The sequence below is a fragment of the Glycomyces luteolus genome (genome assembly GCF_027622875.1).
Taxonomy (GTDB): Bacteria; Actinomycetota; Actinomycetes; order Mycobacteriales; family Micromonosporaceae; genus Glycomyces; species Glycomyces luteolus.
Genome location: NZ_JAPZVP010000026.1, coordinates 1 through 54,374 on the forward strand (window position 1 = coordinate 1; position 54,374 = coordinate 54,374).

The following is a 54,374-nucleotide window of genomic DNA, read 5'->3' on the forward strand; positions in this document are numbered from 1 at the left end:
CGGCAACCGCGAGTGGCCGAAACGGTCGATATAGGTAACCGACTGCACGCCACCGAATTCATACTTCGGTCATCCGCCTTGTCCCGAAACCCCTGCAGCGCACACCAAGAAGGTTAAAACGCAAGCTTAGCGCTGCTTCGACGTGATACGAGGAGGTTGTCGTGTGCGTTGAGGTGCTTATGATCTGACAGGCCGCCGCGAGCTCCTTCAACGCGGTCGAACTGCGGAGCCCCTCTGCCACTTCGTGTCAAACAGAAGTCGCGGTGACGTGAGAAGATCTGAGCTTATGAGATGGAAGCGTCAGGTCACCGCCAACGCGCTAGTCGCGGGCCATATGAAAGCCTTCTATCGGTCGTTGCCGCAGGCGGCGAGGGAGGTACCGACCGAGGTGGCGTTGGCATACGCTGCGCACCTGTTTCATCGGCGCCGACGTGAGTTGATTGATGAGAAGCGATTCGCGAGCTCTAAATTCCATGTTGGAATTGGCATAGGTACCGGTGGCCTGAACGGGCTTGAACGCTTGACCAAAAGGTCCACTTTGGTTTCTGACGCGCTCCTGCTATCGCATGACCGCGTTGGGCCCGGCCATCGGGTGCGTCGGATATCAAAGCGGAATCGTCCCCAGGTTATCGGTTACGACCCCCAGGATACATACGGCCCTATAGATCCTGGGTGGATAGAGTCTGTTGAGGATCTGTATGTTCACGCACCGCACCTTCACAATCTAGGGCTTTGGCTATTGCGGGCGGAGCCACTGCTGAGGGCTGGGCTGGCATGGTATCTGCCGACCTATTCCATATCGTCGGTGTCGAAGACGGAAGGGTTGTCTGCTCCGCTCGTGGGTCTCACTTACGACCGCGCGACGGAGCAGGTGGAGTTCAGCAACGTGCCGGAGTTGCTCGATTTCCTGCAAGTAGGGCAACGGATTGTGGCACTCGATGACACAGCTCCAGCCGTTACGGCCGTGGTTCGGCCTGTGATCGAGGACCTCGAGTTGCCTTTCATTGACGGCGTCCCGTTGGACGTGTTCAGTGCGGTTACTGTCGAGGAGTTTGAGTCGTATCGCGCCTTTCAACTTTGGCTTCAGCAACAGTTGCTGAGCGTGGATACTGCGTTGAATGCGGAAGATTCGGAGCGCGCGCTCATGCGGATCGGCCTTCAGATCAAAGAAGAAGTGCGAGGCATGGAAGCGCAGATGCGACAAGTGCGCCGCAAACGGGCCGTGACGGCAACGGGTGCCGTGGTTGGGAGCATCAGCGCCAGTCTGACCGCCGTCATGGGCACCTCAGAGTTGGTGTCCGCGGTGGCGGCTTTCATTGGGGGCGCCACGGGCGGATTCTGGACCGCCGTCCAGGCAGGTGCCGATCACAGTCCGCGAACGCTTCAGGAAGGGCCGTGGTACTACGTGTGGACCCTTTCTCGCACTGAACGCAGAAGCTAGCGGCCTCGTGCATGGTTGTGATTGGCATGCAACGGTTCCCATGGAGGGTCTTCGCTCAGGTCGAGGATCCGGTTGAACGGGCGGCGGGGGCGTCGCCGCCGGTACTGGCTTTCCTCGCCGCGGCCTAAGATCGCGACGCGTCGGTCGACGCTCCGGCTCAGCGTCCGCAGAAGGCGATGATGCTGCGGTTGACCAGCTCGGGCCGCTCCCACGGCATGAAGTGCCCGGCGCCCTTGACCCAGAACGGTCCTACCCCGGCGGGGAACGCGATGGCGCACTTCTCCTCCAAGTGGTCGCCGATGGTCACCTGGTCGGCGCCGATGAGGATCAGAGTCCGTTGCTGGACAGGGCGGTCGATCATCTCGGGGGCCGAGAGCTTCCTGGTGCCCATGACGACTTCGTAGTCGGCGAAGGACGCGCGCAGCCGCGCCGCATCGCCGTAGGGCTCGGTCAGGAACGCCAGGTCGTCCTGGTCGAACGCGTCGGGCGGGCACCACATTCGGTGCCCGAAGAACTCGCCGACGTATCGTCGGCGGCGCTCGGGCGTATCGAGCTCGGCGACCAGCGCATCGGCGTGAAGTCCTTGGCGGCGTTGATAGTCGTAGACGGCGGGCTTCGGCCGTCCCGCCGGGATGCCGGCGGCCGTGAACGCTTCGTCCAGGTCGGGCATGGAGTCGTCGAGGATCACCAGGCTGTCGACCCGGTCGGGGTGGCGGTTCGCCATGTCGATGGCGATCATGGCGCCCAGGTCGTGCCCGGCCACGACCGCCTTCTCCCACCCGAGCGCGTCGAGCAGTCCGGTCAGGTCGGTATTGAACGCGTTGAAGTCGTAGTACTCGTCGGGTGCGAAATCGGAGTCGCCGTAGCCGCGCAGGTCCGGGGCGACCACGTCGAATCCGGCCTCGGCCAGGGGAATGAGGTTGTGCGACCAGATCCCACTGGTGCAAGGGAAGCCGTGGACGAGCAGCAGCGGCACACCGCCGCTCCCACGGCGCCGCACCGCCAGGCGATGCCCCTGGCGAACTTCGATCATTGTCGGCGCGATGACTTCAGCAGGGAGAACCATGCACCATGGTTACACGACTCCCGCATCACGCGATACGACGAGTATCGCCCTTCAGCCTGCCGGTTCCTCGTATCGGTCGTCGGCCACGACGCGACGCTCATCGCCACCGGCCAGGGCCTGCTCGTCGGCGGATTGGTCGCCATCCCAGTTAAATGGTGACATGAACACAACGAGCACCAAGCGCATCGAACGTGTCGCGGGCACTCGGGACGCCATCGTCAACGCCGCCGAGCGGCTGTTCGCCGAGCAGGGCGTGCAGGCCGTCTCGAACCGTCAGATCAGCGAGGCCGCCGGGCAGGGCAACAACGCCGCCGTCGGCTACCACTTCGGCACGAAGGCCGATCTCATCCGCGAGATCGTGCGCAGACACGTCGAGAAGATGGAACCGCTCCGGGAACGCATGTACGCCTCGATCAAGGACTCGAAGCGACTGCGCGACTGGGTCGAGTGCCTGGTAGTGCCCGTCTGCGACCACTACGACTCGCTCGGCGAGCCGTCCTGGTTCGCGCGGTTCACCGCGCAGATCCAGTTCGACCCGCAACTGCGGTCAATTGTCGAAGATGAAGCGCTGCGGGCCGAATCGCTGGACCGCACGGTGGACGGGATCAGCCGGTTCATGCCTTCCTTGCCGGAAGACGTTGTGGCCGAACGGTTCCGGATGATGCAGATGCTCATGGTGCTCACCCCTGCCTCACGCGAGGCGTCATTGGCCAAGGGGGAGCCGGTCTACGGCTCCTCCTGGCGCGAAGCCGGAGGCGCACTGATCGACGCGATCGTCGGCCTGCTCGAAGCCCCGCACCACGCTCAGGAATTAGCAGGAGAACACCACGACGATCACCGTCTGCGAGGACAAATGCGGCTCGCGGGAGACATCGCGGACCTCCCGTTCAAGCACGACGCTTCGGTCTACGAGGTCTATGAGCCGCCCGTGACCTGGTAAGTCGAGGGCAGGACGCCGCCTTTCGGAGGCGGTCTGTGACTTGCCCGTAAAGTGGAGGCGGTTTGCGGATGCCGGGGTTATGGTCGGGGGCGGTGACTTCGCGTGACCGGCGCGTCGCGGGGCACCAAGCGGCGGGGAACCCATCAATCCCGTTGCGTCCCAACCAGAACCCTCTAATCGAACACGGGGCCATTGCTGCAATGGAATCCATCACCCTCGACGGGAAACGTCCTCTCGCCTCGGTCGCCCGAGCGCTCCGACCCCGGAGGGCGCAGCTCGCCCTCGCCGTCGGCATCTTCGTAGTCAAAGACAGTCCGACCTGGCTGATGCCGGTCATCACCGGCGCCGCGGTCGACGCGGTCGTGCGCGGCGGTCCAATCTCGACACTCGGCTGGCTCGCCATCGGCGCGGCCGTCCTCGTCATCCAGAACGCCTTCACCCACGTGTGGTTCACGCGGCTGTACATGGGCGCGGTGCGGTCGCTCGGCGCGGGCTTCCGCAACGCGCTCGCGGCGAGGCTGCAACTGCTGTCGATCGGGTTCCACTCGCGGTCGAACGCCTCGATCATCCAGAGCAAGGTCGTGCGCGACGTCGAGAACGTGGAGATGATGTTCGCCCAGTCGGGCGGGCCGTTCCTCTCGGCCGTGTTCGTGTTCGCGGGCGCGATCACCATGACCGCGCTGACCGTTCCGCAGTTCCTGCCGGTATTCGCCTTGTCGATCCCTTGCGGATTCGGCGTGTGGTGGTTCACGCGGCGCCGCTCGCGCGAGCGCAACGAGGAGTTCCGGCGCGAGATGGAGGTCTTCTCCGCGCGGGTCGGGGAGATGGCAGCGCTCATGCCGATCACGCGCGCGCACGGGCTCGAGCACGTGGCGACCGGGCGGGTCGCGGAGGTCGCGGAGGAGGTGCGGCACCGGGGGCTGCGGCTCGACGTCGTGAACGGCCGGTTCGGTGCCGCCAGCTGGGTCACCATGCAGCTCTTGTCCGTCGGGTGCCTGCTGCTCGCCGCGACGGTGGCGGTGATGGAGTGGGCGCCGATCTCGGCCGGGCAGGTCGTGGTGCTCGGCACCTACTTCTCTATGCTCACCGGTTCGGTGGGCGCAGTGCTCAACCTGGTGCCGGTGACCGCGCGCGGGACCGAGTCGGCCCGGTCGATCGCGGAGGTGCTCGAGGATCCCGACGTCGAGTACAACGAAGGAAAGCCCACTGTAGACAGTGTGGAGGGTCGGATCTCGCTGCGCGAGGTCACGGTCCGCTACCCGGACGGCGGCGCGCCCGCTCTGGACGCGGTCGATCTCGACATCGAGGCGGGTAAGACCGTTGCGCTCGTGGGGCCCTCGGGTTCGGGCAAGTCGACGCTGATGAACACCGTGCTCGGGCTGATCCGCCCCGCGGGCGGGAAGGTGCTGCTCGACGGGGCGGACATGGAGGCGCTGGACATGCGGTCGGTGCGGCGGCATGTGTCGGTGGTGCCGCAGGATTCGGTGCTGTTCGAGGGCTCGGTGCGGGACAACATCACGTACGGGCTCGGGCCGATCGACGATGAGCGGGTGCGGGAGGCGCTGCGCGACGCGAACGCGCTCGAATTCGTTGAGGGCCTTGCGGACGGGTGGCACACGGTGGTCGGGGACCGGGGCGCGCGGCTTTCGGGCGGGCAGCGCCAGCGCCTGTCGATCGCGCGGGCGCTGATCCGCGACCCGCGGATCCTGTTCCTGGACGAGGCGACGAGCGCGCTCGATTCGGAGTCGGAGCGGCACATCCAGGGTGCGCTGGAGACGCTGATGCGCGGGCGGACGACGCTGGTCGTGGCGCACCGGCTGAGCACGATCCGGAGCGCGGATGTGATCGTGGTGCTCGAGCACGGGAAGATCATCGAGCAGGGCACGCATGATGAGCTGCTGGCGCGTTCGGGACGGTACGCGCGGACTTGGGGCGTACAGCACGCGGCGGCTTGAGGTCGGCGCTCCGGGCGGGGTGGCGACGGCCGGCGTCGGGTCGCCGCCGGGAGGGCGTACGGGTGGCCCCGGGTACCCGCCCATTCCCACCTTCACCACTACCAGTGAAAAGGAAACCCTCCCACATGGGTACGACAAGGGCCCGCTACCTGCGGAAACAGGTGCGGGCCCGAGTTGTCGCAGGGGTGTGGGATGCGGCGCTCATGGTGCGAGCGACGCTGAGAGCCGGCGCGCGGTGGTGTCGAGGTGCGTGGACGCCGGGTGGTCGACGGCTACTGCGGGGCGAGTGCCCGCTGTACGGCGGCGATGAGGTCGCGGTCGGCGGTGCCGAGGCGGCGCGCCGCCTCGACGTAGTCGGCGGCGAGCCGGGCGAGTTCGGCGGGGGGCCGCGGCGCGGCCTCCGCCGTGACCCGGGTGCCGCCGCCGCGGCGGGAGCTCACCTTTCCGGCCGCCTCCAGCTCCCGGTAAGCCCGTCCGACCGTCCCCACCGCCAATCCGAGGTCGGCGGCGAGCTGCCGCACCGGCGGCAGGCGGTCACCCGCAACCAGCCGCCCCTGGTCGATGAGCTCGCTCAACTGCGCGCGGATCTGCTCGTACGGCGGCACGGGGCTGGCGGTGTCGACCCGCACCTCGAACGTCATCGCTGTGCCGCCCGGTAGGGGAATACCGCCATGGCCGCGAACCAGCAGCTGGCGATGAACGCCGTCAGCCCGAGGGCGAGGGCCGTCCAACCGAAGGCCGTCACGGCGGCGGTCGCGCAGGCGTTGCCGGTCATCGCCATGCCCGTGTAGAGCCCGGTTCCGGTCAGCGGCGCGGCCACCAGGACGCCGCAGGCGGCGACGATGGCGCGTGCCGATGCGCGGCGGGCGTCGTCGTCGGCGGCGCGGACCGCATCGCCGGATGCGGGGCGGCGGCGGCGCGTCACCGCGTGCAGTGTCGGTGCGGCGGCGGCGATTCCAATGAGGACTGATGCTGCGATCGGCAGGCTGTAGTAGACGCCGGGCCAAGGGCCGGTGCTCGCGGTGAGGTCCTGGCAGTTGAGGGTGAGGAACCGTCCCGCCCTGCTCATGTCGTCGGCGCTGCCCATGAGGCTCGTGGCGGTGAGGAGGACCGCCAGCACGGCGCCGAGCACGATGACCGCTCCGGTCATGAAGCGCGGCAGGTAGGACCGCACGGAGCGGACTTCGATCGGCGCGGCACGGTCGGGTCCCGTCGGGACCGTTCCGGTGATCTCGCCGATGAGCACGCCCGCGAGCAGGCAGAGTGCAAATGCCGGCGCGGCGAGGGCGGCTTCCAGGCCCAGCCAGTTCGGCGGTGCGGCTGTCAGGATCGCCGCCGCGGCGGCGAGGCCGATGCCGAATCCGGCGAATCGCGTGATCGTCGAACGTCTCACGATGGGCCGCATCGCGGCCGATACGTCGGTCCCGCCGACGCCAGCGCCGACGGTGGCGCGGCGTCGGGTCGCGAGCAGTGCGGCGGCGAGCAGGACGGTCGCGAGTCCCGCGATGAGCAGTAGGGGCATGTGTTCCTCCGAAAGCAGAATTTGTATCAAACACATGATACAAATTCCGGGAACTTGTGTCAACACAAGTTCGGTTGGCGTGATCGTATCCGGTTGACAAAGTTTGGCGACACAACTTAATCTTGGGCTTCCGCGCCAACCAAGGGGAGCACTGTGAGCCGAACTGCCGTGTCCGGGGCCGAGCACCCCATCGTCTCGGGCTTCCACCCCGACCCCACGATCTGCCGAGTGGGCGAGGACTACTACCTCGCCCACTCCAGCTTCGAGTACTTCCCCGGCGCACCGATCTTCCACAGCCGCGACCTCGTGCACTGGAAGCAGATCGGCAACATCCTCGACCGCCGCGGCCAGTTCCTCCGCGCTGACGGCCGCCCCTCGGGCGGCATCTACGGCTCCACCCTCCGCCACCGCGAGGGCCGCTTCTACTTCGTGACCACGAACGTCGGCGACGCCGACTCCGGGCAGACCATCGTCACCGCCGAAGACCCCGCCGGTCCGTGGAGCGACCCGATCTTCATCCCCCAAGCCGTCGGCATCGACCCCGACATCTGCTGGGACGACGAGGGCGGACTCCTCCTCACCTGGACCGGCCGCGTCGCCGGCACCGACCTCCACGGGATGCTCCAGGGCCGCGTCGACCTCAAGACCGGCGAGTTCACCGGCGAGCCCTACAAGGTCTGGCAGGGCACCGGCCGCCTCGACTTCCCCGAGGCCCCGCACCTCTACAAGATCGGCGACTACTGGTACCTGATGATCGCCGAGGGCGGCACCGAACGCGGCCACTCGGTCACGATCGCCCGCGCCGAACGGCCCGAGGGCCCCTACGAGTCCTGCCCGGCGAACCCCGTCTTCAGCCACCGCTCGATGCCGTCGCGGACGGTCCAGAACACCGGGCACGCCGACCTCGTCGAGACCGCGTCAGGCGAATGGGCCGCCGTCTACCTCGCAGTGCGCCCGGCCGGGTTCACCCCGAGCTACCACGTCCTCGGCCGCGAGACCTTCCTGGCCGGAGTCGACTGGGTCGACGGCTGGCCGGTGTTCGACGAGCACCGCTACGACTTCACGCCCGATGCGACCTCCTTCGAGGACGACTTCACCGCGGACGCGCTGCACCCGCGCTGGGTCTCGCCCTCGAGCGAACCCGAGGCGATCGCCTCGCCGGATACCGATGGGGGCCTTCGGCTCCGCGCTCCGGGCGACGGGTCACCCGGGCTGCTGTGCACCCGCGTCGAGGATCTGCGGTGGGAGGCCGAGGCCGAGTTCGCCGGTTCAGGCCGGTTCGAGGTCCGCATCGACGACCGCCACCGCTACGGCCTGGTCTTCGAGGACGGCGCGGTGCGCGCGCAGGCGCGCATCGGCGGAGTGAGCGCCGATCTCGGTTCGGCCGAAGTGGCCGCCGGATCGGTGGTGCTGCGGATCGCCGCGGTCGATTGCGAGGCCGAGACCATGACGGCCTACGGCCCGGACGACATCGTGCTCGCGCTGGTCGACGGCGGCGACGTCACCGAACTCGCGCGGCTCGACGGCCGCTACCTGTCGACCGAGGTCGCGGCCGGTTTCACCGGCCGGGTGCTCGGCGTCGGCGCGGCGGGGGAGGTCTCGCGGCTGCGCAGTTTCCGGTACGCCGCAACGGAGTCGGCGCCGACGGAGTGAGGACTTCGGAAGTGCGGCAGGCAGACTGAAGTCCAGCGCCACCCTGGCGGTGTCGCCGGTCGACGTGCGCGCGCAGGCGCCGCTCGCGCCTTCCGGTGCGATCGGTGCCCCGTGTCGCCGCGTGATGCCTTGCGGCTCAATCGGTCTCGCGGACGATCACGACAGGGCAGTTGGCGTGGTTGACGCAGTAGTGGCTCACCGAGCCGATGAGCGACCCGACGAAACCGCCGTGCCCGCGGCTGCCCACGACCAGGAGGTCAGCGCCATCGGACATGTCGATGAGCGTCTTGGCCGGGTGGCCGCCGACGGTGTGGTGCTCGACCTCGACGTCCATCCTCCCGCCGAGCGCGTGGCTGATCGCCGACTCGAGCGACTGCCTGGCGGACTTGTCGAACTCCTCGCCGCCGGGCAGGACCATCATGCCGCTCCCGTACATGGTCGGCACTTCCCAGGCCTGCACGGCCTCGACCTTCGCGCCGGTGCGCCGCGCCTGCTCGACTGCCCATTCGAGGGCCTTGATCGAGGGCCCGGAGCCATCGACGCCGACGACGATGCGTTCTTTGTGCTCCTCTATCCCGTCCATCGCCCCTCCTTAGGGCTCGGTCCGAGCTTCTGGAGTACCCGCCTCAGCAGCGGTCGAACCTTCCGAGGGCCCCGGCGCGCCGCGGAACGCCCGGGCGGACCCGGGCGCTCCGAAGCGCGGCTCAGCCCCCGGGCTGGGTGATCCTGATGTGGTTGCCGAAGGGGTCGCGCAGGGCGCAGTCGATGCCGTACGGCTGCTCGGTGGGCTCCTCGGTGAACTCGACGCCGAGGTCCTTGAGCCGCTTGTAGGTGCCGCGGCAGTCGTCGGTGTTGAGGATGGTCGCGCCGAGGGCGCCCTTGGTGAGCAGGTCCCTGACCTGGGCAGCGGTCTCCTCGCTCTGCGAGGGCGGGCCGGGCACCTCGAGGAGGATGTGGCGCTCGGGGTCCTCCGGGAGCGCGACGGTCAGCCAGCGCATGAAGCCGAGGTCGGCGTCAGTCGAGATCTGGAAGCCGAGTTTGCCTACGTAGAAGTCGATCGCCTCTTCCTGGTCGAGGACGAACACGGTGTGAATGCTGATTCCTGTGAACATGCACTCAGCCTATGGGCCGGGTGGTGCCGCGGGCTTATCCAAACGTGCTCAGTCGAAACTGCTCGGTCTGGTCCAGGACTTGACGAAGCACACCGGCGCTTTGAACGCCGGCACTTCCGCCCGGTACTGGGTGGGCGGGCGGCCGATGATCTGGGAGAACGTGCGGCTGAACGTGCCGAGGCTGTCGAAGCCGACCGCCAGGGCGATCTCGGTGACGGTCGCGTCCGTGTCGCGGAGCATCGCGCAGGCGCGTTCGATGCGGCGGCGCTGGAGGTAGCGGTGCGGGGTCTCGCCGAAGGTGTCGCGGAACGTGCGGCTGAAGTGCGCGGGGGACATGAGGGCGACACGGGCGAGGGCGGGCACGTCGAGAGGATTGGCGAAGTCGCGGTCCATGGCGTCGCGGGCGCGCAGCAGGCGGCGGTTCTGGTCTTCGCCTGGGGTCTTCACGGCATCCTCCGAGGTCACGTGCGCGTATGCCGATGATCGCATGGGCGGAGGCAGGTCACATCCCGGGTTTCGACCGTAGTAATGAAAACGAGTTCCGTTATCTTTGTCAAAACTGATCGCCCTCCGGCGCCCCGGCGCCCTGCCCCGGTGAGGTCCCTTGCGCACCATACGGTCCTTCACGGAGCAGCCGCTGCCCGTGCGGCTGCTCCTGGTGAACCAGCTCGGAGTCAACCTCGGCTTCTACATGGTCATCCCCTACCTGGCAGTGCACCTCGAGACCTCGGCCGGGATGTCGCTGGCCGCGATCGGCGTCGTCCTCGGGGTGCGGAACCTCGCCCAGCAGGGGCTCAACCTGATCGGCGGCACGGCCTCGGACCGGCTCGGGCCGCGCGGAGTCATCATCGCCGGATGCCTGCTGCGCGCCTTCGGGTTCGGGCTGTTCGCCCTGACGCCCTCGTTCGCGGTGCTCATCGCCGCTGCGGTCGTCAGCGGCGTCGCCGGGGCCCTGTTCAACCCGGCGGTGCGGGCGTACGTCGCCGAAGCGGCAGGTGACCGGCGGGCGGAGGCGTTCGCCCTGTTCAACCTGTCCGCCAACACCGGGATGTGCCTCGGACCGGTGGTGGGCAGCGCGCTCGTGATCGTCGACTTCCGGCTCGGGGCTCTGGTCTCGGCGCTGGTGTTCCTGGGCCTGGCGGTCGCCCAGATCCTGACACTGCCGCCGCACCGGGCGGCCAAGGCCAGGACTACAGTGCTCGGCGGGTGGCGGGAAGCGTTCGCGGACAAGGGGTTCCTGGCGTTCACGCTCGCCACGGCCGCGCTGTTCGCGCTCCAGAACCAGCTGTACCTGCTGCTGCCCAAGGCCGCCGTGGACTCGACGGGCACCGATTGGGCCACCGCTGCCGTCTTCGGCGCCTCCACGATCGCGACGCTCGGACTGCAGGTGCGCAGCACCGACTGGTGCCAGCGGCATCTGAGCCGGGTGGCGGCGATCGCGCTGGGCATGGCGCTCATCGGCGCGGCGTTCCTGCCGCCGGCCCTGCTGCCCGCGAGCACGCCGAGCCTGCACTTCGCGGCGGTGCTCGTGTCGGCGCTGGCGCTGTCGATCGGGGTGATGGTCGCGCAGCCGTTCGTCATGGAGCTCATCCCCGGCTTTGCGCCGCAAGGACTCACCGGCACCTACTTCGGCCTCTACTACCTGATTTCCGGGGTCGTGGCGGCGATCGGCACGAGCGCGGTCGGATTCGTCGCCGACATGGCGGCCGAGCGCGCCGCCTGGGCGTCGTGGACCTGCTGCGCGCTGCTCGGACTCGCTTCGGCGGCGGCCGTCATCGGCCTGCGGGGCTCCCGGTCCCTCGCCGCCGCACAGCCGCAGGCTGCCGCGTCGTCGGCGGACGCGTCAGAGCGAACCCCGGGCGATGCCCCGCAAGGCGAGTCGCCGAGCGGCCCGGGCGACGAACAGCGGCGCGCGCCGCACGACGCGGCGTCCGCCGAAACCGCGCCACGGGCCGAGCCGCAGGACACCGCCTCGCGCAACGGCCCGACCCCCGGGACCGAGCCGCCCGCCGCCGCTTCGCCGAAGCCGTCCGCGCAGCGCCGCGCGAACCTCTTGAACCGCAACCACTAAGGAACCCTCATGAGCCACCCATCGGCCAACCCGCACCTCAGCCGCCGCGTCGTCCTCAGCGCCGCGAGCCTCACCCTCGGCACCTCGGCCGCCGTGCTCACCGCGTGCGGCTCCGACGCCGACCGCGAAACCGAACCGAAGACCGGCGGCACGCTGCGCGCGGCCTTCGCCGGAGGCGGAGCCGACGAGACCATCGACCCGCACCGCGTCAACCTCTTCGCCGACGCCGCCCGCGCCAAGGCCGTGTACGACAAGCTCGCCGACCTCGGCTCCGACATGGCGGCCGTGCCGCGCCTCGCCGAATCCTGGACGCCCGACGCCGACCTCACCGTCTGGACCGTGAAACTCCGCAAAGCGGTCTTCCACGACGGCAGCCCCGTCCGCGCCGCCGACGTGCTCTACAGCTACCGGCGCATCGCCGACCCCGAGGAGACCTTCCGCGCCAAGCAGGACCTCGCCCCGATCGACCTGGAAGCCAGCAGGGCCGTCGACGACCTGACCGTCGAGTTCGTCCTGAAACACCCCCTCGCCGAATTCCCGAACTCCCTCGCCGCCTTCGGCGCCTACATCGTCCCCGAAGGGACCGATGATTTCGAAGCCCCCGTCGGCTCCGGCCCGTTCAAGTTCGCGTCCTTCACCCCCGGCAGCGAGTTCACCGCCGAACGCTTCGACGACTACTGGGACGGCGCACCCAGACTCGACCGCCTCCAGATCGTCGTCGCCGACGAGGAGTCCGCACGCATCAACGCCCTCCTCGGCGGACAGGTCGAATACGCGCACGACCTCTCGGCGACCACCGCCCGCGCCAACGAAGCCAACGACGCCGTCGCCCTCGTCTCCTCCCCGGGCTCCAACATGCTCGGCTTCGCCATGAAGACCGACCGCGCCCCCTTCGACGACCCCCAAGTGCGCCAAGCGATGTTCCTCCTCTGCGACCGCGACGAACTCGTCGAGTCCGTCCTCTCCGGGCGCGGCCAGATCGGCAACGACCTGTTCGGCCTCGGCTTCGAGCACTACGCCGCCGACATCCCCCAGCGCGAACGCGACCTCGAGACCGCCAAGACCCTCCTCGCCGCCGCGGGCGTCCAGAGCATCACCCTCGACACCGCCGACGTCGGCTCCGGCTTCACCGAGGCCGCCCAGATCTTCGCCGAGCAGGTGCGCGAAGCCGGGATCGAAGTCGAGATCAACGAACGCAACGCCGACACCTACTGGGCCGACGTGCTCACCGAAGGACAGATCGCCTCCTACCGCTCCGGCGCGATGCCCATCGCCTCTCACATCTCCCAGCGGCTCCTCACCGACTCCCCCACCAACCTCACCCAATGGCACCAGGCCGACTTCGACGAGCTGTACCTCCAACTCCAATCCACAGCGGATGACGCCGACCGCGAAGTGCTCTACCAGCAGATCCAGCAGCGCCTCCACGACGAAGGCGGCTACCTCGTCTGGGGCTTCGCCGACTGGATCATCGGCACCCTCCCCGGCGTCCACGGCGTCGAACAGGCCCCGGCGAACACCCTCGACTGGGCGCGCTTCGACAAGGTCTGGATGGACTAGTGCTCCCCTACGCGGCCAAGCGGATCGGGCTCGGCGCGGTCCAAGTCCTCGCCGTCGCGGTCCTCGCGTTCGCGCTGGTCGAACTGCTCCCCGGCGACGCGGCCGTCGCCCTCGCCGGGGACCAGCCCGACCCCGCGAACATCGCGCGCATCCGCGAGCAGATGCACCTCGACGAACCGGCCCTCGCGCGGCTCGGCGACTGGCTCGCCGCGATCGCCACCGGCGACTTCGGGGCCTCGCTCGTCTCCGGGCGGCCGGTCGCCCACCTGCTCGCCACCGCCCTCGAACCGACGCTCATCCTCGCCGGACTGACGCTGATCCTGGTGCTGCCCTTGGCCATCGGCCTCGGCATCGCCGCCGCCCGGCGACGCGGGCGCTGGCCCGACCGGCTCATCACCACGTTCACCGTCGGCCTGTACTCGGTGCCGGAGTTCGCGCTGGCGGTGCTGCTGGTGAGCGTCTTCGCGATCGGCCTCGCGTGGCTGCCGCCCACGGCGGTCGGAGTGCCGTCACTGCTGGCGGAGCCCGCTGTCCTGGTGCTGCCCTTGCTGGTCCTGCTGGCGCGGCCGATCTGCTCGATCGCGCGGCTGGTGCGCGCCGGGATGATCGAGGCGCTCGACTCGGAGTACGTCGCGCATGTGCGGCGGGCCGGGGTCTCGGAGCGGCGGGTCGTGTTCGCGCACGCCCTGCCGAACGCGATCACCCCGGCGACCGCGCAGATCGCCCGGACGGCCGACTGGCTGCTCGGCGGGGTGATCGTCGTCGAAAGCGTCTTCGTGATCCCGGGCCTCGGCACCGCCCTGGTCGATGCGGTGAACGCGCGCGACCTGCCCGTGGTGCAAGGCATCGCGGTCGTCTTCGGCGCTACCACCGTGCTCGTGAACCTGGCCGCCGACCTGGTCGCCTTTCGGCTCGCCCCGAGACTCGAGGTTGCCCGATGAGCCCCGAACCGCCTGAACCGAACACGACGGCGAGCGGCCTGGTCAGTCCCCGATCGCCCGAGCCGGAACGGCCCGAAAGCGGTCCTCGCCGCCTCGACCCGGACGACCTGTCGCACCCCACTGGCACCCTTGCAACCGGGGGCGCTCGCGCAGCGACACACCCGACCGCGGGGGCACCGAGCCCCCGGAACCGTCGCACCCTCCTGGCCCCCTTGCCATCGGGGGCGGTCGAATCCCGACACACCCGACCCCCGGGTCGCCGCAGATCCCTCCGAGAGCGCATCGCGCTCGCCCTCCAGGAGCGCTTCGCGCTCGCCGCGCTCCTCGCCCTGCCACTCGGCATCGCCCTCGCCGGGCCGTTCCTGCCCGTCGCCGACGGCGACCGCACCCAGCCCTTCGACCCGGCCGCGCCCTGGCCCGGCACCGACTACCTCGGCACGAGCGTCCTCGACGGCGTGCTCGACGGCGGCTGGGGCATCGTCGTCACCGCCGCTGCCGCGACCGCCCTCGCCTTCCTCGTCGGCCTCCCGATCGGCCTCGTCGCCGCCGCGACCCGCCGCCGCTGGCTCGACGAGATGCTCATGCGGCCCTTCGACCTCCTCCTCGCGCTCCCCTCCCTCCTCCTCATGCTGCTGCTCGCGTCGATCGCCCCGCCCACGGCCTGGATGCTCGTCCTCATCGTGGCGCTCGTGAACCTCCCCGACATCGCCCGGATCGTGCGCGCCGCCGCCCTCGAGACCGCCCACCGCCCCGCCGTCGAAGCAATGTGGCTGCAAGGCGAAAGCTGGTGGCGCACCTCGATCGGCTACATCGCCCGGTCGATCCTCCCCACCGTCGCGGCCGACGCCGGCGTGCGCCTCGTCGGCGCGTTCTACCTCGTCGCCGCCGCGAGCTTCCTCGGCGTCGGCGCGGGCCCCGAAGCGAGCGACTGGGCCGTCATGGTCGACGTCAACCGCGGCGGGATCTTCCTCTCCCCCTGGGGCGTCGTGCTCCCCGCGGCCCTCCTCGTCGCGCTCTCCGTGGGCCTCAACCTGCTGTTCGACCGGCTCCTCGCCCGAAAGGCCGCCGCATGAGCGTCATCAACGTGACCGGGCTGCGCGCCGAAGCCGCCGGGAAGACCCTCGTCGACGGCGTCGACTTCACCCTCGACGCCGGGCGCGTCCTCGCCATCGTCGGCGCCTCCGGCTCGGGCAAGACCACGATCGGCTCCGCCCTCCTCGGCGCGGTGAAGCCCGGCGTCACCGCGACCGGCACCGTCGAAGTCGCAGGCATTGCAGTGTTGCACTGCGCCCCAAGCGAAGTGCCCGCCGCCTATCTCCCCCAGCACCCGGCGGCCGTGCTCAACCCGGTCCGCCGCATCGGCGGCGTCCTCGCCGACATCGCGAACGCCCGCAAGCAGACGCGCGCGTCCCCGGACCGGGTGCGCCAGTGCCGCAGTGCCGCCGGAAGCGCCCTCGCGCGCGAAGCGACGGCCGACCGCATCGCCGACGCGATGCGCCGCGTCGGCCTCGACGACCCGGCCTACCTGCGCCGCTTCCCGCACCAGCTCTCCGGCGGCCAGCAGCAGCGGCTCGTACTCGCCCAAGCGTTCCTGTCCGAGGCGCGGCTCCTCGTCGCCGACGAACCCACCACCGGCCAGGACCTCGGCAACCGCGACAGGATCGCCGCCGAGCTCCGCCTCGCCGCCGCGAACGGCATGGCCGTCGTCCTCCTCAGCCACGACCTCGACCTCGTCGAAGCCGTCGCCGACGACATGCTCGTCCTCCACGCCGGCCGCGTCGTCGAGCGCGGCCCCGCCGCACGCGTCCTCACCGAACCCGCGCACGACTACACGCGCCGTCTGCTCGCCGCGCGAACCGCCGAGCCCGCCCCGGCCGGGGGTGCGGAGGCCCCGATCCGCATCGCCGGCCGAGGCCTCACGGTCGCGGTCGGCCGCCGCACCCGCATCCTCGACGGCGTCGACTTCGCAGCGCGACAAGGCGAATGCCTCGCCGTACTCGGCGCCTCCGGCTCGGGCAAGACCACCCTCGCCCGCACGATCGCCGGGCTCCAGCAGGCCACCGCCGGGGAACTCAGCCTCGACGGCGAACCGCTGCCGGTGCGCGGCCGCCGCCGCTCCCGCGCCGAACGCGCCCGCGTCCAGTACGTCTTCCAGGACGCCCGCGCCTCCTTCGACGAGCACCGGAGCATCGCCGCCTCGGTGGCGCGCAGCGCCGTCCGCCTGCGCGGCCTGCCTCCCGACCAGGCCCGTCTCGAGGCCGAACGCGTCCTGAACGAGGTCGGACTCCCGGCCGAGACCGCGAACCGCCGCCGCGGCGAACTCTCCGGCGGCCAGCTCCAGCGGGCCGCACTCGCGCGCGCCCTCGCGGCCGGGCCGGACGTCCTCATCTGCGACGAGATCACCTCCGGGCTCGACGTACTCACCAGGAACGGCGTCCTCGACCTCCTCGCGGCCCTGAAAGGCAAGGACGGCATGACGATCCTCCTCATCACCCACGAGCCGTTCGTCGCCGAACGCCTCGCCGACCGAGTGCTCCGCATCAAGGACGGCCGCGCCGTCGAGGAGAGCTGAGCGCGCCAGCTCGGGAGCCGGAGCGGGCCGCCGGGCGACGCCCGAGGAGCGGCGTCCGGGCGTCGGCGGGCGGGACCGCCGACGCCCGGACGTTCCCCGAATCCGGGTCCCGGCCGCCGCTGCGGCGATATATTCAGGGCTCCAGTGCCCGCACGGGCGATCGACCTGTGAGGACTCCCATGGCCCAAACCGCGAACACGGTCGAAGCCCCCCGTGCCGCCAAGCTCGCCTTCTGGACGCTCACCTCGATGGTCGTCGGCTCCATGGTCGGCGCCGGCGTGTTCTCCCTCCCCGCCCGCTTCGCGCAGCAGACCGGAGTCGCGGGCGCCCTCATCTCCTGGGCCGTCGCCGGGTCGGGCATGCTCATGCTCGCCTTCGTGTTCCAGAACCTCGCCGTCCGCCGCCCCGACCTCGACGCCGGCGTCTACGCCTACGCGAAAGCCGGATTCGGCGAATACCCCGGCTTCTTCTCCGCGTTCGGCTACTGGGCCAGCGCCTGCGTCGGCAACGTCACGTACTGGGTGCTCATCATGTCGACCGCCGGCGCGCTCGTGCCCGCGCTCGGCGAAGGCGACACGGTGCTCGCGATCGTGCTCTCCTCCGCCGGCCTGTGGGGGTTCTTCCTGCTCATCAAGCAGGGCGTGAAGGAGGCCGCGGCGATCAACCGGATCGTCACCGTCGCGAAGCTCATCCCCATCGGCGTGTTCGTGATCCTCGCGCTGTTCTTCTTCGACCCCGGCGTGTTCGCCGAGAACTTCGGCGGCGCCGACTACGCCGGTTCACTGTTCAGCCAGGTCAGAGGCACGATGCTCGTCACGGTGTTCGTGTTCCTCGGCGTGGAGGGCGCCAGCGTGTACTCGCGGCACGCGAAGCGCCGCGAGGACGTCGGGCGGGCCACGATCACCGGCTTCCTCTCCGTGTTCGCGGTCTTCGCGTCGGTCACGGTCGTGTCGTACGGGATCATGCCGATGGACGAGATCGCCGAGCTGCGCCAGCCGTCGATGGCGGGCGTCCTCGAAGCGGCCGTCGGCACCTGGGGCATGGTGTTCGTGTCCATCGGATTGATCGTCTCGGTCCTCGGCGCGTACCTGGCGTGGACGCTCATGGCAGCCGAGGTCCTGTTCGTCGCCGCCCAGGACAAGGACATGCCGCGGTTCCTCAGCCGCGCCACGAAAGCCGACGTGCCCGTCCCGGCGCTGGTCCTCACCACCGTGCTCAGCCAGATCGTCCTGGTCATCACCTACTTCTCGGACGACGCGTTCAACTTCGCGCTCGACCTCACCAGCGCTCTCACGCTCATCCCGTTCCTGCTGGCGGCCCTGTTCGCGGCCAAGGTCGCCTCCGGGCGCGGCGGGGTGGAGCGCGGCACCTCGACCGAGTTGACCGTGGCGCTCCTGGCCTCCGCGTACACCCTGTTCCTGCTGTTCGCCGCGGGCTTGAAGTTCGTGCTCGTCTCGTTCCTCGTCTACGCCCCCGCGACGATCCTGTTCGTCATGGCCCGCCGCGAGCAGGGCCGCCGCCTGTTCAGCCCCGGTGAGGCCGCCCTGCTGGCGGTCTCGGTCGCCGGCGCCGTCCTCGGCGTCGTCGCCCTGGCCGCGGGATGGATCACGATCTGAGGGGGAGTACCGCCATGTCCGAGCGAGTCCAGTCCTACGGCGTCCATTCCGAGGTCGGGAGGCTCCGCAAGGTCCTGGTGTGCGCGCCGGGCCTGGCGCACCGCCGCCTGACGCCGACGAACGCGGAGGGCCTGCTGTTCGACGACGTCATGTGGGTCGAGAACGCCCAGCGCGACCACGCCGAGTTCGTCGAGAACATGCGCGACAGGGGTATCGAGGTCGTTGAGCTGCACGAGCTCCTGTCGCAGACCATGGCCGACAAGGAGGCCCGCGGGTGGCTGCTCGATCGCAAGATCACCGCGAACGAGGTCGGGCTGGGGCTTCTGGAGCCGACCCGTGAGTTCCTGGAGTCGCTGGGCCCGGCCGAGCTCGCCGAGCACCTCATCGGCGGTCTGTCCACACACGACTTGCCGAATGATCTGCGGCCGGGGTATGTGGAGCTGGCGCGGGAGTCGACGGGGGCGCGCGAGTACTTGATGCCGCCGCTGCCGAACACGTTGTACACCAGGGACACCACGTGCTGGCTCTACGGCGGGCTGACGCTCAATCCGCTGTACTGGCCTGCGCGCCATGACGAGACGCTGCTGATGAAGGCGGTGTACACGTTCCATCCCGAGTTCAAGGGGTCGACGGTGTGGTGGGGCGACCCGGACGAGTCGTGGGGCCAGGCGACGTTCGAGGGCGGCGACATCATGCCGGTGGGGAACGGCGTCGTGCTCATGGGGATGAGCGAGCGCACGTCGCGCCAGGCGATCACGCAGGTCGCGAAGGCGCTCTTCGACCGGGGCGCGGCCGAGCGGGTGGTCGTGGCGGGCATGCCGAAGCTGCGCGCGGCCATGCACCTGGACACGGTGTTCACGTTCGCCGACCGCGACCTGGTGACGCTGTATCCGAAGATCATGGACGCGGTGCACACGTTCTCCTTGCGGCCCGGCGACAGAGCTCCGGGTCTGGAATTGGAGGACCATGGTTCGGCGGCGTTCACCGAGGTGGTGGCGGAGGCGCTGGGGCTGCGGAGCCTGCGTGTCATCGCCACGGGGGGCGACGTGTACGCCTCCGAACGGCAGCAGTGGGATTCGGGGAACAACGCGGTGGCGCTGGAGCCGGGCGTGGTCATGACGTACGACCGCAACACGCAGACGAACACGCTGCTGCGCGACGCCGGGATCGAGGTCATCCCGATCGTCGGCGCCGAACTGGGGCGCGGGCGCGGCGGCGGGCACTGCATGACCTGCCCGATCATCCGCGACCCGGTCGACTTCTGAACGGCGGGAACGCGACAGGGCGTGGCCGTTCGGCCGCGCCCTGTCGGGGTGTTTCCAGCGGTGTCCAGGTGCGCGGGTGCGCTAGCCCCACTGGCCGGGCTGGTAGGAGCCCGCGGGGATCTGCGCGATGGCGTTCATCCGGTTGTAGGCGTTGATGAGCGCGATGACCGAGATGATGGTGACGAGCTGGTCGTCGTCGAAGTGCTTGCGGGCGTTGTCCCAGATGTCGTCGCGGACGCCTTCGCCGTCGGCGAGGCGCGTGCCAGCCTCGGTGAGCGCGAGGGCGGCCTTCTCGGCCTCGGTGAAGACGGTGGCCTCGCGCCAGGCGGCGACCATGGCGAGGCGGACGGCGGTCTCGCCTTCGTGCGCGGCGTCCTTGGTGTGCATGTCGAGGCAGACGCCGCAGCCGTTGATCTGGCTGGCGCGGATCAGGATCAGGTTGTGGAGGCCCTCGGGGAGCGAGGCGTCGGCGAGGGACTTGCCGGCCGAGTTGATGTACTTGGCGAACTTCGCGGTGATGGGGTTGCCGTAGTAGTCGATGCGGGCTTCCATGGTGTGCTCCTTCAGGGTTGCTCCTATGCCGGCTTGACGGATCGCGGCGCGGCGATGTGACCGCCCAGGAGTCGAACGTGTCTTGGATCACTTGCCAGGCGTGGCGGGCGGCGGGACGGTCACGTTTCCGACCGCGGACACGTCATAAGGTCGACAACCCCGTCGAAGGAGGCGCGATCATGAACGACGACCAGTGGCTGGCGGAGCGATTCGAGACCGACCGGCCCCGACTGGAGGCCGTGGCGTTCCGGATGCTCGGCTCCTCGGGCGAGGCCGAGGACGCGGTGCAGGAGGCCTGGTTCCGCTTGGCCGCCAGTGACACCGCGCGCATCGACAACCTCAGCGGATGGCTGACCACGGTGGTGGGACGCGTCTGCCTCGACCAGCTGCGGCGCCGCAAGTCCCGCGCCGAGCAGCCGATGCCCACGTCGTTCGACGGCACGGTCGCAGTGGAGCCGACGGCGCTGCCGGGCCCGGCGGACGTCGCGGCCGACCCCGAATCGGCCGCCGTCATCGCGGACTCGGTGAGTCTTGCGCTGCTGGTGGTCCTGGAGACGCTCGAACCGGCCGAGCGGCTCGCGTTCGTCCTCCACGACATGTTCGGCGTGCCCTTCGACGACATCGCCCAGATCGTCGACCGCACGCCCGCGGCGGCCCGCAAGCTCGCCAGCCGCGCCCGGGCGCGGGTGCGAGGGACCGATGTGCCGCAGCGCCAGGAGGTCTCGAAGCAGCGCACGGTTGTCGAGGCCTTCCTCGCGGCCGCGCGCGACGGCGACTTCGAGTCGCTCGTGTCGGTGCTCGACCCCGAGATCACGCTGCGCACGGACGCGGCCGAGGTCGGCCAGATCATCCGCGGCGCGGCCCAGATCGCCGGCGGCGCAATGACCTTCGCGGCCATGGCGACCGCGGCGCAGCTCGTGCTCGCGGACGGCAAGATCGGCGTCGTCTCCTCGCTGCCCGACCTCCCGACCCGCGTGCTCGTGTTCACCGTGGCAGGCGACAGGATCATCGCGATGGAGGGCGTCACCGACCCGGACCGCGTGCGCGCCATGGAACTCACCCTGCTCGACAGCTGACGGGATCATCTCTCGATTGTCGATCGTCATCTATTGACTTTCGATAGCTACCGATCGATAATCGAGAGATGAACTCCTTCTTCACACTCCTCGCGCGCATCGGCCTCGTCGCCGCCTTCCTGGCCGTGCTCTACGTCCAAGTGGTGGCCCTCCCCGGCTTCCTGGGCGGCGACCTCCGATGGAACCGGGGCGACGGCGTGGAATGGATCGCCGTCTACGTCCCGGGGGCGATCATCGGGCTCGCCTGCGTCGAGGTCGTCCTCGCCTCGGCATGGGTGCTGCTGGGCATGGTCCGGCGCGGCGAACTGCTCACAGGGCGGGCATGCCGCTGGGTCGACGCCATCATCGCCGCGACCGCGGTCGCGACGTTCCTGGCGGCCGCGGCCAGCGGGCACCTGCTGACCACGGGCCCGACGATTCGAAACAGCATCGGCGCCGACGAATTCCGGATCGCCTTCCTGCTGCTCGGTGCGGGGATCGGGTTCGGGATCCTCATGCTCGTCCTGCGCCGACTGCTGCGCAGGGCCACTGAGCTCAAAGCCGAGATGTCCGAGGTGATCTGATGGCGATCGTCGTGGAAATCGATGTGCTGCTCGCCAAGCGCGGCATGTCGGTCGGCGAGTTCGCGGAGGCCGTCGGCATCTCGCCCGCGAACATCGCCGTGCTCAAGAACGGCCGGGCCAAAGCCGTGCGCTTCACGACCCTCGACGCCATCTGCCGCACCCTCGACTGCCAGCCGGGCGAGATCCTGCGCTGGGTGCCCGACGCGAAATGAGGAAGGCGGCACCGGATCCCGATGCCGCCCTTGGCGCTAGTGCCCGAACGCGTCCGAGTCCGCCGCGGCGGCCTCGCCCTGGTCCAGAGCGGACAGCGACATCACGTCGTCCGGCTCCAGCTCGAAGTCGAACACGTCCAGGTTCTGCGTCAGGCGCTCCGGGTCGCTCGACTTCGCGACCGCCGTGAGCCCCGAGTCCAGGTGCCAGCGCAGGATCACCTGCACCGGCGTCTTCCCGTACTTCTCGGCCAGCTGCAGCACCTTCGGCTCGTTCCGCACCTCGCCGCCCTGGCCGCCGATCGGCGACCACGACTGGGTCACGATCCCCCGCTCCTTGTGGTAGGCGCGCGCCTCGAGCCGAGTCGTCAAGGGGCTCAACTGGATCTGGTTCACATCCGGAATCACGCCGGTGGCCTCGATGACCCGGTCCAGGTGCGCCGGTTTGAAGTTCGACGTGCCGATCGCCTTCACCCGCCCCGACTCCAGCAGCCGCACCAGGCCCTCCCAGGCCTCGACGTACCGCCCGTGCTGCGGATTCGGCCAGTGGATGAGCAGCAGGTCGACATAGTCGAGCCCGAGGCGGTCGAGGCCCCGCTCGCAGGCCTCGGCGGCCAGATCGACGCCGTGCCACTCCTTGTTGAACTTCGTGGTGACGAACAGGTCCTCGCGGGCCGCGCCGGAAGCCTTGATCCCTGAGCCGACACCGCGTTCGTTCCGGTAGTTCTCGGCCGTGTCGACCAGCCGGTAGCCGAGTCCGATCGCCTCGGCGACCACGCGCTCGGCCTCGGCGTCGTCCATCGGCCACGTGCCCAGGCCCAGCAGCGGCATGGCCGCGCCGTGGGCGAGTTCGACGGTGGGTGCTGTGGGTGCCATGGAGGAAGCCTCTCTTTTCGGAGGCGCCGCCGGGGGGCGGCGCTGTATGCAAGGCGGTGAGGGGCGCCGCGGTCAAACCTACCGCCGCCCGAGTACCCGCGAAACCGGGCGAAACACCCGGCCCGGTCGCCGTTCCCACATCCTGGCCGAATTTGTGTCAAGCGCTCATATCTTTGTACCGGCACATAGATTCGCGGCATGGAAACGAAATCGAACGCCGTCCTGCGCGTACCCCCGGCCGCGCCCGCCGACGCCCTCGCCTACTTCACCGGCCAACTCGCCTTCCGCACCGACGTCTCCGACGTCTACTCCGCCTTGAACGACGGCGAGCCCGGCTTCACCCTCATCGACTCCCGCGGCAAGGCCGCCTGGGACCAGGGCCGCGTCCCCGGCGCCGTCCACCTCCCCACCGACGAGATCGCCGCCCGCGCCGCCGAACTCGCCGACCCCGCCGCGCCCGTCGTCGTCTACTGCTGGGGCCCGGGCTGCAACGGCGCCTACCGCGCCGCCGTCGAGTTCGCGAAACTCGGCTACCAGGTCAAAGAGATGATCGGCGGCATGGAGTACTGGATCCGCGAAGGACTCCCGGTCGCCACCGACGCCGGCGTCGAACGCGGCAAGCCCGACCCGCTCACGGTCCCCGTCGGCGGCGTCTCCTGCGCCTGCTGAACCGCGGGACATAATCGACCCATGAGCGAACTCCTTGCCATGCCAGAGGACTGGACCAAGGCACTGGCCATCGTGGCCCACCCCGACGACATGGAATACGGCGCCGCCGCGGCCGTCGCCCGCTGGACCGGCGGCGGCCGCGACGTCGCCTACCTCATGGTCAGCCGCGGCGAAGCCGGCATCGACACCATGCCGCCCGAGGAATGCGCCCCCGTGCGCGACGCCGAGCAGCGCGCCTCGGCCGCCGTCGTCGGCGTCTCCTCCGTCGAATTCCTCGACCACCGCGACGGCGTCATCGAATCCGGCATCGCCCTTCGCCGCGACCTCGCCGCCGCGATCCGCCGCCACCGGCCCGAACTCGTGATCACCCTGAACCGGCGCGACCACTTCATGCCCGGCCACTGGAACAGCGCCGACCACCGCGCCGTCGCCGAATCCGTGCTCGACGCCGCGAACGACGCGGGCAACCGGTGGATCTTCCCCGAACTCGCCGATGAGGGCCTCGAACCCTGGGGCGGGGTGCGGTGGGTCGCGCTGGCCGCTTCGCCGGAGTCGACGCACGCGGTCGACGTGACCGACACGATGGAGGCCGGCATCGCCTCGCTGCTCGAGCACCGCGCCTACATTTCGGCGCTCACCGACGAGGACCCGGAGACGTACGTGCGCGGCTTCCTCACCAACTTCGCGGCCGGCGCCGGCGAGCGCTTCGGAACGCGGTACGCGACCACGTTCGAGCTGATCAATTTCTGACATCCGCCTCGGCGGGTCCGGGATTTTCGGCGGCAATGATGGTGGGGATCGGTCGTTTGGGCGTTTCCTGTCGTACCCAGGGAGTACTTTTGCGCCAGGGGTCCCTTAGGGGGGATTTATACTGATATTACGGGATCGCACCCGCTTCATATCCCGGAGCGGGGACCGAGCCGATGGCTCGGTCCCCGCTCTCGCTCTGGGGTCGCCGCGGTGGTCAGGCGCGGCGGAGTCAATCAGTCCGGCCGGGGCCGGAGCGGCCGGGCGGAGGCGCCGCCGGTCGGAGTTCGACCGGCAGCGGCGGCGATCGGAGCGCGATCGGTCGGTGCGGCGTTCCGCGGCCTGTCCGGGCAGATCATGCGAAGTCGCCTTCCACCGAGCCGGTCCCGCCCGATTCCGTCTCAGCGTCGAAGGTGTACCGGTCCTCGTCCGCGCTGCGCGCGCCCGCGCCGTGGTTGTACTGGCCCGCGAGCTGGTACTCGCCGGCCGGGAGGACCTTGCCCTCCTGCAGAGTCCAGCGGTAGACCAGGAAACCGTCCTCCTTGGTCACCGTCGCCTCCGTGAACCAGCTGTCGCCGCTCGTCCACGCGTCCGTGTACTCCACGCCCGCGCCCTCGGCCACCCGCAGCTCCACACTCAGCCCGGTGAGCGCCTCCTGGTTCTTGAGCGTGAGGGTCGACTGCGTCCAGTAGTCGTTGCTGTTCGGGTCGATCGAGCCGTCAGTCCACAGCCATTCGGGCGCGTCTATGACCTCCGGGCTCGATTCGCCCTCGGTCGTCTCCTCCTCGGAGCCCTCGCTCTCGCCGTCGTCCGCGCTCGTCTCCTCCTCCCCGCCCGTCGTGGCATCGTCGCCGCCGCTGCTCGCGGGGTCCGTCGCCTCGGCAGACCGGGTACCGGGACCGGCCGCGGGAGGTTCGGGGGTCGGGCCGATCACCGGGCCGAAGCCCAGGAACTGCCCGAAGAACACGATCGCGCCGATGAGCGCCAGCGCCGCACCGGTCGCCAGCCCCAGCTGCGGGATCCGCCAGCCGGTGCGCACCGGCTCGGCCCGCACCCGCGGCTCGCGCATGCCCTCGGACACGCGCGACCACATGCGGTCGCGGTCCGGTTCGTACTCCTCCGCGGTCACCCGGAGCCGGTCGTTGATGTCGTCGTTCACCGTTGCTCCTCCTTCCGAATCGTCGCCCAGGCCGATCCCTCCTGGGGTCCGAGGATGCGCCGCAGTTCGGCCAGGCCCTTCGAGGTCTGGCTCTTGACCGTGCCGATCGAGATGCCGAGCGCGTCGGCGGTCTCGCGTTCGGACAGTTCCAGCGAGTGCCGCAGGATGACGCAGGCGCGCCGTCGCAGCGGCAGTCGTTCCAGAGCCGCGCGCACGTCCACCACCGCGGCCGAGTCCGGGCCGTCGTGGGTCTCGCCCGGGCGCTGCCAGAACAGGGTGTTCCGTCGGCGTTCGCGCACGGCGGCGCGAATGCGGGCCTTGGCGAGGTTGGCGACGATGCCGCGCGCGTACGCGATCTGGGACCTGGCACGCCTGGCCTGGTCCCATTGCCGCCATACCGCGAGCATCGCGTCCGCCGCGATGTCCTCGGCCGTCCCGCTCTCGCCGATGAGCAGCCACGCGAAGCGCGCCAGCTCGGCGTGATGCCGCTCGAAGAAGGCGCGGAACGCGTCCTCTTCCAGCTGGGCGGGGACGTCCAACGGGGGGCCTCCGGTCGCGGGTCGAATTCGGGGAGGCGGAGAGTCTAGCAGCCGAACCAACACACCCTCACTTTCTTGTGCGGCGCAGTCTTGTGCGGCGCAGCCGGAAGCGCCGCCCCGAAACAGGGCGGGCGCGAGCACCCCCGGTGCCCGCGCCCTTGACCGTCCATGGCAGGAGAGTCCCCTTCGAATACCTGTCGTCGTTACAGGCAGGTCATGCACGCGCTTATGGCGGTGGACCCAGTGGTCCGGAAGGTGACCGGCGGGAGTTCGCCGCCTGTGCGCGCCTTGGTCGCCTGGGACGCGCCGGTCGATGGGGTGGCGGCGGACGCCGCTGCGGCGCCGAGGCCGTACTGGAGGCCGATGCCGGTGGGACCGGGCACGGCGGCGACCGCTGCCGCGATCGCCGCACGCGTCCTGCGCTTCTTGCTATTCGGTGAGGACATGACGTCCTTTCCCTGATTGTGGTTGGTGGGTGCGACGGAGCCGGGTTGCCGCACCGTCATCTAGTTGCCGCGGGCACCGCGAAGGTTGCCCCGAATCCGAAGAGTTTTTGAGAAACTTCGGCGCGGCGATGGAACCACAGGTCAGGGAATGGAAAGAGCCTCAGCTGATGGTGACGTGCGCGTCGACCGGGCGCCCGGCCGGCTCGTCGAGGAGCCCGGCGAAGAGGTTGTCGAAGACCGCGGTGCGGTCGAACCGCATCGCGTACGCGCGGGCCCGTTCGGCCGCGGCCTCCCGCTCGGCCGGGCTCATCGCGAGCGCGCGGTCGAGCGCGGCCGCGAGGGCCGCCGGGTCGGCGTGCGGGACCTCGATCGCCGTGTCGCCCACGGCTTCGGGGATGCCGCCGGTGCGGGTGGTGATGACCGGGCCGCCGCCCGCGAGCATCTTCTCGACGAGGGCGATGCCGAAGGTCTCGACGAACTCGGGGCGCGGCTTCGACGGCAGTGCGTATGCGGCGCAGCCGTTCATGAGGAGCGGCTTCTCGTCGTCGCTGACATCGGTGAGGAAGAGGATGCGCGGGTCGTCCCCGGCGAGGGCCCTGGTCTCGGCGTGCGCGGGGCCGTTCCCGGCGATCACGAGGCGGTGGGTGCTCGAAGCGGCCGACGCGCGGTAGGCGGCGATGAGGTCGTCCGCGCCCTTCGCGGCGGCGACGCGGGAGAGGAAGAGGACGTAGCCGTCGCGGCTCAGTCCCCGCGCCGCCAGTGCGTTGTCCACTGCGGACGGATCGAGGTCGAGGTACGCGCCGGCGTCCACGGCAGGGTAGGAGACCTCGACGCGGTCGGCCACCTCGTCGGCGAACCTGGTGCCGCACGCGAGGTCGACCTGAGCGGCCGATTCGAGGATCAGCTCCCGCGTGTACGCGGAGACGGCCACGCACCTGTCATGCGACAGGTATGCGGTGAACAGCGATGCGGCCGCGCCGATCGCGCCCTCCGCGATGCACGAGCGGACCACGTTCGTGATGTCCGAGCCGACGGCCTCGGCGATGGTCGTGACGTCCGCGTCCAGGCCCGACGCGCGCACCGAGCGCAGGGCCTCGGCGACCGCGTTCGCGTGCGGGGTCAGGTACATCGACATGCACACCGTGGGCACGCCGTCGGTGAACAGCTCGAAGAGCCGCCCGGCGAGTCCGAGGAGGTGGCGGCCGGTGGGGACGCGGTAGTCGCCCACGGGTCCGGGCCGCTCGACGGTGATGCCCGCCGAATACGGCAGGAGCTCGTCGAGCGGTTTGAGCGGCAGCCCCGCCGCCTGCAGCGCCTCGATCGGCCAGGTCACGATGCGCACGTCGTCGAAGCCGCGGGTGAGGGCGACTTCGGCGAGGCCGCGCGCCTCGGTGGCGTGGCCGCAGATGACCGGGTCGGCGCGGACCACGATGACAAGGCGCCGCTGGGCCGCCTGGTCGGTCGGGTGCTGCTGCTGGCGGCGGGGCTGCTGGGTCACGGTAGGAACTCCTGGAGTCGGGCCCCGGCGCCCCGAGCGGAGTCGGGCCGGTCGGAGGCGGACGGCGGGCGCATCTTCGTCGCCCAGTCGGAAGGTTCGGGTCCGAGCTCGATCTCCAGCCGCCCGCCGCCGTGCAGCTGGTTGCCGGTGAGGAACCCGTGGTCCAGTGGTCTGCCGTTGAAGCGGGCCGACTGGACGTACTGCGCTGTGTACCCGGCGGCGTCCTCGCCGATGCCGGACTCGATGTGGCCGGTGGTCACGATTTCGAAGTCGTTGCCGCCGAAGCGGAGGCTGGCTCCGCCGAACGCGGGGGCGTTGACCAGGAACAGGTTCTGGCCCGCGACCGGGAAGAGCCCCAGGGAGGCCCAGACGTACCAGGAGGACAGCGCACCGGAGTCGTCGTTGCCGGGCAGGCCGCCGCGGCCGGTCCCGAACTGGTAGGCGAGGGCGGCGTGGACGACCTCGGCGGTGCGGTCGGGCCGTCCCGCGTAGTGGTAGGCCCAGGGGGCCTCCATGTCCGGTTCGTTGTTGAGGCCCTCGAAGCGGTTGAGGTCCTGGCCGATCGCGAACTCGGGGCCGAAGGGAGGGGTGCCGAGCTGCGTGACCGGCCCGGCCCCGTACCCGAAGAAGCGGTCGAGGATCGCGGTGAATGCCTTGTCGCCGCCCGCGAGCTTGATGCGGGCGGCCATGTCGTGGAGGAGCCGGAACGAGTAGTTCCAGCGCCCGCCCTCGTAGAAGCTCGAGTCGCGCAGGAGGCCGTCGCCGCCGAACGCGTTCATCCAGGAGCGGGACTTCGCCTCGAGTTCGTCGGCGAGCCGATGGTCGCCGAGGCCGCGGGCGATGATCGCCGTGCACCAGTAGCCGGTCGCGAGGTCGAGGGTGTGGCTGATGGGGTGCACGATGCCGCGCTCGGCGAAGTCCTCGCCGTAGCCGCGGCGCAGGTCGTCCTGCATGTGGACGAGCGCCCAGTCCCATTCCAGGCCTTCGAGGCCGAGCTGGTAGCCGTCGGCGAGCACGGTGTGGGCGAGGGCCGAGGCCTGCCGGAAGAACCGGTCGGAGCCGCGGGACATGCGGTAGCCGATGGGGAGGTTGCCCTCCTCCTCGGCGATGCGCACGAGCGATTCGAGCATCGCCCCGCCCTTGACGGGGTCGAGGGCGGTGAGCAGCGGGAACTGGGTCTTGTACATGTCCCACATGGTCGCGATGTCGAACACGAAGTGGCCCTTGGAAGGCCAGAACGGGCTCTCGTCCTCGGCGAAGCACGGCTTGATGAGGGAGTGGTAGAAGCTCGTGGCGAACACGGTGCGCCGCTCGGGGGTGCCGCCGTCGACCTCGACCTGGGAGGCGTAGCCGGCCCAGGCGTCGCGGGTCTGGGCGCGCACGCGTTCGAACCCGTTCTCGAAGCCGCCGGGCAGGTTCGCCTCGAGGTTGGCGCGGGCCTGGTCGGTGCCGCGCATGGAGAAGCCCATGCGGATCTCGACGGTCTGGCCCGCTCGGGCCGGGCCCATGAACATGAGGCCGAACGGCCGCAGCGTGGTGCGGCGGATGTAGTCGAAGTCGAGGCGGGTGCCGCCGTCGACGCGGCGGCGGTCGTACCAGACGAGCTGGCGCCAGGCTTTCGGCGTGTCCGAGTCGATGTACACCGAGAGCGGTATGCCCTCCATGACGACCGTGCCCTGCGCGCAGCCCTGGCCGAGGCTCTCGAGGCCGGCGCGGAGCGGGACGGTGGTGCCGTGCTCGATCGCGAGGCCGCCGTAGGAGAAGTCGAGCACGACGCGGGCCGAGGACGCCTCGGGGAACGTGTAGCGGTGGACGGCGGTCTTCTCGCCGACGGTGAGCTCGCAGCGGATGCCGTTCTCGAGGGTCGCGGCGTAGTAGCCGGGCTCGGCGACCTCGTCGCGGAGCTTCCAGCGGGTGCCGAGGGCGTCGAGCGGCTCGATCATGGGGGTGGCGCGGAAGTAGTTGTAGTACTTGCGGATCGCGCCGGTCCCGGACTGCTGGAAGTGGGTGAAGCCGCTGGCGAGGTAGTCGTCGTAGAGGGGCGCGGGGGCGCCTTCGGTGGACATGCCGTAGCGGCCGTAGCCGGTGGGGTAGGCGCCGGAGCACGCGCAGGCCGAGACCATGCCGAGCGGGTGGCAGGCGCCGGGGTGGGTGTTCCCGACTTGCGCCTTCGGCCACCACCAAGTGGCGGCCAGCCCCTGCGCCGCGGGCAGATCGGCCGGTTCGGTGCCGATGAAGGGGTCCACTGAGTCCAAGATGCGACTGAGATTAGAGGTCATGCGTCACATCCTCGTTACAGCTGGGTGAACGCGCAAGCGTTAGCGCGCACTTCGTCTACGATTCACTGCTGCGCAATGCGAAACATGATCGGAGCGGACGCCTCGTGAACCTCGGGAATACCGGTTCGTCCCAGCCGCCCGCTTTCGCGAGGCACCCTCGCTCCGGTTCCGCCTCTCGGGTGACTTTTCGGGCCCGCGGCTCGGTCTAAGGCCGATTCCTGTCGTACCCCTCTGCCACGATCGTCCCAAGACTTCGGTCCCCTCTTGGGTGGGTGGGGGATAGGGATGGTCCGTAACGGCCCGGGCCACAAGCTGCCGCTCACCACCCCTTACCAGCGATTATCCCGGCCGGTGCCCCGTCTCCAGTCCCGCGAGGTGGCCCGTCTCGGCGATCGACACCGGCCGCAGGCCGTCGAACACCGTGATGGCGCCCGAAGGCACACCATCCACGAGCAGCGTCTCCGGTACCTTCTCGTCCCCCACGAGGGTCCGCAGCAGGTCCACGGTCACCCCGCCGTGGCAGGCGACCGCGATCGGCCCGTCCGTCCCGCACTCCTCCAGGCCGTGCTCCTTCAGGAACTCCCGGAACCGCGCCCCCGCCGCCCGCGACGAATCCCCCACGGCCGGAACGAAGTCCCGGTCCGCGCTCGCCCGCGTCCAGTCCTCGAAGAACCGCTCCGCTGGCACGCTTCCGTCCCAGTTCATCCGCTCCGTCACCCGCGCGTCGATCAGCACCGGCAGGCCCGCGACCGCCGCGAGCGCCTCGGCGGTCTGCCGCGCCCGCAGCAGCGGACTCGCGTACACCGCCCGCAAGCCCTTGTCCCGCAGCCATTCGGCCGCCAGCGCCGCCTGCTCCCGGCCCCGTGCGGTCAGGCCCGGATCGCCCGGCAGCCGCTCCTTCTCGCCGTGCTGCACGACGTACACGATTCCCATCGCCGCAGCATAGCGGCGGGGGTAAGGCTGTCCCCACCTTTTATTCGGCGGCCAACGTCAATGTGCCGCAACGCGAATGCCAATAACGTCGTATCCATGGACCACACCCCCGAGGCCGCGCAGGTCAGCCCCGCCGCCCGCCACGCCGCCAGTCGCAGCGCGATAGGCCGCGTCACCGAGAAGGCCGCCGCCTCCGGCCTCGCCCTCACGACGGGCGGTCGCCGCTGGCACCGGCCGCTCCTCGTCCTCGGCATCGCCTGCGGCGTCGTCGCCCTCGCCTCCCTGCTCGCTATCCCGTTCGACGACCGCACGATCCAGGGAGAGAGCGTCTGGCTCAAGGCCTTCAAGTTCGGCTTCTCCTTCTTCACCTACTGCCTGAGCCTCGCCTGGCTCCTCTCCCACATGACGAAGCTGCGCCGCACCGGCTGGGTCTTCGGCACGCTCTTCGCCGTGATCAGCGCGGCCGAGGTCGGCGTGATCGTCGCGGCGGCCGCCGCGGGCACCTACAGCCACTTCAACGCCTCCGAGGACCCGTTCAACCAGGTCGTGCAGCTCGCGTTCCAGTTCGTGCCGGTCATGTTCCTGGCCAACCTGGTCATCGCCGTGATCGTCCTGTTCCAGCGCATCGGCGACAAGGCCGTCACCGCGGTCGTCCGCTGGGGCCTGCTCCTGTCGAGCCTCGGCATGTTCGCGGCGTTCTTCATCGTCACCGTGGGAGGCCAGGGCAAGCGCACCGCGGTGGACGCCAACGGGAACGAGGTCCCGCTCAACGCCGGGCACGGCGTCGGCGACCTCGACGGCAACGGCATGTTCCTCACCGGCTGGTCCACCACCGGCGGCGACATGCGCGTCCCGCACTTCATCGGCCTGCACGGCATCCAGGTGCTCATCGGCCTCGCGATGCTGCTCGGCTTTGTCGCGGTCAGCCGCGGCTGGGCTCGCGACGAGCGCGTCCGCGCCGCCCTCATCCGCTGGTTCTCGCTCGGCTACCTGGGGATCTTCGCTACCACGGTGGTCCAGGCGGTGCGCGGCCAGTCCTTCATCGCCCCCGACGCGGCGACCCTGGCCGGATTCGCGGCCTCGATCCTCGTCGCGGGTGCGGGGATCGCGCTGACGGTCCGCAAGGCGCGCAAGGCGATCCCGGCCGAGCTCGCACCGGCGGTTCGGGAACCCGCCCTGTCCCAGCGATAACGCTTGCACTCAGGCATTGCACCGGGGCCGCCCCAGCCGTAGGCTGTGGGGCGGCCCCGCTCTCGTCCCGATGGAGGCAGACCAGATGGAACCCTTGCGCCCCAAGCGACTCCAGCCCGGCGACACGATCGCGATCGCGGGCCTCTCCGGGCCCGCGCTCCCCGAACGCCGCGACCAGCTCGAATCGGGCGCCGCCGAACTCGAGGCCATGGGCTTCCGCGTCCGCCGCTCCACACTCGTCGAATCCGGCGACCACCACTACTGGCGGGCCGCGCCGCCCCAAGTGCAGGCCGCCGAGCTCAATGCGCTCCTCAACGACCCCGAAGTGCGCGCGATCATCTCATTCACCGGTGGCAACGCCACCACCGCCTACCTCGACCGCATCGACTACGAGGCGGTCCGCCGCGACCCCAAGCCGCTGCTCGGCTACAGCGACATCACCGCCCTGCACCTCGCCCTCCACTCCCAGACCGGCCTGATCGGCTTCCACGCCGACATCGCGGGACCCGGGATCGGCGGCACGTGGCAGGACGCGACCCCGCAGCGGCGCGACGAGCTGCGGTCCCTCTACCGCGACCTCCTCACCGGCAAACTCGAGGAGGTGAGCCTCCCGGCCGACAACGCCTGGGAGACATGGAAACCCGGCCGGGCCACCGGCCGACTCGTCGGCGGCCTCCTCGACCGCCTCATCAACGTCCAGGCCTCGCCGTACGCGCTCGCCCCCGAGACCTGGGACGGTGCGCTCTACTTCTGGGAGGACGTCGGCCGCAACCTCGGCCACGTCTGGAACCAGCTGCACCTCCTGCGGATGCAGGGCGTCTTCGACCGGATCGGCGCCATGGTCGTCGGCATCCCCCTCGACGTCGACCTCCCCACGGACTCCCCGTTCGGACCGCTCTCGGTCAAGGACATCGTGCTCGACGTCTTGGGCGACTACCGCTTCCCGATCCTTGCGGGTGTCGACTTCGGACACACCGGTCCGAACCTGCCGATGCCCATAGGCACCCTGGCCGAGGTCGATGCCACCGCCCGGACGCTGCGACTCCTGGAATCGCCCGTCGTCTAGACGTTTCTTGCACAGACGGGTTGCTCCGGCAATTCACCGCGCGTCAATGGTTGCTTTCTTGTGGACCTTCGGGCACGGTTGGTAGACATGAGGATCCGAACGGCAACCCCCGCAGACGCCGATGAGATGGTTCAAATCCGCACCGCCGCATGGCGCGCGGCCTACGCCGGCCTGGTCGACGCCGAAGTGCTCGCAGGGCTCCCCGAAGAGGCCTCCGAACGCTACGTGCGCCACCTCGCCGAGCCGCCCCGCCTCGAACTCAGACTCGTGGCCGAGAAGGGCCCGTACGTCATCGGCTTCGGCGTCTTCACCTGGGACAGGACCGAAGCCGACGAGGAGGACGCCGGACCCGGCGTCCCCGGCGACGTGCGCATGCTCTACGTCCACCCCGACCACTGGAGCCGCGGCACCGGCCGCGCCCTCATGCGCGAGGGCGAACGCTGGCTCGCCGAGCAGGGGCTCCTGCCGGTCCGGGTGTGGGAGCTCGAGGGCAACGAGGTCAGCCGCCGCTTCTACACGCGCTACGGCTTCGTCCCCGACGGCGAGCGCAGGACCGAGGAGATCAGCGGCGCGGCGCTCCCGTGCGCGCGTTTGACGCTCCCCAAGGACCATCACATCGCCGACTGACCCCGGGGCAGCGTTATGGGCCGGAATCGCTTCCGGCCCACGGCATTCCGTGCTTACTTGACGACGTTGAAGACCTGCTTCTGGATGCCGTTCCTGTACACCTCGTGCTCCACCAGGTCCAGCAGTGTCGCGTCCTTGTCGGCCTCGCTGAACAGGCGCTTGCCCGCACCAAGGAGCTTCGGGAAGACCAGCAGGTGGTAGCGGTCCACGAGCCCGGCGTCGGCGAGGCTCTGCCCGAGGGCGGCGCTGCCGTGCACCGAGATGGGGCCGCCTTCGGTCTCCTTCAGCGCGGCGACCTCGTCGAGCGAGCGGAGGATCGTGGCGGGCCAGCGTTCGTCCTGCTCCTTCAGGGTCGTGGACACCACGTACCGGGGCATGGCGTTGTACCCGGCGAACTCCTCCGTCATCGTCGGCCACACGGGCGCGAAGGCCTCGTACGACTTCCGGCCGAGCAGCAGCGCGCCGGCCTCTTCCTGCTCGCGGGACTTCAACTCGTAGGCCTCGGGCACGAACTCGATGTCCTTGAAGGTCCAGCCGGAGTTGCGGTAGCCGGGCTCCCCGCCGGGGGCCTCCATGACGCCGTCGAGGGAGATGAACGCGGTGACGATGAGCTGGCGCATGGTGCCGCCCCTTTCGGTAGTGAACGCTGGTTGCTTCCACTCACTATGACGAGGCGGCACGCCGGGATTCATCGCAAGCCCGAAAGTCGTTCCCGAAAATCAGGGAAGCCGCAGCCGGGCCACCACCGGGGCGTGGTCGCTGCCGTCCTTGTCGAGGACCTCCCAGTCGAGGACTTCGATGCCCTCCTGGGCGATGACGTGATCGAGCGTGACGGCCGGGATCTTGACGAGCCCGCCCAGGTAGCCGCCGGCGGGCTGCCAGGTGGCGTCGAGGCCTTCACCCGTCGCTTCGGCGGCATCCGTGTACCCGGAGTCGAGCAGCTCGCGCATGTTCTCGTGGTCGAGCGTGGCGTTGAAGTCCCCGGCGAGCACCCACGGCAGTCCGCCGTCCGGGCGCGGGAGCTGCTCGAAGTCCTCTTCCCACAAGGGGATCCGCTCCGCCGAAGCGGGCGCGGCCGGGTGGGCCGCCATGAAGCGGAAGTCGGTCCCCTCGGGCATGTCGACCTCGGCGGCGATCTGGTAGAAGATGGCGTCGCGCCCGACGGTCTCGATCCGCTCCAGGGGGTACCGCGAGTACAGCCCGGTCCCGACCGCGAGGTCCTCAGGTTCGAGGATCGAGTAGGGCATGAGCTCGTCCAGGCCCCGCTCGGTGAACGCGTCGGGCGAGCCGGGGGTGAGCTCCTGGACGCTGAGCAGGTCGGGCTGGTGCTCCTCGATGAGCGCCATGACGGCGTCGAAATCCACGTTGCCCACGTACAGGTTGACGGACATGACCGTCAGCTCCGCCCCGCCGGCGCTCGGCTGGTCGTCGGCGACGACACGGGGCACCAGCACGATCGCCAGCCCGACCGCTACGGCCGCGGTGACCGCCGCGGCGAGCCAGTGCCGGATGACCGCCTGCATCCCCGCCCCGACCAACGCCGCGACCACGAAATAAGGAACGAACGCCACGGTCGTGACCAGCAGGAACCCGCTCTCCAACCCGAAGAGCCGAACCGCCCCGTACGCGAGCGCCCCGGCTGTCCCGACCCACGACAGCACCCGAAGCCACCGCCACCGGTACCACGGGCGCCGCTTCGCGGAGCCGTCCTCGCGCTCAGCGGCATGCAACAACACGGTGGCATCACTCATGCGCCGGGATCCTACTGCCGCCGTGCAATACCCTGGCCGCGAATCCCCAATTCCTTTGGAGTGTCAGTGGAACCGGACAGACTCGCCGAATGGCAGGCGCTCTGGCGGGACTCGATCGGCCTTCGCCGGGCCGACGGTCGGCCCGTCGTCGCCTCGGTCGCGGGCAGGCCCGCGCTGCCTCCGGAGGTCGCGTGGCCTCGGGACGAGTCCGGGAGCCCGAAGGACTACCTCATGACCCTGGACCTGAGCGCCCTGCCCCGCATCGGCATCGATCTCCCCGACAGCGGAGTGCTGCTGTTCTTCCTCGACACTGAGTTCGCGGAGCCCGAGGTCATGTACTTCGAGGACACTGCGGGACTTCAGGACCGGCAGTGCCCGGAGGACCTCGGCTTCGTCCCGCCGGGGCGGATCGACCTCGCAGCGGTGGTGGAACCGACCCGGCCCGCGGAGGACCATCCCTACCTCAGCGGCCGACCGGCCGGTTACTACCGAGGTCTCGCCAAGATGCTCGCCACCGAGATCGACCATCCGGAGCCTCCGACCTGCGGCGATCACCGCATCGGCGGGCACTACGCGTTCAGCGCCCAGTACGACTTCCCGTGCGCGCCGACCTCCGAGATCCCGGACCTCCCCGGCACTCCCGGACCCGAGGCGCTGGACCTGCCGATCCTCCTGGTCCGCATGGACTTCGACCCCGACGCCGGCATGGTCTGGGGCGACTGCGGCACCTCGGAATGGTCCATCAGCCGCGACGACCTCGCCGCGCGGCGCTTCGACCGGGTCGAGTTCTCCTGGAGCTGCCACTAGGCGGTGCCACCGCGACCGAGGGTTCAGGCCGACTGCGGCAGGAGGTCCGCGATCGATTCGGGCGCTTCAGGGACGGCTCGGAGCTGGTCGATCATCAGGTCGAGTTCGGGCCCGCGCGTTCCGCTGAGGTAGAAGGACGCCGACCGCAGCCCGGTGACGAGCATGTAGCAGCGCAGCCGATGCAAGTCCTCCGGCGCGATCGGCGATCGCGGACCAGGAGCGCGGGACACCCCACGCTACCGCACCCGCCCAGGAAGGGCTGCGGCCCTTGCCCGTCGACGGATCGACGCCCCCATAGCCGCCAGCGCCAGCCAACGGCAGGCCGCTGATCCGGCGAAGCGCCGCGGCGACGGCAGGCGCCGCCGCGGCGACTGCTGGCGTTTCGAGGTCGCAGAGTCTGGTCCCGGGAAGGCGAGTGCTGGCGCAGAACCACGCTTCATCGATCGCGCCGATGGCGATCACCTCGGGAACCAGAACACCGCCGCCGAGCCGCAGCGATCCCGCCCACTCGTCCAAGGCGAATCCCTCGCGCCGGAGGTTCACACGGACGATCAGCTCCCGGCCGTCAGTGACGGCGCTGTAGGCCTGCGAGTTCTCGCCCTCGGTGATCGCCTCCCAAGCGGTGACCGGACCGAGCTCCTCGACGATCCGCTCGCGGACCAGGCCGGCATCGATCATGGGCTTCCACATCACCGCAGGCTAGGACGGAACCGATTACGAGGCAACCGGATTGCGCACGCTCAACTCGCGAGGCTGCGAGAATGCCGTATGACCTTGACACCGATGTGCCTGTGCCTCCTCACCCGCCGAACTCCAGACGGGCGACGGGAAGTCCTGCTCGGGCGGCGCAAGAAGCTCGGCATGGGCACCGGCAAGGTCGTCGGACTCGGCGGACACGTGGAACCGGACGAGACCGCAGCCCAAGCCGCAGCGCGCGAGACCGCCGAAGAGTCGGGCCTCATCGTCGCCGCACGCGACCTCCGCGAGGCGGCGAACGTGGTCTTCCGGTTCCCGGTCAGACCCGAGTGGGACATGCGGGTCGCGGTATTCGTCGGCGACCGGTTCACCGGGGACGCATATGAAACCGCGGAGATCGCCCCGCGCTGGTACCCGATCGACGACCTGCCGGTCCAGGACATGTGGGACGACAACCGCTACTGGCTCCCGCAGGTCCTGGCCGGGCAGCGGCTCCACGCGGAGTTCGTGTTCGCCGAAGACTGCGAGACCGTGGCGACGAGCCGGATCGTTCCCGCCCCAGAGGATCGAGAGGCCATCGGCGATGCCGGCTGATCCGAGCGACGACGAAATGGCGCGCGGCCGGTTCGCCGGTGTACGCCGCGAAGGCGACACCGTGGTGCGGCACCCCACCGTCGACAACTCGGGTTCGCGTGCGCTGCTTCGGCATTTCGCCGACAAGGGGTGCAGCCTTACGCCTCGCCTCCTCGAAACATCCGAACAGCACGAACGGCTCTCCTATATTCCCGGCGTCACCGGCTATCCGCCGCTGACCGAAGCCCTGCGGTCAGAGGAAGCACTCGTCGCGGTGGCGCGAGCCGCCCGGACGCTCCACGACCTTTCGGTGTCGTTCACCGATCGCGAATCCTACGAGTGGCATCCGCTCGAGACCTGCCGGCCGGTCGGCGGGGAGATCATCGGGCATGGCGATCTGGCGCCATGGAACATCGTCTTCGCGGGCACCGAAGTCACCGGCATCATCGACTGGGACGCGGCCGGGCCGATGACCCGGTCCTGGGACATGGCCTACCTCGCCCACCAGTTCGTCCCATTCCACCTGGGCGACGACATATCCAGCTGGGGCTGGGACCGCCCACCGGACCGCCGCGCCCGGCTCGCCCTCCTGTGCGACGCCTACGGCGGACTCGACCAGGAGGACGTCGTCGACGACGCCATCCTCCGCCTGCACTCGACCGGCATGTTCCTCCGCCAACGCATCCAGGCCGGCGACCCGCGATTCGAAGCGCAGCGCCGGGAACGCCACGACCGAGGCTTCATGGCCGCCGCAGCGAAACTGGCGGCGCTCCGAGACACCCTGCTTGATCCGGAACCAACCTGAAGCGCGGAGGCATCGAGCGTCCCAGGTCCACCCTGTCCGTGTCGCCTCAGACCGCAATGGACCAGAGCAACACGAGCATCGGGATCGCAGCGGCGATCGAGCACGCGGCCCAATCCCGTTCGGGTCGCAGGCGGTCGAACCGTGTATAGGCCATTTGAAACTGTGGTGCTGCAATACGTTCCGGCCGGAGGCTCAGAGCGAAGTGATGCGGACGATCGCGGTTCCCGCCGTGAAGTCGAGCAGCTCCACGATGAGCACCCCCGCCTCGGCCTCGGGGACCGGCGGGCGCTCGTCGCCGACGAACGCGCCGTAGCAGCCGGACTGGACGCCGTTCTCGGTCAGGAAGGCCACGCAGTAGCCGCCGGAGATCCCCGCGGAGGTGGTGCCGCCGCCGCGTTCGGCGGTGATGTCGACGCCGTCCTCGGTGACGGCCGTGACCTGCAACGTGAAGCCGTCGAGTCCGATGTCCACCGGTTCGCTCACCGCCACTTCGCAACTGCCGTCGCCGCAGGCGGCGTAGTCGGTCCCGTCGGCGGCGGTCGGCTGCTCGGGGGTCGGACTCGGCTCGGGTTCGGTCGCCCCAGCGGTGGTCGCGGCGTTCGAGGACTCCGGGGCGGGTTCGAGGTCCCGGTCTCGCCGGCGCAGCCGGCCGCGAGCAGGAGGAGCAGTGCGGGGGCGACGACCCGCGGGGCGGTTGAAGCGTCCATGGACCGATGCTAAGCGCGGCGGCGCGGGACCGGTCCCTGCAAATCAGTCCCCGTAGTGCGCAAGGATGCTCGCCGCCAGCTCCTTGACCTTCTCGCGGGCCTCGGGCGGGTCGAGGACCGTCGCGGAGTCGCCGAACGACAGGAGCTGGCACACCTCTTCGAGGACGTGGCAGCGCAGCACGGCGTGCGTCCATCCCGGTTCGGCCGCCTCGCCGAGGGCCAGGCGGGAACCGAAGATCCGCTCGGCGCGCCCGCGCTGGCGGTCCCTGAGCACGAAGCGCACTTCGAGTCCGCCCCCGGCGTCCCACCGCTCGGTCAGCTCGCGCGCGGTGGCGGCGAGGCCCGCGCCGGGGCGCAGCCGCCGCGGCGTCCGCAGCGCCTCCCACCGCTCGACCCTGGCGAGGTTCCACATCCGCGCCTTCCCGAGCTCGTCGGCGATGAGGTACCAGCGTCCCCCCTTCGCGAGCAGCCCGTACGGGTCGACGGTGCGCCAGCGCGGTTCCCCGCCTTCGCGGGCGTAGAGGATCTTGAGGCGCGCACCCGTGCGCAAGTCGCCGATGAGCGCCGCGGGGGAGGTCCCGGTGGGTTCGCGGCCGAACCACGGCCGGTTGTCGCTGACCACCAGGTCGTTCACGGCGAGCAGGTCGCCCTCGGCGCGGGCCGCGACCTTGCGGCGGGCCCGCCCGCCCTCCTCGGCGACGCCGAGCCGGCGCCGCTGCTCGTCGTCGAGTCCGTTGAGCGCCAGCTGGTCCCGCTCGCCCGGGGTCAGCCGGGTCACGTCGAGGGTCCGGCCCGGGAGCATGAACACTCCGCCGTAGCGGCCGCGCCGCAGCACCACCGGGAAGCCCGCGTCCTGGAGCCATCTGAGGTCGCGCTGGACGGTCCGCTCGGACGACCCGGTCTCGGCGGCGATCGCGGCCACCGTGGTCTCGGGGCGGGTCTGGAGGGCCAGGACGAGCGAGAAGAACTTGTCGGGAGTCACACCCCGATTCTCCTCGGGAACCCGACAGTTCCTGACGTCTTTCGCTCCTACGGTGGCCCGGTCAACGCGAATCGAAAGGACGGCAGCCAATGCCCGCACCGAACCAGTTCATCGTCTACGTCGCCGACGCCCCCGCCTCGGCCCGCTTCTACGGCGACCTCTTCGACCTGAAGCCGGTCTTCGAGACGCCCGGGTTCATCGCCTTCGACCTCGGCGGCGGCATCCAACTGGCCCTGTGGAGCCGGGTCCCGTTCGACCTCGCCGAGGTCAACCACCGCACCAGTGAGCTGTGCATCGCCGTCAAGGACGCCCCGGCCTCGGTCGACGCCCTCTACGAGGAGTGGAAGGCCAAGGGCGCCAAGGTCATCACCGAACCGTACGACGACGCCTTCGGTCGCACCTTCCTCGTGGCCGACCCCGACGGCAACCTGATCCGGGTCGCCCCGGTCGACTAGGCCGGGTTCGGTACGTCGGTCAGGTCCCTGCGTGCCGTCACGCCCGACAAGCCTCCGGCTGGATCGTGTTGCAGCGCGGCAGATGCAACCGGAGGCTTCCTCAACGCTCGAACACGGCCTAGGAGGCTTCCGCGAGAATGGCGGCGAGCGTCCTGTGGCCCTGGTCTTCGTATCCGCGGTCGCCGATCTGGAAGGCCCAGCAGGCGGTGCCGATACCCGCGCGGGCGCGTTGCCGGAACCAGGCGTCGGGCTCGCGCGGGTCCTTGCCGTAGCCCGACAGGAACGCCTCCTCCGCGCCCGGATGCCAGACGAACTCCTGCACGGCCAGGCGCTCGAAGTCCTCGGCCGCCGGTCGCAGACCCGCGCGGCCCAGGTCGATCACCCGCAGGGTCCCGGCGTCGTCGATGAGCCAGTTCCGGCACTGCCAGTCGCCATGCGTCGGAACGCAGGTCGCGGTGGCCGACGGCCAGGAGCGGACCATGGCCCGCAGCGTTTCGGCGACGTCCGCATCGATCCGGTGCGGGGCATCCAGCCACGCCAGCGCCTTGGCGTTCATCCTGGCCTCGTAGTCGGGATCCTCGATCGCCGACTGCGCGTGGAAGGCGCGCAGCAGCTCTCCCGCCTGCACGTAGGTGTCCAGCTCCGCGGCCGCCTCCGTCCCCTGGATCAGCGTCCCGGGAAGGTACTCCGTGACCAGGACCTTGGTGTCGGCATCGGCGAAGAGCATCCGGGCGGCCCTGCCCTGCCGAAGCCACGGCCCGGTCCACTCGCGGTGCGCGCGGATCTCCCGCTCGATGTGATGGTCCGAGGCACCGCCGGCCTTGACGACGACGGTCCGTTCTCCTGCCCGCGCCCGCAAAACGGTGGTCTCGACGAGTCCCCAGCTCATGTCGGCTTCGAGTTCGAGACCGGGGAGCCACGCTTCGACCAGTGCGCGCTGGCGCGACGAGAGCGCGCTGAATGAATGGGTCATTGCGGGAAGCCTAAGCGCTCGATTCAAGTTGTCTGATATTCGGTTTCGCGGCAGTGTCTCACCTGATAGAAAACCGGGATGGCGGATGGAAGCGTTGTCGTGGTTGGCGCCGGCATCATCGGGGCGTCAATGGCGTACCACCTGGCCAGGCGCGGCCGACCCGTCACGTTGATCGATGCAGGCCTGCCGGGTTCGGGCGCCACCCGCGCTTCTTTCGCCTGGATCGGACGCCCGCTCGTCAGCGACTTGCCCTCGGCGCCACTGCGCTACCTCGCACTAGACGAGTACCGGCGGCTGGAGGCGGAGCTTCCCGAATTGTCGATCCAGTGGTCGGGTTCAATCTGCTGGGACGGCTTCGACGAGGCCCCAGGGCCGCACACCGACGATGTCCATGCGCTGGAACCGCACCTGCTCGATCCACCGACAGTCGCCATCCATCGCCCGGAAGACGCGGCGCTCGACCCGGTCGCGACGACTGATCTCCTGGTCGCCGCAGCGCGCGACCGGGGCGCGCGGTTGCTGACGGGGGTACTGGTGACCGCTCTTGTCCACCAGGGGGGCACGGTGACCGGCGTTCGGACGACCGCCGGAGTCGTTCCTGCTGAGACCGTCGTCCTGGCCGCAGGGACCGGCACAGTCGCCCTGTGCGCCGGCATCGGCATCACGCTGCCCATCGAGCCGTCGCCTGCCGTCATGGTCCGGTTGCGCGCCACGCCGCGCCTGGTCCGGACGATCGTCGCGACGCCGTCGCTGGAGGTCCGGCAGCTCAACGACGGTACGGTCCTCGCCCCCACGGCGTATCGCGGTGAGGCGGACCAGGCCGCGCTGCAAGCGACCGCCCGACGTGTCCGGGACCGGTTCGCCGCTTGCTTCTCGGGAGCCGGCGGCACGGAGATTCTCTCCGCCGAGATCGGCTGGCGCCCGATGCCTGCCGACGGGGAACCGGTCATCGGCCGCCCCGCGGGCAGCCGGGGCCTGTACGTCACCGTGATGCACTCGGCGATCACCTTGGCCGCCGCGGCCGGCAACCTTGCGGCTGCGGAAATCGTCTCCGGGGTACCGGCTCCCGAGCTCGCCGCCTGCCGCCCGGACCGGTTCAACTGATGCCCTCTACGAACACCTTGGCTCGCGGATGCTTCGCGCTGACGGCCGACTCGAAACCGGTTCTAGTGCCCGACGGCGTGTCGGGGAATTAGCTTTTGTCGCTGACGTCGGTCGACCAGCGGCGGATCGGTTCGTACTGGCCGTATCGGGGATCGTGTGCGACGACGGAACGCGCGAATGAGCGCCGCAGTTCTCCGAAGTGGTCGATGAGCTGGGCGCGTCCGGTCGCGGCCGACGAGTAGGTCTTGACCTGGTCCGGCAGCGGTTGCGACAGGTCGAGTCCCGCCGCCTCGAGCCAAGGCGTCAGGAACAGGCGGACGTCGTCGGCGTCCGACTCGAACACGGGCCATGCACTGCCTGGGCCGCAGTAGAACTCGATGACTCCGGTTCGCCCGGCCTCGAGCGACTCCAGCGCCGCGTCCATGCTCTCGAAGCAGTCGACGATGTCGGCGTAGTCGAGCGTGAGCACGTGCTCGAATCCGCGGGCCTCGGCGAGCACGTAGTCGGTCTCGAGCAGTTGGGCGGCGTAGACGAGCACGGCGAAATCGGTCGGGCCGTCGATCGCGATGGACTCTTGGAGTTCGGCGAACAGCTCGTCGATGTCCTGCTGCGACTTCCGTTGATGCGGTGTCCACTCGATGATGAACATCAGCTCTCCTCGAGCTACCAGGTGATGCTGTCGATCTCCTCGATGTTCGCGGCCCGCACGGTGGGGCGCCAGACGACGAGGGAGATTTGGGAGCAGGTGATGGAGCCGAAGTCGACGCTCGTGCGGGAATCGACGTAGGCGGCGACCTCCGGCTCGGGGACGGCCTCGCGTGGGACGAGGAGGGAAATGTGGGCGTTGTCGCGGTAGCGGTCGCCGTCGCCTCCGGCTGGGCCGAGGTTGCCGAACGGGATGCGGGCGTCGCGCAGGCGGCGGCGCAGTTCCAGCAGGGCCGCGTTCGGGTAGCCGCGCACGTAGAGGCCGCCAGGGGAGCCGCCGAGGCCCGCGAAGGAGGCCGAGATGGGACCGAGGTCCGTGACTGCTTGCTTGAGTTGGCCGAGGTAGTGGTCGATCTGGCGCTGGGGCACGGTGTCCTGGTAGCCCTCGACGCTCCGCACGGTCATGTGCAGGTCGCTTGGGACGTAGTTCAGGTGGGTGCCGCGGCAGAGCGAGGCGATCGTCTCGGTTTCGGCGGCGATCTGATCGGCGAAAGCGCCGGCGGTACTGACAACGAGGCTGAGGCCGAAGCGCGGATCGCCGTCGCGGGGAACGGGATCGGGGCGGAAGGTGCCGTCGGTGAACGCGGTCCGGCCTTCGTTCCATTCGCGCTCGTAGTGCGATCGCAGGCCGGGGTGGTCGGGTTGGACGGGCGTCAAGAAGCCTCCAGGTCGTCTGCCGGGTCGCGGCTCAGACGCCCCGACCGTGTTCCGCTCAGATTATCGCTGTCTACGCTGGGGCCCATGAGCTTTCAGATCGGCCAGACGGTCGTCCGCAGGGATATCCACACCGACGGCCGCGTGACCTCGGCGTCTGCGGTGAGGGTGATCGCCGACGACGCCCACGGCGTGTTGACGTGGACTTCGGCCGGCTCGCAGGTCATGTGGCGGACCACCCTGGCCGGGGAGCGGGTACGCAAGTTCAGCGTCGCCGAGCTGGCCGAGGTGCCGACGATGCTCACGCCCCATGAATGGACCGGGACCAATGTCCTGTGGTTGACGCCGCCCGGCGCTTCGCATTCGGTCTGGTGGTTCTTCGACGCCGCCGGTGTGTTCTTCGGCTGGTACGTGAACCTCGAGACGCCCTCGCAGCGGTGGGCGGGCGGGCTCGACATGAGCGACCTGGCGCTCGACATCTGGGTGACGCCGGATCGGCAGTGGCGCTGGAAGGACGAGGACGAGTTCGCGGAGCGCACCGGCCACCCCGACTACTGGACCGAGGACGAGGCGGCCGCGATCCGCGCCGAGGGCGAGCGCGCCATCGCGCTGATCGAGGCCGGGAAGTACCCCTTCGACGGCACCCTGACCGACTTCAAGCCGGACCCGGCTTGGGAGCCGACGACGCTCTCGCCGCATTGGGACCGGCGCGGTTCGATGCCCGCGCCTGCGTTGCGTCCGCGAACGGGGTCGGCAAACCCCTCGACATGAGTGCGGGCCTGGGGAATCCTGTGGCGATGGAATCCAATGACATCTGGGACGCCGAGACGGCCCGCGGCTACGACACCCCAGGCGAGGGCATGTTCGCGCCGGAAGTGCTCGACCCGACGATCGACCGGCTCGCCGAGCTCGCCGAAGGCGGCCGCGCCCTCGAATTCGCGATCGGCACCGGCCGCGTGGGCGTGCCGCTCGCCGAGCGCGGAGTGCCGGTGACCGGGATCGAGCTGTCCCCCGACATGATCGCGCAGCTCCGCACCAAAGTGGACGAATCGGTGCTCCCGGTAGTCGAGGGCGACATGGCGACCGTCCGGGCCCCGGGCGAGTTCCACCTGGCCTACCTGGTGTTCAACACCATCTCGAACCTGCTCACCCAGGATCTCCAGGTCGAGTGCTTTCGGAACGCGGCCCGCCATCTCGTCCCGGGCGGGCGGTTCGTGATCGAGCTGTGGGTGCCCGAGCTGCGCGCGCTGCCGCCGGGCCGCAAGGCGACCGTCGGCGTCGTCGAGGACGGATACATCCTGCTCGACACCTACGACACCCTCAACCAGCACGTGGTCTCCCACCACTTCACCTTCAACGATTCACGGCGGGCGCGCTTGGGCCGCAGCCCCCACCGGTACATCTGGCCGTCCGAGCTCGACCTCATGGCGAGACTCGCGGGCTTCGAACTCGAAGCCCGCCATGCCGACTGGCAGGGCGGCGAGTTCACCGCCGAATCGCCCTACCACGTATCGGTCTATCGGCTCGTCGGCTAGGTCGAATCCGAGGGTGAGCGCTGGTCGACGATCGCGCAGCCTTCAGGCGGATGACCGCCGTGCCGTCGGCGACGTGGAGGAGTTCGACGGCGACTTCGCCTTCCGCGGGCTGCGGTGCGGGCGGATCGCTGGCGGCACGCCCCTCAGGTGGGCCCCGGGCGTCGCGGTGCCGTTCAGCCGTCCACCAGGCCCGCTTCGTACGCCGTGATCGCCGCTTGGACGCGGTTCTTCACTTCAAGACGGTTGAAGATCGTGCTCACATGGTTCTTCACCGTGCCCTCGGACAGGTGCAGCTGCTTGGCGATGTCGTGGTTGGATTCTCCTTTTCCTATGAGGGCCAGGACGTCTCGCTCTCGCGGCGTGAGCGCGCCGATGCGTTCCCGCGCCGGTGCGGCGCGTTCGAGCCTGCCGTTGCCGAGCCGGGCGATCACCCGCTGGGCGATCCTCGGCGAGAGGTAGGCGGCGCCGTCGGCGACCGCCTTGACGCCGATGATGAGTTCGCGCGGGTCGGCGGCTTTCAGCATGAAGCCGCTCGCGCCCTGCGAAAGCGCCTGGTCCACATACACGTCCTCGTCGAAGGTGGTCAGTATGACCACCGCGACCTCGGGCATCACCCTGCGGAGTTCGGCGGCGGCCGCCAAGCCGTCCAGTTTCGGCATGCGGATGTCGAGCATCGCGACGTCCGGGCGGTGCGCGCGGGCGAGTTCCACGGCCTCGGCACCGTCGCCCGCCTCGGCGACGACCTCGATGCCGGGGTCGGTGGCGAGGATGGCCGCGACTCCGGCCCGGATCATCGCCTCGTCGTCGGCGAGCAGTACGCGGATCATCGGCTCCCCTGCCATGTCACGTCGATCTTCGAGTGCTCCAGCGGCACTTCGGCTCGCAGTTCGAAGCCGCCTTCGACCGGTCCCGCCCTGAACGTGCCGCCCAGGAGCCGGACCCGCTCGTCCAGGCTGACCAGGCCGCTGCCTTTGCCCGAGGGGATCTCGCTGCGTCTGCCGCTGTTGCGGACCGACACGGCGGCGATCGTGCCGGCGACCGCGACGCCGACCCGCACCTCCGCGCCCGGGGCGTATCGGGCGGCGTTCGTCAGGGCTTCCTGGACCACCCGGTGCACGGTCCTCCCCGCCAGCGGCGGGAGCGGCGCAGCGTCGGTCTCCAGGGTGACGCGCATGCCGGCTTCGGCGGCGCGCTCGACGAGGGCTTCGATGGACTCGTCGAGCGGTTCCGCCGGGGCCGGTTCGTCGCGGAGGATGCCGATCGTCTGGCGCAGCCGGTCGGTGGCGTCGACCGCGTTGCGCCGCAAGGCGGCGGCCGCTTCGCGGTTCTCGTCGGTCAAACCCGGAGCGAGTTCGAGCGCTCCGGCGCGGAGGGCGATCAGGGCGAGTTCGTGGCCGAGCGAGTCGTGCATGTCCGTCGCGATCCGGGCCCGCTCCTGGGCCCTGGCCCGGCCCGCCACCAGTTCGCGTTCGCGTTCGAGCCGGGTGACGCGGTCGGCCGCGGCGGCGATCAGGTCGGCCTGCTGCCGCCGGAAGCGCCCGATCAGCCACGGCAGCACCACGAACGAGCCGAACGTGAGCAGGGCGTTGAACGGGTCGCGATCGGAGTTGTGGGCGAGCAGGGCGCCCAACGCCGCCACCGAACCTAGAATCCACCAGCCGTAGCGGACCGCCAGCCGCCAGCCGTAGAGGTATGCCGCGGCGGCCACCAGGATGAGGACCCCCTGCCGGGACATCGGCACCGCGAACGTCGCCACCCCGTCGACCAGGCCCAGCATCGCGATGGCCGCCAGCAGCATCCCCTTCATCACGCGGCCGAGCCTACCGACCGCAGCCTGACGAGGCGCGCGATCACGACCGCCGCTCCCGCGAGCGCCCCGATCAGCAGCGTGACCGTGAGCGGCAGCGCGAAGTACAGCGTCCCCCGCCAGGTGACCGTGCGGCCGCCCGAGATGAGCGACACCAGCGACGGATAACTCAGGAACAGCGCCACCGGGAGCAGCGCCGGGATCAGGCGAAGGCCGATCCGCCACAGCGGGCTGCCCGACCGCTTCTCGGCCCAGCGGCGCGACCGCGCGACCGCCAAGGCGCCCAACGCGACGGCCGCCAGCGACAGGGCCCCGAGCACCAGCTCGAACCATTGCCTCCCGTGGCCCGGGTCGGGCGGCGTCTCGCCCTTGACGAGAGCGGACAGACCTTCGAAACCCGACCAGGCGGTGTCGGTCAAGCCCGCTCCGCTGGTCATCACCGCGATGCCGTAGCCGCTCTCCGGGTCGATCCACTCGACGGCGTTGAACGTGGTGAGGTTCCCCGAGTGCACGAGGGTGCCGTCGGGCTCGACGCCCCAGCCCATGCCGTACTCGTGAACCTCGGTGGGCGTGTGCATCGCCTCCAGCCCCTCCGGCGAGACCAGCTGCGTACCGTGGCCGTTCTGGCTGATCAGCCACTGCCCCATGTCGGCCGCGCTGGTGATGATCCCGCCCGAGCCCGCGTTGTCGAGGAGCCCGGGCTCCTCCTCGCGGGCGATCCAGGCGCCGAAGAGCGAGTTGTATCCGAGCGCGGGATCCACGATCTCGTCCCGGGTGGCGCTGTGGTCCATGCCGAGCGGGCTGAAGACGCGCGCTTCCATGAACTCCTCGAAGGGTCGGCCGCTCGCGACCTCGACGAGGCGGGCGGCGACGTTGAAGTTCGGGTTGGCGTACGCCCAGTCGGTGCCGGGGTCGGCGGCGAGGGCGTCGTCGGCGAGGCGGGCGACGTAGTCCTCCAGGGAGGTCGCTTCTTCGAGTTCGACGACGTCGATGGTGGTGTCCGAGAACCCGGAAGTCTGGTTGAGGAGGTGGCGGACGGTGATCTCGTCGACCCGGTCGTCGGCCATGTCGAAGCCGGGGAGCTGGTCGACGACGGGCTCGTCCAGGGCGACCGCGCCTTCCTCGGCGAGGATCATGACGGCCATGGCGGTGAACGACTTCGAGACGGAGGCGACGCGGAACGGCGTGTCCTCGGTGACCTTCTCGCCGTTGGAATCGCGGCCGTACCCGGCGGCGTGGACCACTTCGTCGCCGCGGGTCACGACCGCCGAGAGGCCGGGCACGCCGGAGGTCTCGTAGAGGTCGGTCAGGTACGCGTCGATCGACTCGGGGGTCGGTTCGGTCGCGGATGCGGCGGAGGCGGACGGAGCGGTGAAGGTGAAGGTGAAGGCGGTGAGGGCGATCGCTGCGGCGGCGACGCCCTTGGCGAGTCTGGATCTCGCGGGGTGTTTCGGTTCGATCGGGTGCATGTTTGAAGGCTATGGATTCTCGGGGCCGCCGCCTTCGGTCGAATTTCCTGACTTACCCCTGACGAAAGTCAGGGGTAATCAGTAGGAGTCCTCCCGGTTGGCGAGGTAGGCGAGCCAGCTGCGGCACTCCTCGACGTGCCGGACGCCCAGGTAGGGGGCGGCCCACACGATGAATCCGGTCGCGTCGACGAGTCCCGCGAGATCGAAGGCGACCGGGAGGAGTTCGAGTTCGGCCAGGGTGAGGGGCCGGACCTTCTGGTAGCCCGCGAGCGCGGCCCCGGCGATTGCGGACGGCAGCACTCGGTCGGGTTGCTCAAGCGCCGCGTAATGGAGGAGCCGGGCGAGGTCGAGGATCAGCGGGCCGTGGTTGAGCTCGTCGAAGTCGAGGACGGCGGTGATCCGGCCGTCGCCGACGAGGAGGTTTCGGCGGTGGAGGTCGTGGTGGAGCGGGCCTGCGGGCTGTTCGGCGAGGAGGTCCAGGGCCTCGGCCCGGCGGTCGAGGAACCTGCGGATCTCCTCGCGCCACTGGTCGGCCCCGTCGAGCTCGACGTCGGCGGCGGCCCCCGTTTCGAGGACGCCGACGCGGTCGGTGACGGGGATGCGGTCGTCGGCCCAATCGGTTGCGGCCGTGTGCATTCGGGCCAGAAGCGTCCCGGACTGCTCGGCGAGTCCAGGGGACATGGCGGGTGGGACGTCGCCGGACGCGAAGGGGAACACCGCGATCGGCTTGCCCGCGACCAGAGCGAAGGGTTCGCCGCCTTCGGCGGTGAACGGGGCGGGCGTCGGGAAGCCGCGCTTCGCGAGGTGCGAGACGAGGGCGAGTTCGGCCGCGACCTTCGCGGGCGGCGAGCGGACGTACTCGCGGACGACCACGTAGCCGCGGTCGGTGGCGACGCGCGCGTTGATGTTGTCCTCGCCGCCGAGCAGCGGCTCCGCTTCGCCGCGGGCTTCGAGGCCGAAGCGGGCCAGGAAGACGGGGAGGTCGAGCCGGAGTTCGCCGTTCGGCCAGGTCGGGTTGCCGCTCATGCCGCCAGCATTCCGGAGCTGAGGCCGGCGATCAAGCGGTTAAGCATTGTGAGCACCGAGATCCCTGATACGGCAGCGCAAACGGCTGGTGGCCGCGTTCGGCGCGGCTCGGCCGGACCGCAGGCCGGCCCTAGGCACGGCCCGATCCGCTCACCGGGTGCCAGCCGGCCGGCGGGTCCTCGCCGACGCGTCCGTCGGCCGCCTCCCGCAGCAGATCGGCGTGGCCCGTGTGGCGGCCGTACTCCTCCACCAGGTCGAACACCACCCGGCGCACGCTCAGATGACCCCGACCGGGCCACTCGAGGTGCGCGGGCTGGTCGAGGCCGCCCTCCTCCAGGACCGCGGCGAGTCGCTCGCGGGACCGCGCGACCGCCGCGTCCCACAGGTCGTACAGGAACTCGGGCGAGTCCTCGGCCGCCGACGTGAACTCCCAGTGATCGGTGTCGTCGAGCAGGCTCTCGTCCCAGTCAGGGCCGGGCGCGCGGCCGCGCAGCTTCCAGTTGAACGTCTCGTCCTCAACGCGCGCAAGGTGCTTCAGCAACCCGCCCAGGGTCAGCGTCGAAGCGCCGATCCGGGTGTTCAATCCGGCCGAATCGAGGTCGTCGGTCTTCCATCGGAACGTCACGCGCAGCCGGTCGAGCGCCCCGACCAGGTGCGCTTCGTCGGTCCCCGCCAGCGGCGGCTCCCACCAGTAGTCGTTCTCACTCATGCCGCCACCGTAGACCGCGGCTCCGACATCCGGGCGAAATGCGTTGCGCCCGCCCGGCCCGCCCGCATAGAGTCCCGCGCATGGTGAATCCGGAATCGGACACGGCAGGGGCTGCCGGTCACCCGCCAGCCCCTTAGCTCAGGCATGACCCGGGGCCGCTGGCCGCGGTGACGAGACGTCCCAACCGAACGCTCGACACCACGGAGCCATCCGATGCCGCTTCCCGTATATCTGCTCGCCCTGGCGGTCTTCGCCATGGGCACTTCCGAATTCATGCTCGCCGGCCTCCTACCGGACCTCGCCGCCGACCTGGACGTCGCCGTCGGCACCGCCGGTCTGCTCACCACCGCGTTCGCCGTCGGCATGGCCGTCGGCGCCCCGCTCGTCGCGGCCCTCGCCCGCCGCCGCCCGCCGCGCTCGACGCTGCTCGTATTCCTCGGCCTGTTCCTGGTCGCGCACGTCGTCGGCGCGATCACCACCAGCTTCGCGGTCCTGTTCACGACCCGGATCGTCGCGGCGTTCGCGAACGCCGGATTCCTCGCCGTCGCGCTCACCGCGACCGTCGCCATGGTCGCGCCGGACCGGAAAGGCCGCGCGCTCTCGATCCTGCTGGGCGGCACGACCATCGCCGTCGTCGCCGGGGTGCCCGGCGGGGCGCTGCTCGGAGCGTTGCTCGGCTGGCGCGCCACGTTCTGGGCGGTCGCGCTGCTGTCCCTGCCCGCCGCGCTCGGGGTGCTCCGAGGCCTGCCGCCAACCGGTGAAACGGACGGAGCGCCGCTGCGCACCGAACTCAATGTGCTCCGCCGCTCCCGGTTGGTCCTGGTGATGGGCTTGGGCGCGTTGGTGAACGCGGCGACGTTCGGCGCGTTCACGTACATCGCGCCCGTCGTCACCGAGACGGCCGGGCTCGGCGACCTGTGGATTCCCGTCGTCCTCGTGCTGTTCGGCGCCGGATCGTTCGCCGGGGTCACGGCCGCCGGGCGCCTCTCCGACCGCCGCCCCGGCCGGGCGGTCGCCGTCGCGGGCCCGCTCCTGCTGCTCGGCTGGTGCGCCCTCGCCCTCTGGGCCGCGCACCCCGCGGTGCTGCTGCCGCTCGCATTCACGCAGGGCGCGTTGGCGTTCGCGGTCGGCAGCACCCTCATCGCCCGCGTCCTCCACGAAGGCGCCGACGCGCCGACGATGGCCGGCGCCTATGCCACCGCCGCCCTCAACGTGGGCGCGGCGGCCGGACCGGTCCTCGCCGGAATCGCACTGGCCACCGGCGACACCGGCCCGCTCTGGGCCGCCGCGGTCCTCGTCGCGGCGGCACTGGGCCTCGCAGCGCCCGGCCGCCGCGTGCTCACCGGGACGGCGGCGCGGTAGCCGCCAACGTGTCGGCGACCGCGGCGGCCGTGGTCCGCACCAGGTCGGGCAGCCGGTCGCGGTCGCCGATGAGGATCAGCAGCCAGTAGAAGATCGGCCCCAGCAGCAGGGCGTGCACGATCGCGGCGTCCGGCGCCGCCGCCAGCTCCCCGCGCTCGACCGCGCGCGCGAGCACCGTGTCGATCACGAACCGCTCCCGCTCGATGAACGTCCCCGTGAACCGCGCGCCGAGCGAGGAATCGCCGTGGAGGTCGGCCAGGAGCCCGTGCAGCACGTCGGGAGCCGCGGTGGAGAGCTGCTCGGCGATGACCTCGCAGACCGCCTCGAGATCCCCGTGCAGTGAACCCGAATCGGGCGGTGGCTGCTCCTCCATGTCGTGCACCGTGGCCGCGAAGATCATCTCCTGCTTGGTCGCGAACCGCCGGTAGATCGCCGCCTTCCCGATCCCGGCCCGGGACGCGACAGCGTCCACGGTGAGCTTCGCGTAGCCGCGCTCGGCCAGGAGTGCCCTTGTCGCGCTGGCGATGGCGTGATCGATCTGGCTGTCGCGGGGGCGGCCCACGGGTTGCTTCGGTTCCGGCATGGCCTTAGGATACGGAACCAAGAGTATTGAAACTGTCAGTTCCGTAATTAGGAGTCGTCATGATCAAGTGGGCCGGACGGATCTTCGCCTTCCTCGGCATCGGGCACACGCTGCTCAGCCTCGCGCTGGTCGCGCCGGATCACGCCGCCGCGTGGTTCAGCGGCGATCTGTGGCGGCCGGACGAGGGCGTGATCGCCATGAGCCCGGCCATGGCCGGGTACTGGCTCAGTGTCGGCGGTTTCGGCGTGCCGATGCTGACACTCGGTTTCACCGTGCTGTGGATGGACCGGCGCGGGATCGTGCCGCCCGCGTTCCTCGGTTGGGCGGTCCTCGCCTGGGCGGCGGTCGACACCGTGATCCTGCTGCCCTCGCCGTGGATCCTTGCGGTGGTCGGGTCGGTCCTCTACCTCGTCGGCGTCCGCCGTGCGAGCAGAATGATCGAACCGGTTGCGGCCCAGGCGGTCTGAGTTACAGGCGGTTGGCGAGGCTCACGATCTCGACGTCCATCGAGGAGTTCGCGGGGAAGTCGATCACGGATGGGGCGATACCGGCCGTGACGAGGTGCGAGCCGAGGGCGGCGACCATGGCGCCGTTGTCGGTGCACAGCTTCGGCCGCGGGTAGCGCAGCGTGATCCCGGCGTCCTCGGCGCGCTCCACCGCGAGGGTGCGCAGGCGCGAGTTCGCGGCCACGCCGCCGCCGAGGAGGATCGTGCCGACGCCGTGCTCCTTCGCGGCGAGGATCGCCTTCTGGGTCAGCACGTCGCAGACCGCCTCCTGGAAGGCGGCGGCCACGTCGTTCACGGGGACGTTGTTGCCTTCGGCCCGTTGGGCCTCGATCCAGCGGGCGACGGCGGTCTTCAAACCGGAGAACGAGAAGTCGTAGCGGTGGCGCTCCATGTCCTTCGCGGCGGTGAGCCCGCGCGGGAAGCGCACGAACGCGCGGTCGCCCTCCTTCGCGGCCTTGTCGATGTACGGGCCGCCGGGGAAGGGCAGGCCGAGCAGGCGCGCGACCTTGTCGAACGCCTCGCCCGCCGCGTCGTCGATGCTCGCGCCGAGCTGCGTCACCTTCCCGGCGAGGTCCTCGACCATCATGATCGAGGAGTGGCCGCCCGAGACGAGCAGTCCGATCGCCGGTTCGGGGATCGGGCCGTTCTCCAAGGTGTCCACGGCGATGTGCGCGCTCAGGTGGTTGACGCCGTAGAGCGGCACACCGGTGGCGAGCGAGTAGGCCTTCGCCGCGCCCACACCGACCATGAGCGCCCCGGCGAGGCCCGGACCTGCGGTGACGGCGATGCCGTCGAGATCGTCGAGGGTGAGACCGGCGTCGTCGAGCGCGCGCTGCACCGTGGGCACCATGGCCTCCAAGTGCGCGCGGCTCGCGACCTCGGGCACGACGCCGCCGAAGCGGGCGTGCTCGTCGACCGAGGACGCGACGGCGTCGGCCAGCAGCTCGTGGCCGCGCACGATCCCGACACCGGTCTCGTCGCACGAGGTCTCGATGCCCATCACCACGGGTTCGTTCTTCAC

The 54,374-nt window shown here is 70.1% G+C and carries 58 protein-coding genes; 29 read left to right on the forward strand and 29 right to left on the reverse strand.

What is annotated here, in order from left to right:
- Positions 1–805: 805 nt before the first annotated feature.
- Positions 806–1,441: a hypothetical protein gene (locus O1R50_RS23510; RefSeq protein ID WP_270112690.1), complete on the forward strand. Its 636-nt coding sequence runs from the start codon at positions 806–808 to the stop codon at positions 1,439–1,441.
- Positions 1,442–1,598: 157 nt separating this feature from the next.
- Here the strand turns inward: O1R50_RS23510 and O1R50_RS23515 are convergent, their stop codons facing one another.
- Complete coding sequence (locus O1R50_RS23515; RefSeq protein WP_270112691.1) at positions 1,599–2,417, reverse strand: alpha/beta fold hydrolase; 819 nt, start codon at positions 2,415–2,417, stop codon at positions 1,599–1,601.
- Here O1R50_RS23515 and O1R50_RS23520 point away from each other — a divergent pair.
- From O1R50_RS23520 to O1R50_RS23530, 3 genes are all read left to right on the forward strand, one after another.
- Positions 2,397–2,666, forward strand: coding sequence for a hypothetical protein (locus O1R50_RS23520; RefSeq protein WP_270112692.1), 270 nt, complete (start codon positions 2,397–2,399; stop codon positions 2,664–2,666). The two genes, O1R50_RS23515 and O1R50_RS23520, sit on opposite strands and share 21 nt — an antisense overlap.
- Position 2,667: 1 nt before the next feature.
- On the forward strand, positions 2,668–3,447 hold the full coding sequence (locus O1R50_RS23525; RefSeq protein ID WP_270112693.1) for a TetR/AcrR family transcriptional regulator: 780 nt from the start codon (positions 2,668–2,670) through the stop codon (positions 3,445–3,447).
- Between the two features lie 200 nt (positions 3,448–3,647).
- The gene (locus O1R50_RS23530; RefSeq protein WP_270112695.1) at positions 3,648–5,402 is read left to right on the forward strand and encodes an ABC transporter ATP-binding protein; all 1,755 of its coding nucleotides are present in this window, start codon (positions 3,648–3,650) and stop codon (positions 5,400–5,402) included.
- A gap of 272 nt (positions 5,403–5,674) precedes the next feature.
- Here O1R50_RS23530 and O1R50_RS23535 read toward each other — a convergent pair whose 3' ends face one another.
- Together O1R50_RS23535 and O1R50_RS23540 are read right to left on the reverse strand one after the other, a co-directional pair.
- Positions 5,675–6,043 carry a GntR family transcriptional regulator gene (locus O1R50_RS23535; protein ID WP_270112696.1) on the reverse strand — a complete coding sequence of 123 codons (369 nt, stop codon included), beginning with the start codon at positions 6,041–6,043 and terminating at the stop codon, positions 5,675–5,677.
- Complete coding sequence (locus tag O1R50_RS23540; protein WP_270112697.1) at positions 6,040–6,924, reverse strand: hypothetical protein; 885 nt, start codon at positions 6,922–6,924, stop codon at positions 6,040–6,042. Before O1R50_RS23540 ends, O1R50_RS23535 begins: the two co-directional genes overlap by 4 nt.
- 153 nt (positions 6,925–7,077) lie before the next feature.
- Between O1R50_RS23540 and O1R50_RS23545 the strand changes: the two genes are divergently transcribed.
- A complete protein-coding gene (locus O1R50_RS23545) occupies positions 7,078–8,577 on the forward strand; it encodes a glycoside hydrolase family 43 protein (RefSeq protein WP_270112698.1) in 1,500 nt (499 codons plus the stop codon).
- 136 nt (positions 8,578–8,713) lie between these two features.
- Here the strand turns inward: O1R50_RS23545 and O1R50_RS23550 are convergent, their stop codons facing one another.
- The 3 genes from O1R50_RS23550 to O1R50_RS23560 all read right to left on the reverse strand — a co-directional run bounded on the left by O1R50_RS23550 (position 8,714) and on the right by O1R50_RS23560 (position 10,178).
- Entirely contained in the window at positions 8,714–9,160 is a 447-nt protein-coding gene (locus O1R50_RS23550) for a universal stress protein (RefSeq protein ID WP_270112699.1), read from the reverse strand.
- Positions 9,161–9,281: 121 nt separating this feature from the next.
- Positions 9,282–9,689, reverse strand: coding sequence for a VOC family protein (locus O1R50_RS23555; protein ID WP_270112700.1), 408 nt, complete (start codon positions 9,687–9,689; stop codon positions 9,282–9,284).
- A 48-nt stretch (positions 9,690–9,737) separates the two neighbouring features.
- Positions 9,738–10,178, reverse strand: a complete 441-nt coding sequence (locus O1R50_RS23560; RefSeq protein WP_408612803.1) for a helix-turn-helix domain-containing protein — start codon at positions 10,176–10,178, stop codon at positions 9,738–9,740.
- A gap of 115 nt (positions 10,179–10,293) precedes the next feature.
- Here O1R50_RS23560 and O1R50_RS23565 point away from each other — a divergent pair, with 115 nt between their 5' ends.
- The 7 genes from O1R50_RS23565 to O1R50_RS23595 all read left to right on the forward strand — a co-directional run bounded on the left by O1R50_RS23565 (position 10,294) and on the right by O1R50_RS23595 (position 19,714).
- On the forward strand, positions 10,294–11,760 hold the full coding sequence (locus tag O1R50_RS23565) for an MDR family MFS transporter (protein WP_270112702.1): 1,467 nt from the start codon (positions 10,294–10,296) through the stop codon (positions 11,758–11,760).
- 9 nt (positions 11,761–11,769) lie between these two features.
- Positions 11,770–13,320, forward strand: a complete 1,551-nt coding sequence (locus O1R50_RS23570) for an ABC transporter substrate-binding protein (protein ID WP_270112703.1) — start codon at positions 11,770–11,772, stop codon at positions 13,318–13,320.
- Positions 13,320–14,261: an ABC transporter permease gene (locus O1R50_RS23575; protein ID WP_270112704.1), complete on the forward strand. Its 942-nt coding sequence runs from the start codon at positions 13,320–13,322 to the stop codon at positions 14,259–14,261. The genes O1R50_RS23570 and O1R50_RS23575 overlap by 1 nt, the downstream gene beginning before the upstream one ends.
- A 212-nt stretch (positions 14,262–14,473) precedes the next feature.
- Positions 14,474–15,334: an ABC transporter permease subunit gene (locus O1R50_RS23580; RefSeq protein WP_270112705.1), complete on the forward strand. Its 861-nt coding sequence runs from the start codon at positions 14,474–14,476 to the stop codon at positions 15,332–15,334.
- Positions 15,331–16,833, forward strand: coding sequence for an ABC transporter ATP-binding protein (locus O1R50_RS23585; protein ID WP_270112706.1), 1,503 nt, complete (start codon positions 15,331–15,333; stop codon positions 16,831–16,833). The genes O1R50_RS23580 and O1R50_RS23585 overlap by 4 nt, the downstream gene beginning before the upstream one ends.
- A gap of 179 nt (positions 16,834–17,012) precedes the next feature.
- On the forward strand, positions 17,013–18,449 hold the full coding sequence (locus O1R50_RS23590; protein ID WP_270112707.1) for a basic amino acid/polyamine antiporter: 1,437 nt from the start codon (positions 17,013–17,015) through the stop codon (positions 18,447–18,449).
- Between the two features lie 14 nt (positions 18,450–18,463).
- The gene (locus O1R50_RS23595; protein WP_270112708.1) at positions 18,464–19,714 is read left to right on the forward strand and encodes an arginine deiminase; all 1,251 of its coding nucleotides are present in this window, start codon (positions 18,464–18,466) and stop codon (positions 19,712–19,714) included.
- Positions 19,715–19,795: 81 nt separating this feature from the next.
- Here the strand turns inward: O1R50_RS23595 and O1R50_RS23600 are convergent, their stop codons facing one another.
- Positions 19,796–20,266, reverse strand: coding sequence for a carboxymuconolactone decarboxylase family protein (locus tag O1R50_RS23600; protein WP_270112709.1), 471 nt, complete (start codon positions 20,264–20,266; stop codon positions 19,796–19,798).
- A gap of 179 nt (positions 20,267–20,445) precedes the next feature.
- On the opposite strand from O1R50_RS23600, the gene O1R50_RS23605 reads away from it, so the two are divergent.
- From O1R50_RS23605 to O1R50_RS23615, 3 genes are all read left to right on the forward strand, one after another.
- Positions 20,446–21,342 (forward strand): sigma-70 family RNA polymerase sigma factor, encoded by an 897-nt coding sequence (locus O1R50_RS23605; protein WP_270112710.1) that lies wholly within the window; start codon positions 20,446–20,448, stop codon positions 21,340–21,342.
- A gap of 68 nt (positions 21,343–21,410) precedes the next feature.
- Positions 21,411–21,905 (forward strand): DUF2975 domain-containing protein, encoded by a 495-nt coding sequence (locus tag O1R50_RS23610; protein WP_270112711.1) that lies wholly within the window; start codon positions 21,411–21,413, stop codon positions 21,903–21,905.
- The gene (locus tag O1R50_RS23615; RefSeq protein ID WP_270112712.1) at positions 21,905–22,117 is read left to right on the forward strand and encodes a helix-turn-helix domain-containing protein; all 213 of its coding nucleotides are present in this window, start codon (positions 21,905–21,907) and stop codon (positions 22,115–22,117) included. Before O1R50_RS23610 ends, O1R50_RS23615 begins: the two co-directional genes overlap by 1 nt.
- A 36-nt stretch (positions 22,118–22,153) precedes the next feature.
- Here the strand turns inward: O1R50_RS23615 and O1R50_RS23620 are convergent, their stop codons facing one another.
- The gene (locus tag O1R50_RS23620) at positions 22,154–22,990 is read right to left on the reverse strand and encodes an aldo/keto reductase (protein WP_270112713.1); all 837 of its coding nucleotides are present in this window, start codon (positions 22,988–22,990) and stop codon (positions 22,154–22,156) included.
- 198 nt (positions 22,991–23,188) lie between these two features.
- Between O1R50_RS23620 and O1R50_RS23625 the strand changes: the two genes are divergently transcribed.
- Positions 23,189–23,659: a rhodanese-like domain-containing protein gene (locus tag O1R50_RS23625; protein ID WP_270112714.1), complete on the forward strand. Its 471-nt coding sequence runs from the start codon at positions 23,189–23,191 to the stop codon at positions 23,657–23,659.
- 21 nt (positions 23,660–23,680) lie between these two features.
- The gene (locus O1R50_RS23630; RefSeq protein ID WP_270112715.1) at positions 23,681–24,409 is read left to right on the forward strand and encodes a PIG-L deacetylase family protein; all 729 of its coding nucleotides are present in this window, start codon (positions 23,681–23,683) and stop codon (positions 24,407–24,409) included.
- A gap of 352 nt (positions 24,410–24,761) precedes the next feature.
- Here O1R50_RS23630 and O1R50_RS23635 read toward each other — a convergent pair whose 3' ends face one another.
- From O1R50_RS23635 to O1R50_RS23660, 6 genes are all read right to left on the reverse strand, one after another.
- A complete protein-coding gene (locus O1R50_RS23635; RefSeq protein ID WP_270112716.1) occupies positions 24,762–25,565 on the reverse strand; it encodes a hypothetical protein in 804 nt (267 codons plus the stop codon).
- The gene (locus O1R50_RS23640; protein ID WP_270112717.1) at positions 25,562–26,104 is read right to left on the reverse strand and encodes a SigE family RNA polymerase sigma factor; all 543 of its coding nucleotides are present in this window, start codon (positions 26,102–26,104) and stop codon (positions 25,562–25,564) included. Before O1R50_RS23640 ends, O1R50_RS23635 begins: the two co-directional genes overlap by 4 nt.
- Positions 26,105–26,307: 203 nt before the next feature.
- Positions 26,308–26,550 (reverse strand): hypothetical protein, encoded by a 243-nt coding sequence (locus tag O1R50_RS23645; protein WP_270112718.1) that lies wholly within the window; start codon positions 26,548–26,550, stop codon positions 26,308–26,310.
- Positions 26,551–26,710: 160 nt separating this feature from the next.
- Positions 26,711–28,048, reverse strand: a complete 1,338-nt coding sequence (locus O1R50_RS23650; protein ID WP_270112719.1) for a glycosyltransferase — start codon at positions 28,046–28,048, stop codon at positions 26,711–26,713.
- Complete coding sequence (locus tag O1R50_RS23655) at positions 28,045–30,327, reverse strand: glycoside hydrolase domain-containing protein (protein WP_270112720.1); 2,283 nt, start codon at positions 30,325–30,327, stop codon at positions 28,045–28,047. The genes O1R50_RS23650 and O1R50_RS23655 overlap by 4 nt, the downstream gene beginning before the upstream one ends.
- 339 nt (positions 30,328–30,666) lie before the next feature.
- Entirely contained in the window at positions 30,667–31,260 is a 594-nt protein-coding gene (locus O1R50_RS23660) for a histidine phosphatase family protein (protein WP_270112721.1), read from the reverse strand.
- Positions 31,261–31,356: 96 nt separating this feature from the next.
- On the opposite strand from O1R50_RS23660, the gene O1R50_RS23665 reads away from it, so the two are divergent.
- The 3 genes from O1R50_RS23665 to O1R50_RS23675 all read left to right on the forward strand — a co-directional run bounded on the left by O1R50_RS23665 (position 31,357) and on the right by O1R50_RS23675 (position 34,144).
- Complete coding sequence (locus O1R50_RS23665) at positions 31,357–32,451, forward strand: hypothetical protein (protein ID WP_270112722.1); 1,095 nt, start codon at positions 31,357–31,359, stop codon at positions 32,449–32,451.
- Between the two features lie 85 nt (positions 32,452–32,536).
- Complete coding sequence (locus O1R50_RS23670) at positions 32,537–33,517, forward strand: S66 peptidase family protein (RefSeq protein ID WP_270112723.1); 981 nt, start codon at positions 32,537–32,539, stop codon at positions 33,515–33,517.
- Positions 33,518–33,643: 126 nt separating this feature from the next.
- A complete protein-coding gene (locus O1R50_RS23675) occupies positions 33,644–34,144 on the forward strand; it encodes a GNAT family N-acetyltransferase (protein ID WP_270112724.1) in 501 nt (166 codons plus the stop codon).
- A gap of 53 nt (positions 34,145–34,197) precedes the next feature.
- Here the strand turns inward: O1R50_RS23675 and O1R50_RS23680 are convergent, their stop codons facing one another.
- The gene (locus O1R50_RS23680; protein WP_270112725.1) at positions 34,198–34,764 is read right to left on the reverse strand and encodes a dihydrofolate reductase family protein; all 567 of its coding nucleotides are present in this window, start codon (positions 34,762–34,764) and stop codon (positions 34,198–34,200) included.
- Between the two features lie 99 nt (positions 34,765–34,863).
- Positions 34,864–35,895 (reverse strand): endonuclease/exonuclease/phosphatase family protein, encoded by a 1,032-nt coding sequence (locus O1R50_RS23685; protein WP_270112726.1) that lies wholly within the window; start codon positions 35,893–35,895, stop codon positions 34,864–34,866.
- 66 nt (positions 35,896–35,961) lie between these two features.
- Between O1R50_RS23685 and O1R50_RS23690 the strand changes: the two genes are divergently transcribed.
- Positions 35,962–36,702, forward strand: a complete 741-nt coding sequence (locus O1R50_RS23690) for a YwqG family protein (protein ID WP_270112727.1) — start codon at positions 35,962–35,964, stop codon at positions 36,700–36,702.
- Between the two features lie 66 nt (positions 36,703–36,768).
- Here O1R50_RS23690 and O1R50_RS23695 read toward each other — a convergent pair whose 3' ends face one another.
- Complete coding sequence (locus tag O1R50_RS23695) at positions 36,769–37,392, reverse strand: hypothetical protein (RefSeq protein ID WP_270112728.1); 624 nt, start codon at positions 37,390–37,392, stop codon at positions 36,769–36,771.
- A 78-nt stretch (positions 37,393–37,470) separates the two neighbouring features.
- On the opposite strand from O1R50_RS23695, the gene O1R50_RS23700 reads away from it, so the two are divergent.
- Entirely contained in the window at positions 37,471–37,992 is a 522-nt protein-coding gene (locus O1R50_RS23700) for an 8-oxo-dGTP diphosphatase (protein WP_270112729.1), read from the forward strand.
- On the forward strand, positions 37,982–38,776 hold the full coding sequence (locus O1R50_RS23705; protein ID WP_270112730.1) for a phosphotransferase: 795 nt from the start codon (positions 37,982–37,984) through the stop codon (positions 38,774–38,776). Before O1R50_RS23700 ends, O1R50_RS23705 begins: the two co-directional genes overlap by 11 nt.
- 192 nt (positions 38,777–38,968) lie before the next feature.
- Here O1R50_RS23705 and O1R50_RS23710 read toward each other — a convergent pair whose 3' ends face one another.
- Both O1R50_RS23710 and O1R50_RS23715 read right to left on the reverse strand, forming a co-directional pair.
- Positions 38,969–39,259 carry a hypothetical protein gene (locus O1R50_RS23710; RefSeq protein ID WP_270112731.1) on the reverse strand — a complete coding sequence of 97 codons (291 nt, stop codon included), beginning with the start codon at positions 39,257–39,259 and terminating at the stop codon, positions 38,969–38,971.
- 267 nt (positions 39,260–39,526) lie between these two features.
- Positions 39,527–40,465: a helix-turn-helix transcriptional regulator gene (locus tag O1R50_RS23715; RefSeq protein ID WP_270112732.1), complete on the reverse strand. Its 939-nt coding sequence runs from the start codon at positions 40,463–40,465 to the stop codon at positions 39,527–39,529.
- Positions 40,466–40,554: 89 nt separating this feature from the next.
- On the opposite strand from O1R50_RS23715, the gene O1R50_RS23720 reads away from it, so the two are divergent.
- Positions 40,555–40,920 carry a VOC family protein gene (locus tag O1R50_RS23720; protein ID WP_270112733.1) on the forward strand — a complete coding sequence of 122 codons (366 nt, stop codon included), beginning with the start codon at positions 40,555–40,557 and terminating at the stop codon, positions 40,918–40,920.
- 118 nt (positions 40,921–41,038) lie between these two features.
- Here the strand turns inward: O1R50_RS23720 and O1R50_RS23725 are convergent, their stop codons facing one another.
- A complete protein-coding gene (locus tag O1R50_RS23725) occupies positions 41,039–41,893 on the reverse strand; it encodes a phosphotransferase family protein (protein ID WP_270112734.1) in 855 nt (284 codons plus the stop codon).
- 78 nt (positions 41,894–41,971) lie between these two features.
- Here O1R50_RS23725 and O1R50_RS23730 point away from each other — a divergent pair, with 78 nt between their 5' ends.
- Positions 41,972–42,997 (forward strand): NAD(P)/FAD-dependent oxidoreductase, encoded by a 1,026-nt coding sequence (locus O1R50_RS23730; RefSeq protein WP_270112735.1) that lies wholly within the window; start codon positions 41,972–41,974, stop codon positions 42,995–42,997.
- Positions 42,998–43,085: 88 nt separating this feature from the next.
- Here O1R50_RS23730 and O1R50_RS23735 read toward each other — a convergent pair whose 3' ends face one another.
- Positions 43,086–43,646: a hypothetical protein gene (locus tag O1R50_RS23735; RefSeq protein ID WP_270112736.1), complete on the reverse strand. Its 561-nt coding sequence runs from the start codon at positions 43,644–43,646 to the stop codon at positions 43,086–43,088.
- A 14-nt stretch (positions 43,647–43,660) separates the two neighbouring features.
- Complete coding sequence (locus tag O1R50_RS23740) at positions 43,661–44,359, reverse strand: hypothetical protein (protein ID WP_270112737.1); 699 nt, start codon at positions 44,357–44,359, stop codon at positions 43,661–43,663.
- An 84-nt stretch (positions 44,360–44,443) separates the two neighbouring features.
- Between O1R50_RS23740 and O1R50_RS23745 the strand changes: the two genes are divergently transcribed.
- Positions 44,444–45,127, forward strand: a complete 684-nt coding sequence (locus O1R50_RS23745) for a DUF402 domain-containing protein (RefSeq protein ID WP_270112738.1) — start codon at positions 44,444–44,446, stop codon at positions 45,125–45,127.
- Positions 45,128–45,153: 26 nt separating this feature from the next.
- Positions 45,154–45,891, forward strand: coding sequence for a class I SAM-dependent DNA methyltransferase (locus O1R50_RS23750; RefSeq protein ID WP_270112739.1), 738 nt, complete (start codon positions 45,154–45,156; stop codon positions 45,889–45,891).
- Between the two features lie 173 nt (positions 45,892–46,064).
- Here the strand turns inward: O1R50_RS23750 and O1R50_RS23755 are convergent, their stop codons facing one another.
- From O1R50_RS23755 to O1R50_RS23775, 5 genes are all read right to left on the reverse strand, one after another.
- Positions 46,065–46,718 carry a response regulator gene (locus tag O1R50_RS23755; protein ID WP_270112740.1) on the reverse strand — a complete coding sequence of 218 codons (654 nt, stop codon included), beginning with the start codon at positions 46,716–46,718 and terminating at the stop codon, positions 46,065–46,067.
- Entirely contained in the window at positions 46,715–47,698 is a 984-nt protein-coding gene (locus O1R50_RS23760) for a sensor histidine kinase (RefSeq protein WP_270112770.1), read from the reverse strand. Before O1R50_RS23760 ends, O1R50_RS23755 begins: the two co-directional genes overlap by 4 nt.
- On the reverse strand, positions 47,698–49,167 hold the full coding sequence (locus O1R50_RS23765) for a serine hydrolase domain-containing protein (protein WP_270112741.1): 1,470 nt from the start codon (positions 49,165–49,167) through the stop codon (positions 47,698–47,700). The genes O1R50_RS23760 and O1R50_RS23765 overlap by 1 nt, the downstream gene beginning before the upstream one ends.
- Positions 49,168–49,245: 78 nt before the next feature.
- Entirely contained in the window at positions 49,246–50,193 is a 948-nt protein-coding gene (locus tag O1R50_RS23770) for a phosphotransferase (RefSeq protein WP_270112742.1), read from the reverse strand.
- Positions 50,194–50,323: 130 nt separating this feature from the next.
- Positions 50,324–50,902, reverse strand: coding sequence for a mycothiol transferase (locus O1R50_RS23775; protein WP_270112743.1), 579 nt, complete (start codon positions 50,900–50,902; stop codon positions 50,324–50,326).
- Between the two features lie 213 nt (positions 50,903–51,115).
- Here O1R50_RS23775 and O1R50_RS23780 point away from each other — a divergent pair, with 213 nt between their 5' ends.
- On the forward strand, positions 51,116–52,264 hold the full coding sequence (locus O1R50_RS23780) for a Cmx/CmrA family chloramphenicol efflux MFS transporter (protein ID WP_270112744.1): 1,149 nt from the start codon (positions 51,116–51,118) through the stop codon (positions 52,262–52,264).
- Here O1R50_RS23780 and O1R50_RS23785 read toward each other — a convergent pair.
- Positions 52,242–52,847, reverse strand: a complete 606-nt coding sequence (locus tag O1R50_RS23785) for a TetR/AcrR family transcriptional regulator (protein ID WP_270112745.1) — start codon at positions 52,845–52,847, stop codon at positions 52,242–52,244. The genes O1R50_RS23780 and O1R50_RS23785 overlap by 23 nt on opposite strands.
- A gap of 59 nt (positions 52,848–52,906) precedes the next feature.
- On the opposite strand from O1R50_RS23785, the gene O1R50_RS23790 reads away from it, so the two are divergent.
- Positions 52,907–53,314 carry a hypothetical protein gene (locus tag O1R50_RS23790; protein ID WP_270112746.1) on the forward strand — a complete coding sequence of 136 codons (408 nt, stop codon included), beginning with the start codon at positions 52,907–52,909 and terminating at the stop codon, positions 53,312–53,314.
- Position 53,315: 1 nt separating this feature from the next.
- Here the strand turns inward: O1R50_RS23790 and tsaD are convergent, their stop codons facing one another.
- Positions 53,316–54,374, reverse strand: coding sequence for a tRNA (adenosine(37)-N6)-threonylcarbamoyltransferase complex transferase subunit TsaD (gene tsaD, locus O1R50_RS23795; protein WP_270112747.1), 1,059 nt, complete (start codon positions 54,372–54,374; stop codon positions 53,316–53,318).

Coding starts and splice junctions, on each gene's coding strand:
- O1R50_RS23525 (WP_270112693.1), top strand. CDS start 2,668: ATGAACACAACGAGCACCAAGCGCATCGAACGTGTCGCGGGCACTCGG.
- O1R50_RS23530 (WP_270112695.1), top strand. CDS start 3,648: ATGGAATCCATCACCCTCGACGGGAAACGTCCTCTCGCCTCGGTCGCC.
- O1R50_RS23535 (WP_270112696.1), bottom strand. CDS start 6,043: ATGACGTTCGAGGTGCGGGTCGACACCGCCAGCCCCGTGCCGCCGTAC.
- O1R50_RS23540 (WP_270112697.1), bottom strand. CDS start 6,924: ATGCCCCTACTGCTCATCGCGGGACTCGCGACCGTCCTGCTCGCCGCC.
- O1R50_RS23550 (WP_270112699.1), bottom strand. CDS start 9,160: ATGGACGGGATAGAGGAGCACAAAGAACGCATCGTCGTCGGCGTCGAT.
- O1R50_RS23555 (WP_270112700.1), bottom strand. CDS start 9,689: ATGTTCACAGGAATCAGCATTCACACCGTGTTCGTCCTCGACCAGGAA.
- O1R50_RS23560 (WP_408612803.1), bottom strand. CDS start 10,178: ATGCGATCATCGGCATACGCGCACGTGACCTCGGAGGATGCCGTGAAG.
- O1R50_RS23570 (WP_270112703.1), top strand. CDS start 11,770: ATGAGCCACCCATCGGCCAACCCGCACCTCAGCCGCCGCGTCGTCCTC.
- O1R50_RS23585 (WP_270112706.1), top strand. CDS start 15,331: ATGAGCGTCATCAACGTGACCGGGCTGCGCGCCGAAGCCGCCGGGAAG.
- O1R50_RS23590 (WP_270112707.1), top strand. CDS start 17,013: ATGGCCCAAACCGCGAACACGGTCGAAGCCCCCCGTGCCGCCAAGCTC.
- O1R50_RS23595 (WP_270112708.1), top strand. CDS start 18,464: ATGTCCGAGCGAGTCCAGTCCTACGGCGTCCATTCCGAGGTCGGGAGG.
- O1R50_RS23600 (WP_270112709.1), bottom strand. CDS start 20,266: ATGGAAGCCCGCATCGACTACTACGGCAACCCCATCACCGCGAAGTTC.
- O1R50_RS23605 (WP_270112710.1), top strand. CDS start 20,446: ATGAACGACGACCAGTGGCTGGCGGAGCGATTCGAGACCGACCGGCCC.
- O1R50_RS23610 (WP_270112711.1), top strand. CDS start 21,411: ATGAACTCCTTCTTCACACTCCTCGCGCGCATCGGCCTCGTCGCCGCC.
- O1R50_RS23615 (WP_270112712.1), top strand. CDS start 21,905: ATGGCGATCGTCGTGGAAATCGATGTGCTGCTCGCCAAGCGCGGCATG.
- O1R50_RS23620 (WP_270112713.1), bottom strand. CDS start 22,990: ATGGCACCCACAGCACCCACCGTCGAACTCGCCCACGGCGCGGCCATG.
- O1R50_RS23625 (WP_270112714.1), top strand. CDS start 23,189: ATGGAAACGAAATCGAACGCCGTCCTGCGCGTACCCCCGGCCGCGCCC.
- O1R50_RS23630 (WP_270112715.1), top strand. CDS start 23,681: ATGAGCGAACTCCTTGCCATGCCAGAGGACTGGACCAAGGCACTGGCC.
- O1R50_RS23645 (WP_270112718.1), bottom strand. CDS start 26,550: ATGTCCTCACCGAATAGCAAGAAGCGCAGGACGCGTGCGGCGATCGCG.
- O1R50_RS23655 (WP_270112720.1), bottom strand. CDS start 30,327: ATGACCTCTAATCTCAGTCGCATCTTGGACTCAGTGGACCCCTTCATC.
- O1R50_RS23660 (WP_270112721.1), bottom strand. CDS start 31,260: ATGGGAATCGTGTACGTCGTGCAGCACGGCGAGAAGGAGCGGCTGCCG.
- O1R50_RS23665 (WP_270112722.1), top strand. CDS start 31,357: ATGGACCACACCCCCGAGGCCGCGCAGGTCAGCCCCGCCGCCCGCCAC.
- O1R50_RS23670 (WP_270112723.1), top strand. CDS start 32,537: ATGGAACCCTTGCGCCCCAAGCGACTCCAGCCCGGCGACACGATCGCG.
- O1R50_RS23675 (WP_270112724.1), top strand. CDS start 33,644: ATGGTTCAAATCCGCACCGCCGCATGGCGCGCGGCCTACGCCGGCCTG.
- O1R50_RS23680 (WP_270112725.1), bottom strand. CDS start 34,764: ATGCGCCAGCTCATCGTCACCGCGTTCATCTCCCTCGACGGCGTCATG.
- O1R50_RS23685 (WP_270112726.1), bottom strand. CDS start 35,895: ATGAGTGATGCCACCGTGTTGTTGCATGCCGCTGAGCGCGAGGACGGC.
- O1R50_RS23695 (WP_270112728.1), bottom strand. CDS start 37,392: ATGTGGAAGCCCATGATCGATGCCGGCCTGGTCCGCGAGCGGATCGTC.
- O1R50_RS23700 (WP_270112729.1), top strand. CDS start 37,471: ATGACCTTGACACCGATGTGCCTGTGCCTCCTCACCCGCCGAACTCCA.
- O1R50_RS23705 (WP_270112730.1), top strand. CDS start 37,982: ATGCCGGCTGATCCGAGCGACGACGAAATGGCGCGCGGCCGGTTCGCC.
- O1R50_RS23720 (WP_270112733.1), top strand. CDS start 40,555: ATGCCCGCACCGAACCAGTTCATCGTCTACGTCGCCGACGCCCCCGCC.
- O1R50_RS23725 (WP_270112734.1), bottom strand. CDS start 41,893: ATGACCCATTCATTCAGCGCGCTCTCGTCGCGCCAGCGCGCACTGGTC.
- O1R50_RS23730 (WP_270112735.1), top strand. CDS start 41,972: ATGGCGGATGGAAGCGTTGTCGTGGTTGGCGCCGGCATCATCGGGGCG.
- O1R50_RS23735 (WP_270112736.1), bottom strand. CDS start 43,646: ATGTTCATCATCGAGTGGACACCGCATCAACGGAAGTCGCAGCAGGAC.
- O1R50_RS23745 (WP_270112738.1), top strand. CDS start 44,444: ATGAGCTTTCAGATCGGCCAGACGGTCGTCCGCAGGGATATCCACACC.
- O1R50_RS23750 (WP_270112739.1), top strand. CDS start 45,154: ATGGAATCCAATGACATCTGGGACGCCGAGACGGCCCGCGGCTACGAC.
- O1R50_RS23755 (WP_270112740.1), bottom strand. CDS start 46,718: ATGATCCGCGTACTGCTCGCCGACGACGAGGCGATGATCCGGGCCGGA.
- O1R50_RS23760 (WP_270112770.1), bottom strand. CDS start 47,698: ATGAAGGGGATGCTGCTGGCGGCCATCGCGATGCTGGGCCTGGTCGAC.
- O1R50_RS23765 (WP_270112741.1), bottom strand. CDS start 49,167: ATGCACCCGATCGAACCGAAACACCCCGCGAGATCCAGACTCGCCAAG.
- O1R50_RS23770 (WP_270112742.1), bottom strand. CDS start 50,193: ATGAGCGGCAACCCGACCTGGCCGAACGGCGAACTCCGGCTCGACCTC.
- O1R50_RS23775 (WP_270112743.1), bottom strand. CDS start 50,902: ATGAGTGAGAACGACTACTGGTGGGAGCCGCCGCTGGCGGGGACCGAC.
- O1R50_RS23780 (WP_270112744.1), top strand. CDS start 51,116: ATGCCGCTTCCCGTATATCTGCTCGCCCTGGCGGTCTTCGCCATGGGC.
- O1R50_RS23785 (WP_270112745.1), bottom strand. CDS start 52,847: ATGCCGGAACCGAAGCAACCCGTGGGCCGCCCCCGCGACAGCCAGATC.
- O1R50_RS23790 (WP_270112746.1), top strand. CDS start 52,907: ATGATCAAGTGGGCCGGACGGATCTTCGCCTTCCTCGGCATCGGGCAC.